Source organism: Anaerococcus tetradius ATCC 35098, assembly GCF_000159095.1.
Classification (GTDB): domain Bacteria; phylum Bacillota; class Clostridia; order Tissierellales; family Peptoniphilaceae; genus Anaerococcus; species Anaerococcus tetradius.
The window spans coordinates 336,720-394,390 of record NZ_GG666296.1 but is presented as its reverse complement, the minus strand read 5'-3'; the positions used below and the strand labels follow the sequence as shown (position 1 = coordinate 394,390).

The following is a 57,671-nucleotide window of genomic DNA, read 5'->3' as shown; positions in this document are numbered from 1 at the left end:
CATGGTGGTCGATTATAGTTGTTACACCATTTTGGATTGATTCCATATAGGTTACAAGACCGTTGATTTTAACGTCTTCTAGTTTTAATTGTTTATCTAGGGCCCACCATAGGTTTTCCAAAACATGGAAGAAGTTGTCGGTTGGTTTTGATGCAGCCATACCTCTTGCATATGATGAATAGATGTGTGAGTGAGCACAAATTAGACCTGGCATTACAAGTTTGTCAGATTTATCGATAACTTCTTCATTCGGATATTTTTTGATTATATCTTCAGTTTTTCCTATATCTTTTATGAGATTGTCTTTGATGAAGATTGCTGAATTTTCGTAGAAGTTATTAGCTTCGTCGTTTGCTATTATAGCTTTTGCTGTAATTATCATGCTTGCTCCTTTTTTTATTTATTTAAAACTAGACTAGGTTTTAGATAGTAAGCATAGTCTTTTTCTATGACTTTTATTAATCTAACAAGATTTTCGCTTAAATCTTTTTCTATATCCCTTGTTTGGATGATATTTCCATTTTCTAATCTTACTTTGTAACTTCCATCGTCTAGGTTTAGGATACCTACGTTTGTAGAGTCAAGGAAATCCTCTTCGCTCCAGAATACTGTAAACTTATCTTTGTAAGGTCTTCCAGCATGAGGACAGAATACTCCACAGTTGCCACATTCGTTGCACATTCCATCTAGGTGGATGATTTGGTGGAGGTTGTTGAAGCCTTCTACTCTTATTTGTGCATTAGCTCTATTTGGGCAAACTTCTGTACATACTTCACAGATTTGATCGCATTTGAGGCATCTATTTCCTTCGTTTTTGCCTTCTTTTACATCTAAGAGTTTTCCTCTCTTATTGTAGAGTGTTTCCTTCTCTTCTTTGACTTCGAATTTCTTAAAGTCATTTCCAAGGCCTTCCTTCTTGAGGATGTCTAGGGCAACAGTTTTTGCATCTCCCATGGCCTTAACTATTGTAGAAGCTCCAGTTTTGCAATCGCCTATGATATATACGTTTTCTATATTTGATTCGCTTGTTGGTAAAAGTTTTGGTCTATTTCTATCATCAAGGTTAATATTATTGTCGATAAATTGTTGGCTATCTACCCTAGCTCCAGTTGCTCCTATAACATTGTCGAATTCCATTTCTACAAATTCTCCAGTGCCTTCAACTCTCTTTCTTCCACTTTGGTCGAAATCACCGAGTTTCATCTTTTCGCATTTTAGGATTTTGCCATCATAAGAAATTGGCGCAAGTAGCTCTAGTATCTTGTGGCCTTCTTTCTTAACATCATTTACTTCTTCTTGGGTTGCAGGCATGTAGGCTTCAGTTCTTCTATAAACTAGGCATACTTCATCAACACCAGCTTGACGAGCTGCTGTTCTTGTACAGTCCATGGCAACATCTCCTGCTCCAACAACTGCTACCTTCTTGCCGAGTTTTACTCCCTTTTCCATCCTTGCTTGCCATAAGAAATCTAAGGCATCTATGATATTTTCAGATCCTTCTTTGACAGGAGAAACCCCTTCTTTCCAAGCACCTGTTGCAACTATAACATAGTCATATTCTTTCTTTAGTTCTTGGTAAGTTTCTTTTACTTCTGTATCAAAGACGAATTTTACGCCTTGTTTTAGGGCTATTTGATAATCCCTGTCAATTTCTTCATCTGAGATTCTAAAGTCAGGAATTACATGGCTAACTATACCATAAGGCTTACTTAATTTTTCAAATACTGTTACGTCAAGGCCATTTCTTCTTAAATAAGATGCTGCTGCAATACCTGCAGGACCTGCCCCTATTACACAAACTTTCTTGTCTGATTTAAGTTCAACTGCCTCAAGTTTTTCAAGGAAAGCTTCTTGAGCATTATCTGCTGCAATTAACTTCATTTCTCTGATTTGTAGAGTCTTTTCATAATCAACCCTTGTACAGTGGTCTTGGCAGTAGTGGGCACATAATTCTCCTAGAATTGTTGGTGCAGTATTATCATTGGCTATAACTTCAAAGGCCTTATCGAACTTACCATCAGCTACAAGCTTTAGGTATTCTGGGATTTGTTGCGCAATTGGACAACCCCCATCCTTACAAGGAGCCTTGAAACAATCTGTTAGAGGAAGGTTTGAAGATGTTTTTCTTGATTTAACCTTTTCTCTATATAATTTATTATTTTGCCAATCGCTAATAATCTTATCTCTTAGGGCAACTATCCTATCAACATCAAGTCTTCCATATTCATTATCTAGCATATCTTCAGTAAGCTCTGCTAATTGCTTAAATCTTGGATATCCACCTGGTTTTAGGATTGTTGTTGCAACTGTAATTGGTTGGCGAATTGCTCCAAAAATTTCTTTAATATTTCTAGCATCAGCTCCACCTGAATAAGAGATTGGAAGATTTCCGTCAAATCTCTTTGAAAGCATGGCTGCCATAGATATGGTTAATGGTAAAAGAGACCTACCTGACATATACATCTCTTGTGATGGTAGTTCATTTCTCTTAACATCAACTGGGAAGGTGTTGGTTAACTTGACACCGAAAGCCTTATTTCTTTCCTTGCCGAGTTTGATTAATCTTTCTAACATCAAGACTGCATCTTCATATTGGATGTCATTGTTGAAGTGGAAATCTGTAAAGGCTATATAATCGAAGCCCATATCATCAAGAGTTTTTCTTGCATATTCATAACCTAACATGGTTGGGTTACATTTGATAAAGGTATTTAGATTTTTCTCTGTTAAAAGATAAGTTGCAATGGACTCAATTTCATGGGCTGGACAGCCGTGGAGAGTTGATAGGGTGATAGAGTTGCAGACATTAGGGCTGATTTTCTCCAAGTCATCCTTACCAAATTTTTCTAAAAGGTCTGTTTCCTCCAAGAATTTCTTACATTCTTTAAATATCTCTGTATTTGAAGCATCCTTTAGGCCTTCGATGTAGTTGTCGACTTTTGTGGTTTTGATGCCTTCAAGGTCATAACCTACTGACATATTGTAGGCAAAATCTTTCTTATCTGCTAGGCCAAACTCTTTTGCAAGGACTTGGATAGCAAAATAAGCCTTGATATATTCGTTGAAGGCTTCTCCAACTGTAAGCTCTGTTGACCACTCACAGTTATAACATTCGTCTTCCGCCAAAATACATGGTTTGTTTACAGCTTCTTGGATTTCTTTACCATCCATTTTTTGAACAGTCTTTAGTTCTATAAATCTTGAACCAGTTAGATATGATACTATTATGTTTTGTGCAAGTTGGCTATGTGGGCCTGCAGCAGGACCAACAGCTGAACTTATCTCATCACCAAAAACAGTTTTCAATTTCTTGCCTGTTTTATTTATGTAAAAGTCTTCTTTTCTAACTCCAAAAACTCTTCCTTCATTCTTATATTCACTTAACGCCCATTCAATAATCTGATTAAACGGCAATGGTCTCATATATTCACTCATAATTTCTCCTAATTATCTGGGCTAGGCCCATATTTACTATAATATTACACTAACTAAGAAAAGGTTTACTTCTTAAATGCAAAAAATATTAACAAGCAGGCGTACTTAGCCGCCTACCTATTAATTTTTAACAATCCAAGTTCCTGTCTTGCCAGTTAAGGCTTCCTTAGCATTTTCCAAAGAAGTTATAACTGCACTTCTATTTGCTTTGCTATCAACGAAGCTCATAGCCGCTTCTACTTTTGGTAGCATAGATCCTTTGGCAAATTGCTCATCTGCTATATGCCTTTCAGCTTCTTCGATGGTCAATCTGTCTAGGTCTTCTTGATTTTCTTTTCCAAAATTGATAGCAACTTTTTCAACTGATGTAAGAATTACAAGCACATCACAATCAACAAGCTCTGCAAGCTTAGCTGAAGAGAAGTCCTTGTCGATAACAGCATCAACTCCTACATAGCTGTCATTTTCTCTTATAACAGGAATTCCGCCACCACCAGCAGCAATTACTACACATCCACTATCTGATAGGGTTGTGATAGCTCTTTTTTCTACTATATCAACTGGCTTAGGGCTTGCTACAACACGTCTATAACCACGACCTGCATCCTCTTTCATCACAAAGCCTTTTTCTTCTTCAAGCTTCTTAGCTTCTTCTTCTGTATAGAAGTCTCCGATTGGCTTGGTTGGATTAGAAAAAGCAGGATCTTCGGCATCTACCATAACTTGGCTTACTAGGCTTACCACTGGGTTTTCTATACCATCTTTGATAAACTCATTTTCAAGAGCATTTTGAAGATGATAGCCAATATATCCTTGGCTCATAGCTCCGCATTCAGGAAAAGGCATAAATGGAACTTTAGGATTAGCCTCTGCACCTGTCATCATAGCTAAGTTAATCATACCAACTTGTGGGCCATTTCCATGGCAAACTATAACCTTGTAACCTTCTTTAACTAGCCCTGCAATAGCAGTTGCTGTTATTTTTACCGCTTCTTTTTGCTCAGAAGGGGTATTGCCTAAAGCATTACCCCCGAGAGCTACTAATATTTTCTTATTCATCTATTACCTATTTTGTTTCTTGTGTATAAACAAGTGGTAGGGCTGCATAAACTGCTGCACATGTAACTAAGTCTTGTTTGAAGGTAACTTCGTTTGGTGCGTGAGCTTGATCTTCTGCTCCTGGTCCAAATCCTATTGTTGGGATATTGTGACGACCCATTATAGCTACACCGTTTGTTGAGAATGTCCATTTATCTGTTAGTGGACGAGAAGCTCTCTTTTCTTCTTCTTTTGCAATTGGAGGAGCTATTCTCTTATCACCATAAAGGTTCTTGTAAGCATCTTCAAGAGCTTTTGTAACTTGGTGATCTTCTGGAATTACCCATGTTGGGAAGTAAGCTTCTTGTTCATATTCAAGACCTTTCCAGCTTGCTCTCTTGTAGTCATACATAGAAACTTTTGCTCCATGTTTTTTAACTGATGGAAGATCTTCGATTTCTTTGATACAAGATTGCCATGTTTCACCAGCTGTCATTCTTCTGTCTAGTGAGATTGAGCATGAATCTGCTACTGCACATCTTGATGGAGATGTAAAGAAGATTTGGCTTGTTGTTACTGTTCCACGTCCAAGGAAGTTAGCTTCTTTGTATTCTGGGTTGTATTTTTCATCAAGCATCTTTACAAGACCTTTGATTTCAACTGAATCGTCAGCTGGGTTTTCGTTTAATGCTTCGATTTCTTTAAGGATGTCAGCCATCTTATAGATTGCGTTATCTCCTCTTTCTGGAGCTGAACCGTGGCAAGAAACTCCTTGTACGTCAACTCTGATTTCCATTCTTCCTCTTTGTCCTCTATAGATACCACCATCTGTTGGTTCTGTTGATACTACAAATTCTGGTTTGATTCCTTCTTGTTCAATCATATATAACCAGCAGTTTCCATCACAGTCTTCTTCTTGAACTGTTCCTGTAACTAAAACTCTGTATTCATCGTTTAGGTAGCCAAGGTCTTTAAGGATTTTTGCTCCATATACTGCAGCAACTGGTCCACCAAGTTGGTCTGAACTTCCACGTCCACCTATGAAGTTATCATCTTCGAAGCCATCATATGGATCAAATTCCCAGTTTTCTATATTTCCTATACCTACTGTGTCGATATGGCCATCAAAAGCAATTTGTCTTTTACCTTCGCCCATTTCTCCAAGTACGTTTCCTTGTCCATCAATCCAAGCCTTGTTAAAGCCAACTTTTTCCATTTCAGCTTTAATTCTTTTTGCCTTGTCGCCTTCTTCGCAAGATTCACCTTTAAGTTTGATTAAATCTCTTAAGAAAGCTACCATGTCTTCTTTATATTCGCCTGCTTTTTCCTTAATAGCGTCAAAATCAATATTTTTAAATTCTGTCATTTTTTCCTCCTTATTTATCTAATCTCTTCTTTGCTTTGTCAACTAATTCTCTAAGTTTTTCTTCTGGATTTTCTACCTTTTGTAGAAGAATCATAGCTGCTATGATGTATGGTTTGAAGCTTGCTTCTTTGTATAATGGAACTCTATATCTATCAAATACTGTATCAGCTACTTCTCCGTGTTCTGCAGATACGCCTGTGATGTCTGCTGGTAGGCAGTGCATGTATAAAGCTTTTCCGTCTTTTGTAAGCTTCATCATCTCTTCTGTACATTCCCAATCCATGTGGTTTTTGTTTTGTTCTAGAAGTCTCTTTTCAAGTTCATCAATTCCCTTTTGATCACCTTCTCCATAAAGCTTTGTTCTCTCTTCCATAGCTGCGAATGGTGCCCAAGATTTTGGATAAACTATATCAGCATCCTTGAATGCTTCTTCCATTGAGTTTGTAACCTTGAAGCTTCCACCGTATTGTTCAGCGTTCTTTCTAGCGATTTCTTCAACTTCTGGCATTATTTCATATCCTTCTGGGTGAGCTAGAACTACATCCATTCCAAGTCTTGTAAATAGACCAGAAATACCTTGTGGTACTGAAAGTGGTTTACCATATGATGGTGAGTAAGCCCATGTCATAGCTACTTTTTTGCCCTTTAGGTTTTCAATTCCACCAAATTCGTGAATTACATGGTTAAGGTCAGCCATTGATTGAGTTGGGTGGTCAATGTCGCATTGAAGGTTAACTAGGGTTGGTCTTTGTTCAAGAACGCCATCATCGTATCCTTCTTGTACATATTCTGAGAATTCTTTCATGTATTTGTAGCCTTTGCCTATATACATATCATCTCTGATACCAACAACATCAGCCATGAAAGAAATCATGTTTGCTGTCTCTTTTACTGTTTCACCGTGAGCGATTTGGCTTTTTCCTTCATCTAAGTCTTGAACTTCAAGACCTAGAAGGTTACAAGCTGAAGCAAAAGAGAATCTTGTTCTTGTTGAGTTGTCTCTGAAAAGTGAAATTCCAAGACCTGAGTCAAAGATTTTTGGTGAGATATTTTCTTCTCTCATAGCTCTTAGGATGTCTGCTGTTTTCCAGATTGCTTTAAGTTCGTCTTGTGATTTATCCCATGTGTGGAAGAAGTCATTTCCGAAAAGTTTTTCGTGGTCAAGTTCTTGTAGTTCGTCGATTAATTTTTTGATATCTTGTGTCATATTTTTATCTCCTTATATTATCTTTGTATAGTGTATTTATATTCTTCTTCGTTAGGATAAATTCCATCCCAAACAACTCTTCTGTAGTGTTCATAGTCTGTATCGCCTTCTGTAGAAATTAGAAGGATAACTGAATTTTCATCTAATTTTAGGTCTTTCTTTATTTCTTCCAAGTCTTTTCTTTGAAGAATTTCTGAAAGAGGACCCATTGTTGCAGCTCCACTTTCTCCTGAGATGATTTTCCTATCATCCTTTAGTGGATTTCCTAATATTCTCATTCCCCTAGCAGCTGCCTTATCTGGAACTGAAAGGAAAGCGTCAGCATAAGAATGAAGCACAGGCCAACCAACTGTAACAGGTTCACCACAAGCAAGACCTGCCATTATTGTATCCATCTTACCTGTAACATGGTGAATCTTACCATCATCAGCCTTAGCTGTTATGAAGTTGCAATTTGCTTTTTCTGGCTCAACTATAGTTATGAATGGTTTTTCTTCTGCTTTATAAACAGATGAGAAATATCCTGTAACTCCTGTTGCAAAAGATCCTACTCCTGCTTGAGCAAAAATATGGCTTGGCTTAAAGCCTGCTTCTTTTAGTTGATCATTTGCTTCTTTTGCGAGTGTTGCATATCCTTGGATAATCCATGTAGGAATCTTTTCATATCCTTCCCACGCTGTATCTTGAACCATTACCCAGCCTTTTTCTTCAGCATTCTTATTAGCTAGTCTAACGCAGGCGTCGTAGTTAAGCCCATCCATTATCTCACATTCTGCTCCCAAGGCCCTTATGTTATCACGTCTTTCGATAGCTGAACCGTCAGGCATTATTACTACACATTTTTGTTTAAGTTGATTTGCAGTCCATGCTACTCCCCTGCCGTGGTTACCATCTGTAGCAGTAACAAAAGTAACATCTCCAAGCTTTTGTCTAATTTCATCTGAAATCATTTTCTCGAATGGTAAATCTTCAATATCAAGACCTAGCTTGTCTGCTATGTACTTACCTATGGCGAAAGATCCTCCCAAAACCTTAAAGGCATTTAAGCCGAATCTATAAGACTCATCCTTAACAAATATTTCCTTAACACCAAATTGTTTGGCCAAGTTTGATAGTCTTACTAGTGGGGTTTTTTCATAGTCAGGAAAACTTTCATGAAATTTTTGTGCAGTGTTTACTACTTGCTCGTTGATAAAATCAAGTGGAGCCTTTTCTCTTTTACTAATATCATTTAGTACAATATTATATCTCTCTTCCAAAATTACATCCTTTCTAACTATAATCGATACATCCTTGACTGGCTTTAAAAAGCATTTGTGAATTTTGAATCTTAAGCCATAATAAATAAGTGGTATGTGATATATCACTTATATTATAGAATCAATTTCCCCAATTGTCAAATAAAATTTAAACGCTTTCATTTTTGTGTTAAATTTTTAATTATGTGTTATAATAATACAGAATGGAGAGGCATATTATGACAAAAAAAGACTCGAATAAAATAAAAAGAACCTTCGTAAAAGACGAAGCATACAACATCATCCACGATCAGATAATAGAAGGTAAGCTTGCCCCTTATACCCAGCTAAAGATTTCCGAACTATCAAAAGAACTTGGTATATCAAGAACGCCAGTTAGGGAAGCTATTCTTAAATTAGAAAATGAAGACTTGGTAATAAGTAAGGCTAACCAATGGACCATGGTCGCTCCTATTAGGGTTGAAAGACTGAAGGATATTTATCCTCTTATTTATGATCTAGAAGCTTATATACTTAGGGAGAATTTCTCTAAAATAGACGATTCTTTCATTGATAAGCTTACGGCAATTAATGAGAAGATAAAAGAAGAACATATGAAAAACAATATCATGAAAGTTATGGAGCTTGATAATGACTTCCACGATTTAATCATCTCCCTTACCGAAAACAAGGAGATTAAGCCAATACTAGACAGATTGAAAAAGAGGTTAAAGCGATTCGAAATTTGTTTTTACAAGGCTAAAGACGTCCACAAGGCCCCATCTACATACAATGAACATAAGATTATCATAGAAAACTTCAAGGCCAAGAATCTTGAGGGAAGTCTAGCTGCCCTAAAGAAAAATTGGTCGACAACGATTACGGATGAATCTATCGAAAAAATTAGCAAAATTTTAAATGTTGAAAAGTAAAAAGCAGGCTTTCCCTTCGGAGTCTGCTTTTTGTCGTAAATTTTAAAAATTAAAATCCATCACTTATTATGTTTATCAATTCCTGCTATGGTTTCTAGACCATGTATTAGGAAGGCTTTTATTATTTCGAAGTTTTCCTTGCAAGCTTTGGGGCTTCCAGGGAAATTTATTATCAAAGTATCTTTTCTAATTCCAGCTTCTGCCCTTGATAGGTAGGCCCTAGGAGTTATTTTCGCCGATTCTTTTCTCATAGCTTCTCCTATGCCAGGAACCCTTTTGTCAAAAACCGCAAGGCTTGCCTCAGGTGTATTATCTCTTTTGGATAAACCTGTACCGCCACTTGTTATTACTAGGGAAATTGCCTCGTTAGAATATTCTATGAGTTTTTCTTTAATTTTCTCAAAGTCATCAGGTATTATTTCGTATTTTACAGGCTCTATACCAAAATCTCTTAGCTCTTTTTCTAAAAGCTTGCCACTTTTATCTTCATAAATACCAGCACTTGCCCTATCAGATATAGTTAAGACTGCTGCCGTAAAAATCACAAGAGTCCTCCTTCAGCCATTTCTAGGAAGTCTTCCTTTTTTAGATCAAGGCCTGCAAAGACCCTTGGTAGGAAATAGTCGAAGCTTGTAATTTTACAATGCATACTAGCCCCAGGCACTCCCATTAGGTATGTTTTGCCATCTCTGGCAAGGGTAAGCATATTTCCTGGTTGCATTGGTATGCCTTGGATGATAAATTCTGATCCAGCTCTTCTTATGGCAGATGGGGTTATATCATCTGGATCTACACTCATGCCACCTGTAAATATTACCAAATCCGCACCCATTTCTTTGTAGGTCTTATAAGTTTCTACAAGCTTTTCTTCATCATCTGGCAAGAAAGTGTAGGCCAAAAGCTCGCTTGGAAAGTTACTTAATTTTTCTTCTAGTACAGGCTTAAAGGCATCCTTTATCCTTCCATAATAGACTTCATCGCCGGTAATGATACATCCTACTTTAAGTTTTTTAAATTCCTTAACTTCAAATACTGGACCTTCTTTTAAAATTTCCTTAGCTTTTTCGACTTGCCATCTTTCTGTCCATAGGGGAACAATTCGTCCACTTGCTAATTTATCATTAGGATTAACACTTATATAAGACCTCTTGGATGAGATTGTGTAATCGCCGATTTCATTAATAGCCCTTAAAAGTTTCCTATTAATTACAAAAACTCCTCTGACCTTACTTGTTAGAGTTATTTTTCCTTCGCTTATGTCTGATATATTGATATTTTCCCCTACAAGCAATGATGAAATTTCGTCAATCGCATCTACTTCATGGACCTGACCCTTTTCAAGTTCACCCACATAGATATGATCTTTTCCTATATTTTTTAACTCGTCTATATCTTCTTCTCTTACTATATGGCCCCTCTTAAATTTCACTCCCTTAAAGCCATCTGTCATGATAGCTGTAAAGTCGTGAAGAAGAGGTAGACCAATAGCATCTTCTACCCTAATTTTCTTAATCATTTTCTACCACCTTAATCTCATCTCCAGGATAAATTGTCCCAATCTTTTTTACAATAGCAAATATTCCCTCTGTTGGCATAATACATTCGCCTGTAATATTTCTAATCTCGCATCCCTTATGGCACTGTTTACCTATTTGAGTTACTTCTAGCTCGCAAGAACCGATCCTTAGCTTAGTTCCAATAGGAAGGGTATGGAGGATGATGCCTTCTGTCATAATATTTTCTGCGAAATCTCCAGGCTTTAGCCTTGGAAGTTTCTTTTGCATTTTCCTTAGAGATTCTATTGCGAGAAGGGAAACTTGCCTATGCCAATTTCCAGCATGGGCATCACCAACTATGCCATGATTTTCTCTAAGCTCGATTTTTTCTACTGGAACTTTGATTGTACCCTTCTTCTCGCTTATATTAACCGATACTACTTTCATTGACATAATCTCCGCTCTTTCCTCCCTCTTTTCTGAGTAACTTCACACCACTTATTTCTATATCCTTTTGGACGGCCTTACACATATCATAAATTGTAAGAGCAGCTAGGCTTGCCCCCGTAAGAGCTTCCATCTCCACACCAGTTTTGGCATTTAGCTTAGCTTCTACAAAAATATCAATCCTATGCTCGTTATCGTCCATCTTAAAGTCGATTTCTATAGAAGTAAGATTTATAGGATGACACATGGGAATGAGATTTGAGGTATTCTTTGCTGCCATAATCCCTGCAACCTTGGCTACAGTTAGGACATCACCCTTTTTTATCTCTTGATTTTTGACCATCTTGTAGCACTTCTCATTCAAATGGACGCAAGCTTTCGCTACAGCTCGCCTATCTGTTGCTTTTTTATCTGATACATCGACCATTCTCGCATTTCCATTTTCATCTAAATGACTAAATTTTTCCATCTATCCTCCTATAGAGCTCATGCTCCTAAGGCTTTCACTGCCCTTATTATTCAAATAATGTCTTTTTGGCTTACTAAAAATCGCCCTTTTAATAGTTTCTATCTTTTCTTCTCTGCTAAGTCCCTTTAGCCTTATCTCCTCCTTAGAATGAAGACAAGCCTTGATTTTACCATCAGAAGTAAGTCTTATCTTATCACAAGAAGTACAGAATTTATGGCTTAGAGGAGAAATCAGTCCAACCCTTCCCTTGTAGGTGTCAATCTTATAAATTCTCGCCACCCCATCATAGGAAAGGTCTTCATAGGAATAATTTTTAAGCAAGGAGCTTACTTCCATGAAATTTTCCCTATCAAAGTCCAAATCCTTACCTATAGGCATAAGTTCTATAAATCTTACTTCAAGGTCCCTATCTTTTGTTAGGGAAATAAAATCATCCACCTCTTTATCATTGAAGCCCTTGATAAGGACTGTATTTATTTTAACCCTAAAACCAAGCTCTAGGGCCTTATTTATAGATTTTTTCACTTCATTAAGGCAATCCACCTTGGTAATTTGCCTAAACTTATCCCTATCCAGGGTATCAAGGCTAAAATTAATTCTCTTAATACCAAGCTCCCTTAGCCTTTCTAACTTATCGTAGATTTTTGATCCGTTGGTAGTTACACCAATATCTTCAATTCCATCTATTTTTGTAAGCATCTCAAAGAGATTGAGAAGGCCCCTCCTTACAAAGGGTTCGCCTCCCGTTACCCTTATCTTCTTTATACCAAAGTCAGCACAAATTTCTGCGATTTCCTTGATTTCTTCATACGATAGAATATCCTCATGCTTTAGAAGATCCACCCCATCATCTCCTATGCAATACTTACACCTAAAATTGCACCTGTCTGTGACAGAAATCCTAAGATATGAAATTTCTCTTCCAAATTGATCTTTCATCTCATCCTTCTTTCAATTTAATTAGCTTATCAGGGTCTATTTTGAAATATAAATCATCTTGATAGACTTCCTTGTCAAGGCTAATCCTTATATTATCGTACTTTTCTTGATCCGTATTATATATTATTGTATAGGAATCAATATTTTCTACAAGCCTAAACTTATCAAGCTTGTAGGAATTATTAAATTCTTTATTTTTTGAAACTGTAATATCCTTAGACCTTATAGCATAAAGAAATGAAGTATCAAGCCTATCAGCCGATATTTCGATTCCCCAATTATTGGCAAAATACTTGCCAGGAGAAGTTTCCCTAAAGCTTGTGAAGTTATTAATACCAATAAGCTTTGCCTCAGTAAGGCTATCTGGTCTGGCGAAAAAGTCCTTGGTGGTTTTTTTCTTGGCACTATGACCCTTAGTAATACTAATAATATTATCACAAATCCTGTAGGCTTCATCCTTACTATGACTTACTAGTATCGTTTTAAGGTCATATCTATTAATAATATTTAAAACCTCTGCTTCGATAGAATTTTTGAGAAACTCATCAAGGGCAGAAAAAGGCTCGTCCAACAAAAGTATATCAGGCTTATTGACGAGAATCCTACAAAGGGCTGTCCTTTGTTTTTCTCCTCCTGAAATATATTTAGGAAGTTTGTCCTTGATATGGTAGATGTGCATCTCCTTGAGTTTATCACTTATATCCCTATCCTCTCTTAGACCTGTCTTTACATTTTCTTCTACTGTAAAATTTGGAAAAAGTGCATAGTCCTGGAAGAGATAGCCGACCCTCCTATCTTGGGGTTTCAAATTAATTTTCTTTTCTGAATCGAAAAGCGTCCTTCCATTTAAGATAATTTTTCCTGAATCAGGTCTAATAAGACCTGCTATACATTTTAAGGTCAAACTCTTGCCCGAACCGCTTGCTCCAAGAAATCCAAGAGTTTCATTTTCCATCTTGAAATCTACATCAAGGCTAAATTTCTTAAAATCTTTTCTTATCTTACAAATTAGCATACTTCTCCTCCTTATTTTCAAGAAGGTTTAGGAAAATCAAAACAACAAAAGAAATTGCTACATTTATAAATACCCATTTGTAAGCGAGTCCATCCTGACCGATCCTCCAAAGCTGATAAACAGTTGTGGATATGGTCGCAGTTTTGTTCGGTATGTAACCTGATACCATGCTGGTCGCTCCATATTCTCCAAGGGCCCTTGCAAAAGCAAGTATAAGACCTGCTAGTATTTCCTTCTTACAATTTGGAAGAATTATCCTCCAAAAAATCCAAGTATTTGTTTTACCCAAAGTCTGTCCGGCATATTTTAAGTTCATATCAAAGGCCTCAAAGGCTCCCCTACTAGTCCTATACATCAAAGGAAAAGTTACAATGATTGTCGCAAATATAGCTGAATACCATCTCATAACAAGACTTACATTTATTGAGCCAAAAAATTGACCTATGGAATTATTAGGACCAAGAGTCTTTAAGAGAAAAAATCCAACAACTGTTGGAGGTAAAACTAGAGGTAGAGTCAATACTACATCCAGAATCCCCTTAATTGTTGGATTTAATTTCTTGATTTGATATGCTAAAAATATCCCTATAAAGAATGTAAAGAAAGTTGAAATCAACGCTATTCTTAACGAATTATATAAGGGAAATAGATTCATAAATCACCTATTTAGCAGCTTTAAAACCATATTTAGTAAATATTTCACTTGCCTTATCACTCTTTAGGAAGTCAAGGAATTTTTGACCAGCTTCTTTGTTAGCTGATTTATCAACTAGGGCTGCTGGATAAATAACCTTCTTGTCAAGCTTAGCAGGATCTGCAGTAGCTACAATTTTAAGTCCTGCTGCCTTAGCATCTGTTGAGTAAATAATACCACAATCAACAGCACCTTCCTTTACCCAAGAAGTTACTTCTTTTACATTTGAACCAAAGCTAACCTTGCTTTGAATAGCATCCCAAATTCCCATGTTTTTAAGTAGAGATTCTGAATATTGACCAACTGGAACATCTGCGTTACCAAGGGCAATTGTAGAAACCTTATCTGTGTTGATATCTTCAAATGATTTGATATCCTTATCAGAGTCTTCTTTTACTGCAAGAGTAACTTCATTTTCTAATAGGTCAAATCTTGTGTTAGAGTCGATTGTAACATCGCTATCCTTCTTGTCGCTCTTAGGATCAAGGGCATCCATTTGTTTTTTAGCAGCTGAGATAAATACATCGCAATTAGCTCCCTCAGAAATTTGAGTCTTTAAAGTTCCTGAAGAATCGAAATTGTAAACAAGATTAATATCTGGATTTTCTTTTTCGAAAATAGCCTTTAATTCATTTAAAGACTCTGTCATAGATGCAGCAGCAAAAACTGTCAAATCACTCTTTGCCTTCTTCTCATCGTCCTTCTTTTCGTCTTTTGCTTCTTCTTTTTTATCTTTGGCTTCTTCTGTTTTAGTTTCTTCCTTAGCCTCTTCTTTGGCAGGAGCCTTAGCACCACATGCTGAAAGCGTTACCGCGAAAAGCAAAGATAAAAGCATAACACTAATTTTTCTTTTCATAGTCTCTCCTTATATATTATGAAAAAATTTCCGAATAGTCCACGTTGACTACTCGTAAGTATTATATCACATTTTACAAATTAGTAAAAACTTTTCTATTTATTTTTTCCAAGAACTGGGGTATATTATTACTTATTAAAAAAAGGAGTTAATATGAATAAGTTAGTTATACCAGAAAATTACAAAAGTAATGAAGATCTTTACAAGACACAACTGTTGATTAAAGAAATAAAAGATTATTTCCAAATCAACCTTGCCAATAACCTAAACTTAAAGCGTGTTACAGCACCACTTTTTGTATCAGGTTCTTCAGGTCTTAACGACAACTTAAATGGCGTCGAGACTCCAGTAAAATTCGACCTTCCAGAAGCAGATCATGCTGAGATGGAAATTGTCCATTCTCTTGCTAAGTGGAAAAGATATGCCCTTGGTGAATACAAGTTCAAAATGCATGAAGGTCTATACACAGACATGAACGCCATAAGACGTTGTGAAGTTCCTGATAACACCCACTCCTTTTATGTCGACCAATGGGACTGGGAGCTAATCATGGATGATGATGAGAGAAAAGTCGACTATCTAAAACAAATCGTAGAAACAATCTACAGGACTATGAAGTCCCTCGACGAATATCTTTGCACTCTTATCCCAAGCAGGAAAAAACTTCTCAAAGATCAAATAACTTTTATGACAAGTGAGGAGCTTTTACAAAAATATCCTGATAAAACTGCCAAGGAAAGAGAAAGAGAAGCAGTCCTAGAATATGGATCAGTCTTTCTAATGCAAATAGGAAAGACCCTATCAAACGGCGAAAAACACGACCTTCGTGCTCCTGACTATGACGATTGGCAACTTAATGGAGATATCTTAGTCTACAACCCAGTCCTCGATGATTGCCTAGAGATTTCTTCAATGGGTATAAGGGTAAATCCTGAAAGCTTAAATGAGCAATTGAAGCTAACAGGTAATCTTGACAGACTAAACTTGTATTACCACAAACTCTTGATAGATGGCAAACTCCCACAAACTATAGGTGGCGGAATCGGTCAATCAAGACTATGTATGTTCTTCCTCCAAAAGGCCCACATAGGAGAAGTACAAGTATCCTACTGGCCAGATGAACAAAGAAAGGCCCTAGCTAGCAAGGGAATAAACTTACTATAACAAGAAAACTCGACTTACATACAAAGTAAGCCGAGTTTTTTTATAGTATTTCTGCTTTTTAAAGCTTCTTTCTTCCAAATTCTATTATTTCTGCTAGGAAGATATCTCCATATTGGATGAGTTTTTTATCTCCTACCCCCTTTACTCCAAGCATTTCTTCTTCGGTCTGTGGTTTTTTCTGAGCCATTTCTTTTAGGCTTGCGTCTGAGAAAATTATAAAGGGTGGGATATTTCTTTTTTTCGCCATATCTAGTCTTACCGCCTTTAGGTGTTTGAAAAGATTTTTGTCGTAAGAATCATCATTAGCAGAAGTATTTTTGCTAACTTTTTTTCTGTCTTCTTGCCTAATAGTTATGGAGATTTTTTCCTTAGCAAAAAGTAAGTCTTTGGATTTTTCTGTAAGTTTTAGGACTGGATAGGTAGCCCCACTTACTTTGATATAGCCATCTGCTGTTAGTAGGCCTATTAGGTCTTTGATATAGGTTTTTGATTTATCTTTCATGATCCCATAGGTTGAAACTGCCTTGAGATTTTTTTCTATGGAATTTTTGCTAGTAGATGCCCTAAGACATTCTACGACTGTATTTAGTCCATATCTTTGATCTAGCCTGTATATGCAAGAAAGAATCTTCTGAGCATCGACTGTGGCGTCTTGTTTTTTGACATCGGATAGGCAGTTTGAGCAATTATCGCAAGTGCTTTTTGCTTCTTGGCCAAAGTAATTTAGAATATAGGCCCTAAGGCAAGTGCTAGTATTTACATAATTTATTATGCTTTGAAGTTTTTCTAGTTGGATTTTCTTATAGACTGGATTTCTACCAAGATTTATTAGATGCTTATTTATGATTATATCTTGGCCTGAATAAAGGAGGATGCAGTCGCTAGCTTCTCCATCCCTTCCCGCCCTTCCAGCTTCTTGGTAGTAGGATTCCATATCCTTGGGCATATTGTAGTGGATGACATATCTTACATTTGATTTATCTATCCCCATACCAAAGGCGTTGGTCGCAACTATTATCTTCTTATCATCATAGATAAAGGCCTCTTGGTTAAGCTTTCTTTCTTCTTCGCTCATACCTGCATGGTATCGTCCAACTGCAAGACCCATGCTTTTTAGACTTTTATAGATAGCATCGACTCTTTTTCTAGTTGAGGCATAGATTATCCCCGAATCATCTTCGTGGTCTTTGATGTAGTCTTTTAGGTAAGATAATTTATTTTTGGGTTTTTGTACTTGAAAAGACAAATTTTTCCTATCAAAACCAGTTACCCTTACAAAGGGACTTTTTAGTTTGAGATTATTTATTATATCCTCCCTAACCATCCTAGTCGCTGTCGCTGTAAAGGCTGTAACTTGAACCTTACCAAGGATATCATAAAGCTTAGCTATAAGCTTATAAGAGGGCCTAAAATCATGACCCCATTGGCTAATGCAATGAGCTTCATCGACTGCTATGAAGGAAATTTTGACCTCTTTGATAAAGTCCCTAAAAAATTCATTTTCAAGTCTTTCTGGGGAAATATAGACAAGCTTCACCTTGCCACTTTTGATATCAGTTAAGCTTTGCCTATAAGCTTCAAGGCTTAGGGAGGAATTTATAAAAGTCGCAGCAATCCCATTTTCTTCTAGGGCATCAACCTGATCTTTCATAAGAGAAATAAGAGGAGAGATTACAAGACTTATCCCATCCATAATTAGGCTGGGTAACTGATAGCAAATCGACTTGCCACCCCCTGTTGGGAGGACTCCTAGGACGTCTTTACCCTCTAGTATATTTTCTATTATCTCCTCTTGGCCTTCCCTAAATGAATCATAGCCAAAATATTTCTTCAAATTCTCTAGTAAAATATCTCTAGTCATAGAACCTCTTTTTCGTAAAAAAAATAATTAAGCACTAGGCCTAATTATTTTCTCCTTCATCAGTCGTTGATTCATCCTCTTTATCTCCACTAGGAGCATCATCATTTTTATCATGGTCATGATTATGCATATCTTCATAATCGCTCTTTTCTTCGCCCTGATTTTCTCCATCATTTTCCTTATCTTCGTCTTTTTCTTTTTTATCATCAGAAGATTCTTCCTTGGATGAATCCGACCTATCATTGGTGATAAATTCTTCTTTCTCAATTCTTGCGCCCTCGCCCCTATTAAAAATTATATCGCCAATTTTTGTCTTCATAGAAATATTGTACTTGCCCTTATTTCCACTACTGTAACCGTCTTTGATATTCCTATAGGAAATATTGCCCAAGATAAAATTACCAACTCCAAGCCTTGCGCTTATATTATACTTATCTATGCTCTTGTTAGCTTCGACAACTATATCTCCAGTTTGGCTAGACAAATCCAACCTATTGCCTAGACTTGAATCAACTATATTTATATTTCCAGTATTTGTACTTAGCTTGGTGTTAGATATTTCTGCCTTGTTTAGGCTAATAGAACCAGCATTGTTTGTAATAGCTCCTTGTAAATTAGAGTTATCTATACTTACATTTCCACTTTGGACGCTTAAATCGAAATTCTTAACCTCAAGATCAGTAATCTTTACATCGCCTGCAGTAATCTTGCCCTTAATAGCATCAAGGCCTCCCTTCATTGGAAGGAAAATTCTCACTATTGGAATCTTATCCTTCATATAAAGTTCCTTGCCAACTATCTTATTTTTAAGCCTTAGCTCGCCATCATGGAAGCTTACATCCATGTTGTAAACATGATCATCTCCCCTGTAAAGGACTGTATATTCGACATAGGGATTGGTAGTTGACCTTAAAATCCTAACATCGCAAGTAGCTAGGTCAAAGTTAATTGACTTGATTTTGTTAAGGTCTACTCTCATAATTCTCGATTGATTGTAGGAATTATCATCAATTTCGCTTGTCGATGCAGGCTTATTAGTTATTGAGAACCTACCATTAATTCCATAATAGATTGCTGATGCAATAATAATAAGTAAAACTGCTAGGGCTAGGATTTTTTTCTTGCTTAAAGCAAAAATCCTTCCGAATTTTATTGATTTTTTAGAATTATTTTCTGTATTATTCCTTTTTCGCATTATTTGCTCCAATAAAGTTTTGGCTAATCATAAGTCCACTTGTAAAAATTAATATAAGGCCTACGAAATACTTATCATAAGCTTCAATTAGGAAGGGCTTTAGGAAAGATAAAAAAATTCCATCAAGCTCTCCCCCTCTCATATATTGTATCATAAAGCCTGCGCTTATTACATTGTAAATAGCAAGAATTATAAAAAGAATGTGCCTAGCTATGGATAAGTCCGCCTTATTTATAAAAATAAAATCCACAAGTATGATAAAAAAACTCAGGATAAGAAAATATAAGACTCTACTTTCCAATACATAGTAGCCACAAGCTCCCACAAAAAGAAGAAGAGTTAGTGCCTTAATTTCATTTATAGTCTTCTCTTTCAAAATTCTACCCTCCACAAATAAAGCCCTTGGGCTCCAAGGGCAGGATTCGCCCTTATCTTATAGTCCTCATCAAAAAATCTCTTGTAATCATCAAGGCTTAGCTTACCACGACTAAGCTCTACAAGAGATCCAACCATAATCCTAACTTGATTGTGCAAGAAGGATTCAGCCTTAAAATAAATTTCCAAGTCATCTCCATTTTCCAAAAAATATGCCTGGTCAATTTTTCTTACAGTATTTATGGATAAATCCTTATCCTCTCTCATAAACGACCTAAAATCATGCTCGCCACAGAGTAGCTTTAGCCCTTCTTCAAGCCTTTTAAGATCAAGCTTGTAGGAAATCTCCTCCTTATAATTTCTATAGATAGGGTGCATTCCCTTACCCCTATAAATCACATACTTATAAAGTTTAGACTTACATGAAAAACGTGCGTGAAAACTTAGGTCGACTTCCCTTGATGAAAGTGCCAAGATATCAGCTGGAAGATGGACTTGCAAATGGTAGCTAAAGGCCTTGGGATCAATCTTACTTGCTGTAAGAAAATTAAAAAAATGGCTTTTGGCGTGGACTCCACTATCGGTCCTTCCACAAGATACTATCCTATTATCTTCCCCAGTTACCTTAACTAGGGCCTTTTTGATTTCTTCTTCAACACTTCTTTGGTCTTTTTGGTATTGGAAGCCTGCGAAGTTTGTCCCATCGTAGGCTGTTTCTACTAGTACATTTCTAATCATATGAAGTGCATTACTATTATAACTATGCAAAAGATTGTAAATAAGCTTATGCTTAACCAGTCAGCTTTTTTCATGCTGATTTCATTAAGCTTAGTTCTCTCAAAGCCTATCCTATACATCCTAGCCTCCATTGCAGTGGCAAGGTCATCACTTCTCTTAAAGGAATTTATAAAGAGGGGAACTAGGAGAGGAATCATGCTTATAGCCCTATTAATAATATTGCCTGACTCAAAGTCTGCTCCTCTTGCCATCTGTGCCATCCTAATTTTTTGTGCTTCATCAAAAAGTGTTGGGATGAAACGAAGGGATATAGAAATCATCATAGCAAGCTCACCTGCTGGAAAACCGAATTTCTTTAATGGTGAGAAGAGCTTTTCTAGGCCATAAGTCAATTCCATTGGGCTTGTTGTGTAAGTTAGAACTGATGTGGAAAGGATAATTAGGATTAGCCTTAATATAGTAAAGCCTGTCCTATAAATTCCTTCTTCAGTAACAGTTACAGGTCCTAGTTTAAAGACCGGATTTCCTTGAGTTGTAATTAGGTTAATAAGACCTGTAATAATTATAATAAATAGCAAGGGCTTGAGGGACTTTAGGACACTCCTTAGAGGGATTTTTGCAACAGTAAGCATGGCAATTAATAAGATAACGAATGGCAAGTATTCTAGAAAATTGCCAACAAAAAATATGGTAATTATATATAAAAACACTCCCACGATTTTTACCCTTGAATCAAGCCTATGGATAAAGGTATCGAATGGAAGGTATTGACCTATACTAATGTTTGCCATCTTCGCCTCCTAGAACTCTTTTTAGCTCCTTAATCGCTCCATTAACTGTGTATATATCGTCTCTGACACTAGGATTTTTCTTTTTGTAGGCCCTCATAAACTTAGTGATTTGTGGGATGTCGAGTCCTATTTTATCTAGGTCTACTTGGGTAAAGGTATCATAGGTAGATTTATCTGAATATACCTCTCCCTTACTCATGACAATAACCCTATCCACATACTCTGCCACATCTTCCATAGAATGGCTTACCAAAACTATAGAAAGCTCTGGATCAGTATTATATAAGTACATGATTTCGCTAAATATTTCATCACGACCAGCAGGATCTAGACCTGCTGTAAGTTCATCTAGGACCAAGACCCTAGGATTCATAGAAAGAATACCTGCTACAGCAACCCTTCTTTGTTGACCTCCAGAAAGTTCGAAGGGCGACTTATCCTTGTAAGACTCATAATCTAGGCCAACCTTTGCCATAGCATCTTTAACCCTCTCTTCGACTCCTTTGTCATCAAGACCCATATTTTTGGGGCCGAAAGCAATATCCTTGGCTATAGTTTCCTCAAAAAGTTGGTTTTCTGGATATTGAAAAACTAGACCAACCTTAAATCTCGCTTCTTTTCTTCTTTTCTTATCTTTGGAATTGATTCCATCTATTATACAATCACCCCTACTTGGAATAAGTAGTCCATTTAATAGTTGGACAAGGGTCGACTTGCCTGAACCTGTTTGACCGATAAGGCCAACTATCTCGTGGGGATTTATATCAAGATTGATATTCTTTAGGGCATATACTTCTGAAGGCAGACCCTCATTGTAGATGTAATCAACATTTTTTATTTCAATTTTCATATAAGTTTCAAAAACTCCTCAATATCTAGGGGAAGCTCATCCATAGGGTAGCCTGATTTTTTAAGGGCAAAGGCAACTTCCGTAACTTGTGGGACAGCAAGACCTAGACTTTTCATCTTATCTACTTGGGAAAAAACTTCTCTCGCAGTTCCTTCAAGAGCAACTTTTCCCCTATCGAGAACTGCAATCTTATCAGCTAGAACTGCTTCTTCCATGTAGTGGGTGATGTAAATTATTGTCTTGCCATATTTTTTGTTAAGGTCTTTGACAAGTTTAATAACGTCCTTTCTTCCCTTAGGGTCAAGCATAGCTGTTGGTTCGTCAAAAATTATGTAGTCTGATAGCATAGCTATTACACCAGCGATAGATACTCTTTGCTTTTGACCTCCAGAAAGATTGGATGGGTTTCTATGCTTATAATCACTCATACCCACAAGCTCTAGGGCGTTTTCCACCCTTTCTCTAAGCTCGGGATTGGGGATAGCTAAATTTTCTGGGCCGAAGGCCACTTCTTCCTCAACAGTAGTTGCTACCATTTGATTGTCAGGGTTTTGGAAAACCATCGAGCATTTTTCTCTCAAATCCCAAATTTTATCTTCATCTTTACTATTAATATCATCTATCCAAATATCTCCAGAAGTCGGAAAGATTTGCGCATTTAATAACTTGGCAAGGGTCGACTTGCCAGAACCATTGTGGCCAAGAATAGCCACAAAGTCCCCCTTATTTATATCAATTGATATATTATCAAGCGTCTTTTTCTCTTCAAGTTCGCCTTCATTTGTTGGATAGCTATAAGTTAAATTTTCTATCTTTATCATTATTCTTCCTAATAAGACATAGCAGGTGAATTATCAGTTGATGACTCATAAACTATGACAGGTGTGTGTATTTCTGCATTTTCAAAAATTACTTTTGCTACATGAGGTGGAAGGTTTAGACAACCATGGCTACCATCTGAAAAATATATGCTACCACCAAAGGCTCCTCCCCTCCATGGGGCATCGTGTAAGCCTTCGCCATCCCAGCCTATTGGCATCCAATAAGAAACTGGAGTCTTGTAATTTGCTCCTGTAAAATCCACTCCCTTTAACTCTGCATCACGAGCCTTGGATTGGATTGAACCAACTCCTACATTTGTTTGCCAACCTGGAGATGTAAGACCTGTAACTACAGGGCTTTCTATAAATAACTCACCTTTTTTATAAAACCAAAGGTGTTGACGTGAGATATCTACTTCTATATAAGTATCTCCTATATCGCCACCATTGGCAGTTCTTTCAAGACCTACTCTCTCATAAACTGGCTCTACTTCTCCGGACTTTCTTTGATTGAAAATCTTTAAAACCTCATCGGCTGTTGCTACTTGGTCAAGAACAAATCCATAAACGCCAGGGTTAACTGTGATTTCTCCAATTCCTGTTGCCTTAAACTTCCTATTTTTGCCATAGGTATCAGTCTTATCTGCTACTTCCTTCATAAATGCTAAGAGTTTATCATAATTAAGCTCAAAAACTTTGCCCTTTTGCTCAAGCATATCTACAAGGCCCTTGCCAGCAAGTTGGATGTCAAAACCATTGAAATTGAATTTAATTTTCATAGCCTCAATCTTTTTAGCATCTTCCATAAGATTATTAAGTTCCTTAGAATTAGAAAGAACTTCTGGATTTATATAATCAGCATCACTAAGTTCTATATTCTTATGGTCTGTAGTAATTGACTTAACAATTTTTTCTTTAACCTTGTCATAATCAGGCTTATTACCCTTTACAGCATCCTTTACATCAAAAGAGCCATCCTTAAAAACTAGGCCTGCATCCTTTGGTTCTGTTACATTTGTGAAAAGCTTAGATTCCTTTAGCAAGGAGTCTAATTTGTCCTCATCGTATTTGATATTGTAATCGAATTTCAAATCGTCTTTTTTGCCACGAGCTAGATATATTGGCCAAGCAAAAGGATTTTGATCTATACTAGCATTTTGTGGGATTTTCGCACTATAATCTATATCCTTTGAGTTTAAAGAAAAGCTTCTATCATCCCTTCCCTTAACTGTCAAATTGAAATCTTCTCCAGCTTCTTGCAAGGCTGATTGCCTTGAAGAATAAGAAACATTCGTACCATTTATAAATGTGTTTGGTAGGGTTATAAAAGAAAATATAACCGTAACGACTAAATAAACACTAACTATCCCCAAGCCAACAAGCATCCAAAGCTTGTTGTTTTTCTTATTCTCAGTAATAATAATCCTCCTAACTTCTCTTTGGCCTTTCGCCAAAATATTGGTAATAATCTACCTTTTCGCCACCATTATATAACTTCCTCTTCTTGGAAACTCTCCTTCTAAAATTCCTGTCGAATTTCTCATCCGCCGTTACAAAATAGAGTGACCAAGTATTAAGTCCCATAAATTTATCGTCTATTTTCTTATATATTTCACCCAAATCACTATGCGATAATCTCAAGCCGTAGGGAGGGTTTGAAATCAAAACTCCATAATCATCCTTTGCTAGTGCAAGTGATTTGACATCTCTTTTTACAAAGGCTATATCTTCACCAACTCCAGCATTTATAGCGTTATTTTTGGCAAGGCTTATGGCCCTTCCTGAAATATCTGAGCCTAGGATATGTAGCTTTTTACTATAATCAATTCTTGCCAAGGCCTCTTTCTTTTCCTTCTCATAATAAGACTTGTCCATAAAGGAGAAATTCATAAAATCAAAATCCCTGTCTATGCCAGGCGCAATATTTCTAGCCTTTCTTGCAGCTTCTATGAGGATAGTTCCTGATCCACAAAAAGCATCTACTAGAAATCTATCTTCTGTATAAAAAGAAAGGTCTACTAGGGCTGCCGCCAAATTTTCTCTTAGGGGAGCCTTGACCGAATCTTCTCTATAACCTCTCTTGTGTAGGCCATCTCCAGAAGTATCAATGGCAATAGTTGCCACATCCTTATTAAGCATGACCTCTATTCCTACTCTTTCAGCCGACTTAGGAAAGGTATGAAGCTTATATTTCTTTTTCATGGAATCTATTATGGCTTTTTCTGTAATAGCTTGGATTGACCTTAGAGAAAATAGCTTGGACTTATAGGTCCTTGCATTAACAATAAAGTTACTATTTTCATTAAGATAATCGGGCCAAGCTATGGCCTTTACCTTCTCGAAAAGCTCATCAAAAGTCTTTGCCTCAAATTCATCTACAACTAGATAAACCCTATCACAAGTTCTAAGATTTATATTTAATTTTGCTATATCAGCTAGTTTCGCCTCAAGGCTTACCATGCCATCACTTACAGAAAACTTATCGTAGGATAAGTCCCTAAGCTCTCTTTTGACAAGGGCTTCCAAGCCAAAACTAGTTGTAATCAATATTTTGTCCATGTTTATATTATAACAGATTTTATCTCTTTTTCATCTTTATTATCGACCTTTTATAAAAAATTAAAAAATATAATTCATTTGGAAATTTTTCTTAACGAAAATTATTACTTAACCATAAATTTTCAAAAAAAGACAGGAGCATACCACTTTTCCTATCCTGTCTTTTATCTTATCATATTTTATTTTCTATCTAAATCTTCAAAGAAATTATACATCTTATCAAAAACTAAGATCCTACAGTCTTCGTTTTTGAAAGAATGATCAGCCCCTGCGATTTGCTCGTAAATGGCATCTGGGAAAGCCTTTTGGAGTTTTTCGTTTGAGTCATTAAAGACTAAATCGTCCCTATCTCCCCTAAGGATTAGAACCCTTCCCTTGTATTTAGAAGCTTGTCCATAGATGTTTTTCTTTAGGAAGTCTATCAAAAAGTTCTTGTGAAGTTTTACCCCTCCCACATCTACACAATCGACGCTAGCTATTATCTCTGGGTAAGACTTATTGCCATCTATCTTGCTATACTTATTTGCTAATTCACCTTCAAACATGGTCTTTGCCATGACCTTTATATAGTCAGGATTATTCATATCACTTGCTGGGGCAAGCAGGCACATAGCTTTTGGCTTTAGCTTGTGGGCCTTTAGGCTAGCTATTACTCCACCCAAGGAATGACCCACCCAGTAAAGCCTATCCTTATCTACATAGGCCTTTATTTTTGTAAAATCATGGATTAGTTCTGCCTCGGCTTCCTCCCTACTTACTGTCATATCATAGAAGCTTCCGTCTGATTCACAAGTTCCAGAAAAATCAAATCTTACTACAATATAGCCACGATCTGTAAGATATTTAGCGTTTTGCACCCTAAAAAAACAGGAGCCATTCCTATCTCCACCAAAGCCATGAAAGATAATTACTGTTGGATATTTTTTATTTTCATCAAAATCATCCGGAGTATTGACTACTCCCCTCAAGACGATACCGTCTTTCTTAGTAATTTGTGAATAAATGTATTTCATCTTATAACTCGTTTAGAATCCTTGCCATTTCTACACCAGAAGCTGAAGCTTGGGATAGGGAGTGGGTTACTCCTGATCCGTCTCCTAGGCAGTAGAGTCTTTTCTTTTTAGTTTCAAATCTTTCGTCTACATCTACAACAGAATTGTAGAATTTAACCTCAATACCATAAAGAAGGGTATCATCATTAGCCATACCTGGAGCAATCTTATCTAGTTGATAAATCATCTCGATTATATCGTCAAGTTGTCTTTTTGGCATTACAAGAGATAAATCTCCTGCTGTTGCATTCAAGGTTGGATGGGTAAAAGACTTAGCCATCCTTCTTTCTGATGAACGACGACCCTTTATCAAATCACCAAATCTTTGCATCAATACTCCCCCACCAAGCATGTTAGATAGTCTTGCTATAGACTCGCCATATTCGTTGGAGTCCTCGAAGGGTTCAGTAAATTTGTTTGTTACAAGAAGGGCGAAGTTAGTATTTTCTGATTGAAGTTTTGGATCTGTAAATGAGTGGCCATTTACTGTCAAAATTCCATTAGTATTTTCTGTTACCACATGACCATAAGGGTTCATACAAAAAGTCCTTACAACGTCATTGTACTGCTTGGTTTGATACATTATTTTTGCTTCATAGACATCATCTGTTATATGCTTAAATACTTCGGCAGGAACTTCTACCCTCACACCTATATCAACCCTATTTCTTTTTAGACCTACTTCGAATTTATCGCAAACATCTGCTATCCACTTAGAACCAGACCTACCAGCAGCAAGGACTAGGTCATCTGCCGAATAAGTTTCCTTGTCTGTGCGAATAATATATTTGCCATCTTCGTAATTAACTTCATTTACCATGGTGTTAAATTCAAAATCTATGGTATCTTTTACATAATCATAGATTCTTTGTAGGATGACCTTGTTTCTATCCGTACCAAAATGACGAACCTTGGCTGATAGAAGGTGGAGGTCGTGACGAAGACATTTAGTCTTTAGGTCGTTTTTGTCTGTTGAGTAAAGCTCAAGATCATCTCCCCCATCAAATTCCATTAGGACTGAGTCGACATATTCCATAAGCTCCATTGCTTTTTTTTCTCCTATGTATTGATGAAGGTCCCCACCAAAGTTTGTGGTTATGTTGTACTTGCCGTCTGAAAGAGTTCCCGCTCCTCCAAAACCGTACATTATGTTGCATGGCTTACATCCTATACAATAATCGACTTTTCCTTCTGTTATTGGACAAGTTCTATTAGCTACTCTCCTGCCAGCATCAATTATCAGAGCCTTCTTGTCTGTCTTTAATTTTGTTAGCTCATAGGCAAGGAAGGCTCCGCTTGCTCCTGCGCCTACTACTACGATATCATAGTTTTTCATAAACACTCCTTTACATAATTAGCCTATTATATTATACAAGTTCTATGTCTATATTGAAACTATTATTTATTTTTTAACAATCTTGTGATAGAATGTAGTTAATTTATAAGGAGATATTATGAAAGAAGCATTTAAAAAAGCATTCCCTTACACAATCCCAGTTATAATAGGCTATGTATTTTTGGGAATTACCTTTGGAATTATGGTTAGTCAAGAGGGTTATAGGGCTATCATGGCCCCAATTATATCCTTAACTGTGTATGCTGGAAGTATGCAATTTGTCTTATTACCCCTGCTTAAAACCGACATTACTATACTAGCAATTATCATCCTTACCCTATCAGTAAATGTTAGGATGATGTTTTATGGTTTGTCCTTACTAAAAGAGTTCAAAAATTCGAGGTCCAAGTTATTATTTATCCTGACCCTATCAGATGAGTCCTTTGCCCTTGATACTTCTATCAAGGTCCCACAAGGAGTCAATAGGGGAGATTTTTTTCTTGCTATAGGCATTATTAACTACCTAGTTTGGGCTATCGCATCATACATAGGAGCCTTAATTGGCAATATGATTAGCTTTAATACTTTGGGCATGGATTTCGTTCTGACAGCCCTCTTCCTAGTCCTCCTAGTTGAACAATTTAAGGCGACTAGAAATCACAGACCTATGATGATTGGTCTATTTATGTCAGTTGTGGCCCTACTTATTTTTGATCAAAACAAATTTATGATTCCTGCCCTTGTGTTAATTATAATGAGCCTACTAGCTCTTAGAGGAAAGGTGGAAGATTATAATGAATAGAATAATTACAATAATAGCAGCCTCTGCCCTTACTACCTTTTTAATCAGGTCTACTCCCTTTATATTTTTTACCAAAAGGAAGCTTCCCGACCTTATCAAATATTTTGGTAGATACCTTCCCTTTGCCCTCATGCCCCTCCTAGTGGTTTTTGCTTTAAGAAATATTGATATAGCAAATTACCCTTATGGGCTAGCTGAAATGATAGCTTCAATTCTTGTAATCTTCCTACATTTTAAGTACAAGAAGCTATTTTTATCAATATCTGTGGGAACTCTTGTATATATGTTATTAATTCAAATAGTATTCGTCTAGTTTTACGGTAAAGTAATAAGAGATTAGAATATTAGGAGTTAATATGAATAAAGAAATATCAATATCAAACAACAAAGCAATCCTAAACTTCTCCAAGGCCTTCTTTAACAATACTGACGACCTTCTAAGAAGTAACGGATTTTACGAAGTTCTAAAGTCCTTTGTTCAATTCCATAAGGACAATCACACAAGGATCTATAGCTACCTAGAAAAATTCTTCAGGGCAAGTGATGTAGACCAACTATCCAGTGAGCTTAGGGATATTACAAAAATCCTTACAGTTATGACTTTAGATGAAATTAGCGATAAAATCAACAAATATCACGACCTAGACAAGGAGCGTGATGCCCTACTAAGAATAGTCGAAGATATGTACGACTATTGGAGAAAGCTAGAAAGATATTCAATAATCGAGAAAAACGCCGATAAAGAAGGCCTTGAAGTTGAAAACTTCTTAGGCTCAAATATCAAACTAAAAGAGATGATTCTTGAAATCTACAGGAAAATAGAAGTTTCAATAACTGGCAAGGTTCAAAAAGTCTTTAGGCAAGTTCCAGCAGGAGCTAACTCATCTGTCATAGTTAGAAAATCCAAAATCGCCTACCCAGACTATTGTTCTTGGCTAAACAAAATACCTTTTATAACAAAAGTAATGATAGAAACTCCTTACATCACCTACACCAAATCCAACAAGCGTGATGGTTTCTTTAAGGAAGTTTTCGAAAATCCTATAGCCGATATCAATATTGATACAGAAGAATACCTCTGCTACCCAGCAAAAATTGCAGATAATCTCATCTATGTCTACTTCCACATAGACTACATCACCCATGGTATCTCAGCTTCCAACCTCTTTGAACTTGCAAGTGAAGAAGAAGTTGTAAACACCAAGCCTGATGGCATCTATGTATTTGGAGTTAAAGATACTAGAGACCTAGATATCTTCTATGAAGATAAAGAAAACAATCTTTTCATAGGCTACTGCAACTTCGCCGACAAGAAGGACTACTTCGGCTATCTAAAGAAAATGTGCCTAACCCTAAACAACATCATCTCCATGAGAAGGGGCTTCCTTCCAATCCATGGAGCTGGAGTAAATATAGTCCTACAAAATGGCAAGAGTGCAAATATAGTAATACTCGGAGACTCAGGAGCAGGTAAGAGCGAATCAATCGAAGCCTTCCGTTCCCTTGCCAAGGAATACATCAGAGATATGACTGTAATCTTTGACGATATGGGTTCCTTCAGACTCGTAGATTACAAGGTCCTAGCCTACGGTACAGAAATCGGTGCCTTCGTTAGACTAGATGACCTAGACTCTGGCTACGCCTTCAAGCAAATTGATAGGTCTATCTTCATGAACCCAGACAAAATAAACGCAAGATTGATTATGCCAGTAGCCGATCACAAACAAATCATGGAAGGCTATCCAGTAGACTTTTTCCTCTATGCCAATAACTACGATAAACTCGAAGAAGACGAAAAATCCATCAGTCTCTTTAAAAGCAAAGAAGAAGCCATCAAGGTCTTTAAGGCTGGAGCAAGAATGGCAAAGGGCACAACCACCGAAGAAGGCCTAGTAAAATCTTACTTCGCCAATCCTTTCGGCCCTTACCAAAAACAGGAAATGTGCGATAAACTCATAGACCAATATTTCGATGTGCTATTTAAAAACAAAATCAAAGTCGGAACAATTAGAACCCAGCTAGCCATAGCCAATATGGAAACTGACGGTCCTAAAAAATCCGCTAGAGAACTTTTTGAAATAATAAAAGCCCTATAAAAGTAAAAATCGTCCCGCATCCTGCTGGGACGATTTTTCTCTATAAAGCTTTCTACAAGGTCTTTAGCATGTCAACATAATTTGGCATAGAATAATTTTCTCTCGATATCAATTTTTCCAACAAATCTGAAATCTTGCGGAAATCATCTGCCACTTTTCTAGTTTCTTTTTGTAGGTAAAAGGCCTTTTCTTCTATATCTAAAATTCCTTCGCTCTTATCGATTATCATAGAAATTTTATCAGAATAATCCAAAAGCTCGCCGACTGCTTCATTAATCTTAACAGCCCTAAGTCTTAGTTTCTCATTTTCCACAAAGGACAAATAATCCTTGATAACCTTAATCTCCCTCATGGCTGAAGGAAGGATTTCTTGGTGAATCAAGTTGTTTATAATCTCTAGTTGAGAGGAGAAAAACTTGATAACATCCTCAAACTCAACATTGATAAAGGAGTCTATTTCCTTCTTGCTAAAGATACCAACCCTAGCGAAAATATCATAAACGCCAGCATCCTTACCTGCCTTTAGGGCATCTAGGAAGGTCGGATAATTTTCAAGACCTCTTTTTTCTGCCTCCTCTTTCCAATCATCGGAATAACCATCACCTTGGAAGAGGATATTTTTATTTTCTAGATAAATTTCCTTAATAACACCGTAGGCTTCATCCTTTAAGCTCTCCTCATCTACCTTACAAAGTCTTTGATAAATCTTCTCCAAGCTTTCTGCCATAGCAATATTAATAACAGTATTAAGGTCAGCAGCTGATTGAGAAGACCCGAGCATCCTAAACTCAAACTTATTTCCAGTAAAGGCTATAGGAGAAGTCCTATTCCTGTCTGACGCATCGGTACTCATCTCTCCCAAATGAGGAATCTTAACCTTATTGAGGATAATTTTTTCCTCAAAATCATCATTAGCTATTGCCCTTAGGACTTCCTCCAAATCGCAACCTATAAACATAGAGATAATAGCAGGAGGTGCTTCATTACCACCCAACCTATAATCATTGCTGACAGAAGAAGCAGCAATCCTAATTAGATTTTGATACTTGTTGCAAACTTCAACCATAGCTGCCAAAAACAAGAGGAAAATCATATTATTCTTAGGGTCCTTGCCTGGAGAAAAGAGATTTTTGCCATAATTAGTAGCTAGAGAATAATTATTATGCTTACCAGAACCTGCCATATTCTTGAAAGGCTTCTCCTTTAAGAGGCAAACCAAATCATGCTCTAGGGCAGTCTTTTCCAAGATATACATCAAAAGCTGATTATTGTCCACAGAAATATTGGCATTCTCAAACATAATAGCTATCTCAAACTGGTTAGGGCCAACCTCATTGTGCTCTGCTTCCATGTAGATGCCCAAATCATAAAGTTTGCTGTTGACATCCTCATAAAAATCATTCACCCTTTGAGGAATTGCCCCCAGATAATGAGAAACAAGCTCCTTTTCAACCATAGGGTCAGAACCAACCAAGGTCATGCCCGAATATTCCAAATCAATCCTTTGATCAAAATATTTCTTATCAATCAAATAAAACTCTTGCTCAAGACCAACCTTAGCCTTAACCCTATAAGTAGGCTCATCCTTCAAAAACAAATTACAAACTTTGGAGGCTTCTTTACTAACCATATTCATGGACTCAATTAGAGGAAGCTTCTTGTCTAGCTTCTCCCCATAAAAAGAAACAAAAACAGAAGGAATATACAAGACCTTATCCAAAATAAAAGAATTGGCAGTCAAATCCCAATATGTATAGCCCCTAGCCTCGAAGGTCGAACGCATCCCACCTGATGGAAAAGAAGACGCATCAGGCTCGCCTATTATAAGTTCCTTACCAGAAAATCTATTAATAGGATTATGCTTATCATCCCTATTCAAAAAGGCAGTCTTCTTAGTAGCAGTCTTGCCATTAAGTGGCTGAAACCAATGGGTGTAGGAAGTCGCCCCCTTAGCAATAGCCCAAGCCTTCATAGCATGAGCAATAGAATCGGCAGTCTCCCTGTCCAAAGTAGCATTATTCCTAGCAGCCTCTTTCCACTTCAAATACACAGGATAAGGCACATTCTCCTTCATAGTCTTCTTATCAAAAGCTAAATTCCCAAAATCTCTCAAAATACACTACCTCACATCTTTCTACAAGAAATTTACTTTTACATTATACCACGCCAAAATAAAAAATAAATTTGATGAAAAAAAGAAAGTGGATATAGTTAATAACTAATATCCACCAAGTGCTTATCTAAATCCCAACAAAAACTTCGACTAATTTTCTTATAGCTTCCAAGACCTCGTCATTATATACTCCCTTATCATATTCCATCCCACATTATTTAATACAGGATTGTCATGTTTATATTATATATCATATAGTTAAGGCTATGAACTCGTCTAGGAAGCTTTTACTTGCTTATTTCATCACACCAAAAAGACCGCAAGTTTTATCTTACGGTCTTTTTATCTTTTGTATTTAGTCTTATAGCCTAGTTAGAAGTTTTTCTGGAGAAGGAGTTGTGTTTGTAGAATCTTTTCTTCATGATTTCTGCTACTAGGGCGTAGATTAGGGATATGGAAAGCATGGAGATTAGAACCTTGATAGGTAGGGCGATTAAGCCTAGGTAGGTGTTTAGTGGGCTGTATATTATTGCAAGTAAGGATATGCTTACAGCTAGTATGGATAGGATTAGTTTTTTGCTAGCCTTACTTTTTATGACTGGTCTTGCAGTTCTTACTATTAGCATTACAACCATAGCTGAGATTACAGATTCTAACATCCAAGCAGTTTGGAAGAGTTTTTCATCCGCCCTAAAAATTATCATCATGACAAAGAAGGTTACATAGTCAAATACTGAAGATGTTATTCCGAATACTATCATGAATTTTTTGATGAATTTCATGTCCCATTTGACCGGACCCTTTAGCCAAGCTCCGTCTACCGAGTCTGATGCGATTTGCAAGGAAGGAAAGTCGGTTAGTAGGTTGGTTAGTAGGATTTGTTTTGGTAAGAGGGGCAAAAATTTTAGGAAGAGACTTGCCCCTGCCATTGAAAACATATTTCCAAAGTTTGCGCTAGTCGCAACGAATATATATTTCAAGGTGTTAATAAAGGTTCTTCTGCCTTCTATTATTCCTGATAATAAGACCTTGAGGCTATTTTGTAAGAGGACAATGGCGGCAGCATCTTTTGCAGTGTCAGCTGCCGAATCGACTGAAATTCCTACATCAGCTTGTTTTATGGCGGCTGCGTCATTTATGCCATCTCCCATATAGCCTACTATCTCGCCTGCTTCTTTGTAGGCTCTGATTATTTTTTCCTTCTGATTTGGACTTATTTCGGCGAATATATCAATGTCTAGAACTTTTTTGTTTAGTTGGCTTAGTGAATATGAACTTAAATCTTCTCCAAGCAAGATTTTGTCAGGGTCAAGTCCAATTTCCCTTCCAATGTGTTTGGCTATTTCTTGGTTGTCGCCAGTTATCATTTTTAGACAGACTCCTAGCTTATCCATTTTTTCGATTACATCTTTGACATCTTCCTTTAATGGATCCATAAATAGCAAGAAGCCCTTAAATATCATGCCACTTGCCTTCTCTTTTTCAAAGTCAGTATCATCGTTTAATTCCTTGTAGGAAAGGGCGAGGACTCTGTAGGCCCTGCTTGAAAACTTGTTAAATAAATCAAATATTTGCCCTCTTATTTCATCAATATTTCCAAGCGAACCATCTGCCTTTTCGTAAGAATCACATATATCGACAACGCTCGCAAAGGCACCTTTTGTAAGCATAAGATTTTTATTTGCTAAGTCAGAGCCAGTCTTTACTATTACACTTAAAAGTTTATTCTCAAAGGAGTAGGGAATTTCATAAAGTTTCTTGTAGGAAGAAAAGTCTTCCTTCTTTAAACTTAGGATTGCTTCATCAATAGGATTTGCGTAGCCTTCTTGAAAATATGAATTTATGGCAGCAAATTTATACAAGCTATCAGATTTTTCTCCCCTAAAATCTAAACAATAATCAAGCTTGACCTTTCCCTGTGTGATTGTCCCTGTCTTATCTGAACACATGATTGTCATAGAACCGAAGTTTTCTATAGCATTTAATTTCTTTACTATTACCCCTTCCTGAGACATTCTCTTAGCCCCTTGGGATAAATTCACACTTATTATAGCTGGCAACATTTGCGGAGTTAAGCCAACAGATAAAGCCAAGGCAAAAATAAATGAATCCAAGAAAGATTTATTTAGGATAATATTAAATATAAATATCAAGCCGATTAAAATACTTGTAACTCGTAAAATTAGGTTGCCAAAATCCTTGATTCCCTTTTCAAAATCTGTATCAGAATCCTTTTGGCTAAGTGATGAAGTTATCTTGCCAAACTCAGAATCCTTTGCCAAATTAACTATAAGAGCCTTAGCTGAGCCACTAATAACATAAGTCCCCATCCAAAGAGAATTTTTCCTTTTAGAAAGAGCAGTCTTTGCGGGGATTTTCCCAACTAGCTTTTCAACAGGGAAGGTCTCACCCGTTAGGCTTGACTCATCAGTCGTAAGGGCATTACCCTCAAGAATAAGGCAATCAGCAGGTATCATATCTCCTGTCTTTACACTAATAACATCACCAATTGTCAAATCTGCATTGTCCATTTCTCGAAAAGTGCCATCCCTTAAAACATTAGAAGTAACACTAACCGAAGAAAGGAGTTTCTTTACAGCATCCTTGGCCTTGCTTTCGTGAAGGTAGCTCAAAAATGAAGAAATAAAAATAATAATCAAAATAATTATCCCATCAGAATAATCCTTCAAAAATATAGATAAGACTGCTGCAAATATAAGAATCATGGTTATGGGACTCTTAAATTGAGACAAAAAAATCATAAAATTAGATGAAGATTTCTTTTCCTCAAAAACATTTTTGCCATAACTATCAATCCTATCCAAAGCTTCTTGGCTGGACAAACCAGCCTCACTAGAATTTAACTCTTTTAAAATATAATCTTTATCATATGACCAAAAATCTTTCATCATCGCCTCCTAGTTCTTTCAATATATATCAAGAAGCAATAAAAAGCAATAAAAAAGTCAAAAACTCCTAGAAATTATGGAAATTCAAAAAAGATCCTCACGTCGCTGTCGCTCCTCGACGGTAGTTTTCGGATTCGCCTTATAAGCTAATGCTCATCTCGAAAAGCCTCGATTAAGGAATTTCATCAGCTCGCTTTGCTCCCTGTGACAATTCCATTAAGGATGACAGTAGGATATCATTGCCAACGGACGAATCCTTCCTGTCATTCCGACAGAGAAATCTCAGATTTCGACGAGGAATCTCACAAGTAATACTAAGAGTCAAGCGAACCTAAGATGAAAAGAGAGAACCTCACGCCCTTGCCAACGAGATACTAAGAAAGCAACTCTTCTAGATGACTGTGTGAAATTTTGTGCATAGAAACCTCCTGATTAGGGTAAGTAAAAACTAATCAGGAGGAATTTTTATGCCAAGAAAAAGACAAGAAACAAAGAAGCAAATATTGGCTCTTAGTATTAAATAAGCTAAAAGAAAAAGGAGTAGAAGATATACTAATAATATCAACAGACAACCTACCTTGTTTGTATAATTCTATACAGTTCTTTTTAAATTCATAGCTATATTTCATAAAAATACCCTCCTTACTGCTTTGTCCAGTAAAGAAGGTACATATCAATGTCAGGATTTAGGTTGATACACAAAATTATTTACAGACCCGATTAATACTATAATACGTTTTTTAGCAACAAATAAACAATTTTCATAATGAATTTTCAATCTTTCTTTAACGCCATTATCTTTTAGCTTGCCTAAATAAAGATAACAGCACTAATCTAGCATCAAATCATATATGCCAAGTTTATCTTTGCGCTTTGACTTTTTTATAGACTCAGTAAGTTTTTCTATATCATCCAAATAATTAATGGCATACTCATAACTTTTACGGTAATTCTTATTATGCGATTTGTAAAATTCACTAGCCTTAACAGTAGATTTCTTTTTTTCAAACTCCTTATATAAGTTATCATAGTGGATAAAAACTAATTCGATTTCATGTGCAGTATAAAAGTTAAATACTTTGTATCTATTATAAGGTTTCTTTAAACTCAAATTCTCATTTCTAGAATCTAATATTCTAAATATTATTAATTCTTTATCATAATCTAATTGCAAAAACTCACTAATTAACTTATCTCCACTCATCCTCAGATGAACTTTTTCTAAGACTAGGCCTGTCTGCCAAACTTGAGCTTATTATTATCTAACAAAATATCAATAATTGCCCGCTCCGTTTTACCTTCGAATAAACATAAAATATAACAATTATTAAAATCAACTTCATTAAGCTTCTTAATTTTGTTCATTAATGACCTCGTTTTTAATGTAATTCTTAAAAGTCATAACACTCTTGTAGCTTGGTGAAGTTCCCTTTATATAATTAGACAATATAATATCACTCTTTTTAATGTCATTTCTTTTCACATATTCGCTCAACAAATTAAGTTTAGCCCTATTACTTTCATTCCTAGTAAGAAGATATATATTATCTAACCTCTCCATAAAATCCATTAATTCTGGATAGTGGGTAGAAAAAATAATAGTCGCACCCTTCTTATTAATAAGTGGATCTTTAAATAAATCAATAAAAGTCTTAACCAATTGCTTGTTAAAGTGGTTTTCCAATTCATCAATAATTAAATATCCCCCTGTTTTCAATACATCAAGGGACATATCAACAAGACTATTGCCCTTGATAGTACCAGAAGATATAATCTCTCCCCAGGCATTCCTATTACCAGATGAATAAAAACCATTCGAATTTTTAAATTTCAATATAACATTACTATCAACATCATCATTCTCATGCTTAATATAGTCAATATTACTATCAAATAAATTCAAAACCTCTGAACAAACACTATTATCTACACTCAAAAAATTAGAATTAACATTATCAATCATTTGTCTAAGTGGCAAATTAACACTTTTTGTTATTAGAGTGACTATACTATCATCCATCTTTAACAACTGGGTTATAGAATCATCTAGATTATTCCTAACAACATCCGAATTAGACTCGTCCAATCTCTCCTCAATAAATTCTTTCAAATTGACCTTGGATTTAATATTTGACTTATTGATACTCCTCAAAAATTCATTTCTATAAACAAACTCAGGATGATTTTGATTTAATCTTTTTTCTATAAAACATGACAACTTGTGATAACTTTCCTTATAATAAAAAACAACGTCAAACCCAAAATCATTACTAGAAGCTAAAATCAAATTATTCGTCTCATTCAAACTCTTATTATTAATCACAATCCCTAAGATAAAATCAATAATCTTGAGTAAAGATGTTTTTCCAACAGCATTCAACCCAACCATAGAAATAATAGAATTAGTATTTATACTCCCACCAATATTGTAGGTTCCGGTATTTTCTACAACCCTATCGTTAGTAAAAAAGTCAAAATTGACTTCGCCATCAAAAATATTAATATTTCTAAACTTGATATTTAAAATCTTGATGATCTCCATATGCCACCTCCTAAAACTATTATACCATAAAAATTAGCTTTAAACGTATTTTACGTTTAAAGCTAATATAGATTTTATGACGATATTCACTTAACTTAGGATATGCTTGACCAATCAGCTCCCTACTTATCCTTATAATTTTTCTTGTCAAAATTATCTATATAAGTCTTAACTCTCCTTGGTAGGTCTGACCATTCTTCCTTGCTATATTTGATATATTCCTTCATCAAATCCTTGTTATCAGCTACTTCTATCTTATCGGCATTTACTCCTGGGCCATCTGTTTTAACTAGGGGAACTCTTATATGTGGTTTTTGTTCAGTCTTTGGGGGATTGGATTTTCTGTAAGATATAGCAATATCTAGATCACTATCTAGCTTTTCACATTCCTCTTTAATCTTATCTTGCAAGGAATCACAATTTTTATTTTCTTCATTCAGATACAATTCTACTGAATTTTTAATAGCCTTATTTCTTGTCTTATAGTATTTTAAGGTCCCGAGGCTTCCTAGGTCGGCTTTGTTATCCAAATCAACCTCTGCCTGCATATTTTGTAGGCTTAACACATCCTCTTCCAGATGCTCTAAGTCAGTCTTGTATTTTTCAACTAGCAAAGAATTTATACTAGAAAACTGAGATGTCTTTACTGTCTCATAAGCTATTATTACAGATACAATGGATACGACAATAGGCGTAAATTTTTTTAGGAATTTATAAAATTTTTTAAATCCTTTGTGAAGCCTTTTCCTTATTGTTGATTTCTTCATATTCAGTTCTTTTGTCATATTATTTTCTCCAATTATCTTACTAAACCTCAAAGCTTAAAATAAAAGAGGCAAGCTGCCCCTTTTATTCCTATTATCCTACTGTATATACTAACATGTAAGATTCATTTTAATTATTAAGCTTCTCTAGCCTCAGATCTTTTGTAAGCTACGAATGCGAATGTCATTATAGCAACACCTGCTACGATAAAGATTAGTGAGCCGATACCACCTGTTTTAGGAATTGATACTTTGATATTTTGTACTCTTTGTCCTCTTCCTTGTACAGTGTTATTTTCATCTACCAATTTATAGTCTAAGTGTGTTGTTGTATCTCCATTAGCTGGACCATTATATGAGTCTTTTCCTACTACAAATGTAGCAACTTTGTCTTTATTTGAAGGAAGTTCGTATCCTGCTGGAGCTTTTGTCTCTTCTAGGTAGTAGTTTGTTGTTTTTCCATCTTTATCTTTAGACCAAGCTAGACCCTTAACTTCAAATCCACCATTTTTGTTTGATGTGAAGATGTAAGCATCATTTGCTGTTTCTGTCCATTTCCAAGATAGATTTAATTTTACATATTTCTCGTCTCTATCTTTCTTTAGTTGTTTAATAGATCCTGTTACAGTGTCTGCTCCATCTAATTTTGTAAGCTCTTGTTTTTCATCATCTGTTCTCTTAGTCTCATCTTTTAAAGTAATTGCATTTCTTCTTTCAATTGCTTTTAAGTAAGCTGTTTGAGCATCATCATATGCTTTTTTATTAGTAGCTAAATCTGCTTGATCATTAAGAGTTAGATATAGTTTCTTATTTCCTTCACCATCTTTCCAGATTCTAAATTGAGTGCCTTCAAGTGGTGTTGTGTCGCTTTTACTATCAACTTTTACAAATTTCTTTCCACCTGTAACAACCTTTGGAGGTGTTGGTGTGATTGATGTTGGTGTAGGATTGTTTTCGATTGAAAGCATTCCTGCTTGATTACCTTTTGTATATTTAGGTGTAAATCCGTTTACAAACTCTTCAACCTTATATTGTTTTGTATTATCAAGTCCTGTAAATTTACCTGAATAATCACCTGTTACTTCAAATTTGATACCATTATCTAAGTCTGTTTTATCAACTGTTTGTGCAGCAGTAAATGTTACGTCAGCAACTGACTTGCCATCTTGTGTTAATACATATTTAACTTTTTCAGCTTTTTCTGTACTACTCCAAGTTTTAGTAATGTTTATTTCACCATTTTTTGGTTGAACGTCTGGTGATGGTTTTGGTGGTTCGTGGTTGTATGTGATTGTAATGTTGTTGTCCATTTCATCATCAGCAACTGCATCTGTTGTAACTACACCCTTGTAGTTAAAGTCTACATAAATATCTTGAGTTTTAGCAGCTGCGTTAAGTGTTTTAAGACCAGCTTCTGTGAATGTTAATGAAAATCCAGATGTTGTTTCTGTAATTGTATAATCTGTACCTTTGGTTAAAGCTTTTTTTGTTGCTTCTGCTTCGTCAGCAGCTGTATTGTAAGATACTTCCATAGATCCTTTTTTAAATTCAATTCCTCTATCAAAAGTATCGGCAAGGTCTAAATTTCTAAAGAATGTTTCTTGTGGAAGTTTAGCTTTTGCGTGGTAAGGAATTTCTTTACCGATATCAGCTGTTGCTTTTGTTTTTTCTTTTTCATAATTTCCTATAACAGCTCCTACATCTTTTAATGTATTAGGGTCTGTTATTGCAGAAAGTCCATGTTTCTTTGCAAAGTTCTTGTCAAATTCTACTTTTTTATCAGTATTTTTTGGATAAATGTGTAGTTTGTCAGTTGTTGAGAAGTTTCCAGAACCGTCTGGTTTACCTGCTGGAAGTTTTAAATCAAAAGGTACAGCTAATGAACCTGTTAAGTTGTTCACATAAGTTGAATTAGCTTTATCTTCTATGATTCTATAGTTTCCTTCTCCAAGAGTTGCTTCAAATGTTCCATTATCTCCTGTTATAAAGAAATCTTTGTTTTTAGCTTCATCTCTTACTAACTTATAATATTTGTTAGCATCTAAATCTGATTTGTATTTTTCTAGGCTTGTATCATCACCTTTTATAAATCCAGCTTCTTGAGCATCTTTTACTTCATAGATTCTAAATGCTACGCCCTTTGCTTCTTTAGCAGATTTTCCAAAATATTTTCCAATATCAGTTATTTGTGAACCATCGTGTTCTTTAGCGTCTTTTCCAAATGCTTTCCAGTCATCTTCATTCATAAGCACTTTATGAACTACTATTGTGGTAGAATTTGGATTATTTTCGTTGTTAGCACTAGCATTTATAAACGGTGCAGCAATGATACCAAATACCATGGCGAATGCTGTTAATAATGACAAAATTTTCTTTTTCATAATATTCTCCTTTTTTATTTTTTGTCAGTGTCGCTATGGGGTGTGACAAGGTATGTACTTATCATCTCCGGCTGTGTGGTCTCGAGTTTGTGAGTTCCCTCGTCGAAACTCTCCGAGTTTCTCTGTCGGGATGACAATGTTACACATTGTCACTTTTTCAGAAAGGTTTGCGACTTACCTTTCCTGCTGGTTGTCCAGCTTCTTATAGGGTGGGGCTCTTGTGATATACCAATAAGTCCATCTATAAATAGTTATTATCTGATTCTTGGAGTTTTCCCCTCTTACTATGTTTAGGCTCTTGCCTATAAATCATAGTTTCCCTTTACTATATTATATCATAAAGTTAGGGTTTGCAACATTTTTCTTGCTATTAAGCTAGATCATCTGATTAGCTTAGCTTATAGCTTGTTTATAATTATAGGCAAGAGCCTAATAATTATCATTTCTCCCTCCCATGGAAGGAGGGCTTATGAATTAGCACATGGCTTCGACTTGACAATTTTTGTCTTTAATAGGAACCTAGCGAGCTGAGGAGCTTTACCTCAAATCCCGAGGAGAGTTGGGACTTGAGGATCTTTACCCCTGTCATCCCGAACGAGAGCAAGCTTTCGAGGAGGGATTTCTTTCTTGACGTCTTAGTCTTGCTTTACTCTTAGGCGTACTAGTGAGATTCCTCGTCGCTTCCTCGTGGAAGCTCTGTCGGAATGACATGCTCCAGTCCTCGTGGAAGCTCTGTCGGAATGACATACTCCAGTCCTCGCGGAAGCTCTGTCGACGGTAGTTTGCGGGCTTAGATCTATCGACCTTCACCTCGCAAAGCCTCGATTAAGGTCTGCCATCAATTCATTTTCGTTTATTGTGGCCAGAACCATTAGGAATGACATGCTCCTGTATCCTGAGGAGCTTAACCTCAAGTCCCGAGGAGAGTTGGGACTTGAGGATCTTCCCCCTGTCATCCCGAATGAGAAAGCAAGCTTTCGAGGAGGGATCTCTCTCTTGACGTCTTAGTCTTGCTTGACGCTTAGACCTACTAGTTAGATTCCTCCTCACTGCGTTCGTTCGGAATGACAGAAGAAACTTTCCTCGTGGAAGCTCTGTCGGAATGACATGCTCCAGTCCTCGTGGAAGCTCTGTCGGAATGACATGCTCCAGTCCTCGTGGAAGCTCTGTCGACGGTAGTTTGCGGGCTTAGATCTATCGACCTTCACCTCGCAAAGCCTCGATTAAGGTCTGCCATCAATTCACTTGCGTTCATTGTGACCAGAACCGTTAGGAATGATAGGAGCTATTTGCTCATCATGGTAAGGTTCATCAGCAATGACAGAAGTGGCTAGCTTCGTCAATATCTGCTGTTTACTTAGTCGATATGTGCTTTGTTTAGAAGCTAGGGTGGGTGACTCATAGTTATTATCATACGAATCACGCCACTTTCTTCTTTTTCTTGTAGTAGACAAGGATGCCTAGAAGCATTACTAGAAGGCCTATTAGATAGTAGATAAGCATATTGCCAATACCACTAGCCCTTGGTAGTTCCACCTTGCGGTTTTCTACTTCGATTGGGTCTTTGTTTTGCTCTATCTTGGTCTTGTCATCCTTTACGGTGATGATTTCCTTGTTAGAGTTAAACTTTTTGTTAGAATAAAAAGTAGGGAAATCAGTGCTCGGAATATTATAAGTCTTAGATTCCTTATATCCTACTAGGTCGAGGTCGACTTTTACATTCTGATCTCCGCTGTAGATATCTTGCTTTATCTCAAGCTTTATAGCATCATCAGTGCTGTAGTCTCCTAGGTCACTTAGATTCATGTTCTTAGCTTCTAGCTTTTGAACTATCTCATTAAGGTCTATGTCTAGCTTTCCATTACTTGGCTTTAGGTCTATCTTGAAGGTCTCATCCTTTGTACTAGCCTTCTTCTTTAACCTCATCTCTACTGTAGCAGATGAGTCCAAACCACTTAGGCTTAGTTTTGACTTGTAGGTTGAGGATTCCTTCTTTTTGTAATCAAGATTCTTATGGTCAGGGTTGATTGTTAGTTGATAAGTATCTTCATAGTAGAAAACATCAGTTATTCTATGAACCCTAGTGTCCCTTGCAGCTTCAAAATCAAACATTGATTTCTCATAGAGCTTGCCATCTTTTAGGATAAAGTCCTTGACTATGCCATTTTTATCGAATGGTTTTACATAGCCTGCTGGTGCCTTGGCTTCCTTGATTGCATAGTAGCCTGGCTTGGTTATTTCAAATTCTATCAGACCATCTGCATCAGCTGGCCTTGCTACATTGACTTCTCGCCCGTCTTTTTTCTCTTTGACATTAGTCCAAGGGACTTCTTTGCCAGCTTCGTCTTTTTCCTTTTCCCTATAGAGGAGTTCGAAGGATCCGCCTTTGAGGGTCTTTTTGGTTAGGGCGTCAATCTTTTTGTACCTTATCTTGAATATCTTATCATTCAAGAGTTTGTGAGAAACAACCTGATCAACTTCTTCTCCATTGCCTACTGGCTTTGGTACCCCACTTTGGTCGAGATTTTCTTTGTCGGCATTAGTTGTAACATTAACTATCTTGCCATCCTTATTTACATCAAAGAAGGCTATCCATTCTGGTGGTTTTGTGTAGCCATCTAGTGGGATTTCCTTGATAGCGTAGCTATTTTCAGGAAGTCCTTCGATGTGGATTCTACCATCCTTGTCTGATGTCATCCTTCCATCACTGCCTAGGGCACTTGTGTCATAAGTATTATCCCTATCCTTATCTTGGTAGATGGTGTAGGATTTTATATTTCCTTGTTCATCTCTCTCTATGGTATAAAGTTCGAAAGTTGCTCCCGATTTTTTTCCATTTTTGTCTTGGATTTGAACAGGGTTACCAAATTGGTCAAGCTTTTTAAATTCAATCTTGTTTTTCTTATTTGGCATATTGACTGAGAAGTTTATCTGAGCCTTTATGTCATTGTCATTAAATCTTGCACTGTTCCAAGCGTTGGCGTAGATGTAAGCATAGTCGTTGTACTTTCTTTCGATTGTACCATAAGGCTTAAATTCCTTATCCTTATCGCTTGTATCTACCTTACCAGTAACTTTGACAATGTAGCCGACCTTGGATGCCTTATCTCCTATGGATGCGAGATCCTTCTTGTAACCACCATTAATTGGGCCATCCGGATCTTTATCAACTGGATCGACACTTATAGATGTGTCTTTTGCTTCAGGCCCTACTAGGCTATTAAAGTCTATAGCCCAAGATTTTGGCATCTTGTTTTCTTTGTCCTTTTCATCTATCTTGTAGTATTCGAAGGTCGTATTTGTTACTCTTCTATTTGGTACAAAACCAAATTTCAAGTTGTGAGCTACGTTATTCTTATTCCTATTGATGTAGAAATATTGGGTAAAATAACCAGTGTCTGGGTTATATTGGGCAAGCTTTGTTGCAATGGAAATGTCATCGTGGTCGGTCCTACCAGTTGATTCCTTGTACCAACCATTTACATATTTATATCCATCCCAATATGTGCCATATACATTCCTGTAGAAGGTGTAGTCGTTGACTGATTGACCTTCTGCTACGGAATATTTGACATCGACCTTGCCATATTGTCGTTTGTTGTTTAAATCTACCCAAATATCTTGCATGCCATCTTTTGTAACCTCGTTTTGGTTGATGTAGGCATTGACTGTAGCGAAAAGTTTTTCTAGCTCATAAGTCTGGCCGTAGTTGGTGAAGATATAGGTAACTTCGTTGTTTTCCTTATCGTATTTGGCGTGGGCTATGGTGCCGACACCATCTTCTATGATATTTAGTCCGCCTGGATCTCTTGTGTCTATACCCTGGAGGTCTAGATTTTTAGATAGTTTAACTTTGAAATAATCTCCTGCCTTGATTGTTATGCCCTTAGCAGCAATCTTATCTTTGTTTACCTTTAGGGTGTTAACTAAGACTAGGGATTGCTTGCTATTTGGATCTAGGCTAGTCTTTGTTGGATCTAGAGGTTTACTTAGGTCGTTTATGTGGTAGATGCTTTGCTTTTCAAAGTCTATATAAGCTGATAGGTCCTGGGACTTACTTGTTATTTCGTTTTCCTTATAATAAGGGTCGAAGTCCTTACCACCTACTACAAATTTCCTTATCTCCTTGGATACCTTGTAGCCTTTAGGAGCGGAAACTTCTTCGAGGATGTAGTTACCTACTGGCAATTGGTCAAATCTTATAAAACCATGCTTGATTTGTTGACCTGGTTTTAGGTGATCCTCATCACCTGGCGTGTAGGTGTAGTTAGCTATAATCTTACCCTCATCGTCAAGCTTGACAGCGTGGGTTAGCTGTTCTTCTTCTACCTTGACCTTGACCTTGGATTTGGAATCAGGGTCTTCGTCATCCTTCTTTCCTAGGGCTGAAATCCTAGTTATCCTGAATTTCGCACCATTTAGTGGTTTTCCGTCATCTCCAGTTTTGTTGACCTCGATCTTACCTTGGCCAGCTGGAACGTTTAGAACTTTTCCAAAGTGCTGGGTGGCGTGGGTTACATAGTCTGGGATTTGACCTTCAGGATTCGTTACGTCGCCTTCCTTCTTGTTACCTTGATCGTCTATAACTTCATCATTGGCTACAAACATTGGATGTCTGTAGGTAACTGTAAACCTACCTTGACGGACATACGGCTTACCATCTGGCCCCAAAACTTTTGATTCCCTAGAGCCTGAAGTAAGGGTAAATTGCATGACTGGTCCATTAATCTTACGATAGCTGATGGACTTGCCAGTTTTTGGATCGATGCCTTTTGGAGGCTGGATTTCTATAATCTGATACTCGCCTGGTCTTAGGTTGTTGAAACCTACGAAACCGTTAAAGGCAGTCGCTAGGGCGTAACCTTGGATATCTTTATATTCTCCAAGTTCCTTCCTTTGAAGTTGGAAGACAGCACCTTCTAGCCTTCTTACTGGATGGTTCGGATCAGAGTTATCATGGGCTTCCTTGGTCATAGCCATGTTGTAGGTTAGGCCGGCATTGATTACATCAAGACCATTTGCTCCTACCTCCTGACTTGACTGAGCCTGGAAGAGTGGCTGTAATGGAGTCGTGATATGGTAGATTTTTTCCTTACCATCCCTAGTGGTCCTCCACTCACCTTCACGAACTTCTTTACCATTAATAGTTTCCTTAGTTCCCCAGAATTCCTTATTCCATGGTTTTACTACAAACTGGTCTGATTTGTTAGTGCCAGCTTGGTTTTCTACCTCGTGACCTATCTTGTGGCCATCACCCCCGCTTACTTCAAATTTATCATTTCCTAAATCTCTGCTATTTTCTGGTCTTTCTATTGTACCAAACCAGAAGTCTAACTGGAGATTTTCATTGCCCTTTTCTAAGGCGCCTTCTGTGTAGGAACCTTCTAGGTCTATGATGTAGCCTACTGCAGGTCCGTTGTTTACTCCAGAATTTTTGATGTTGATTAAGTCCTGGGTGAAACCATAACGGAATGGCCTAAATCTAGCTGTATTGATAAGCTCAATATCCTCGTTTTTGAGGTTGATTAAGTTTAGCTCATTTTTCTCATACAAGGCTGGGTTCTTTACCCTATAGGTAGACCTATAGTTGAGCATGATACCTTCCTTGCCATTAGGATTTGTGGCTGATTTGGCTTCATCTGCGAAGATAAACCTATTTCCACCTGGCTTAAAGTCAAATGAGTATTCTTCGTCATTCTTCATACCTTCTGGGTTGATGAAGAACCTATAAACAAAAGTTCTCTTTTCTGGGTCGATTGAGATTAGCTTGTAGGATAGGATCTTGGCTGCTGTTGAAGTTGGACCACCTGGTTTGATGGTTGCAGCAGACATCTCATCTACGAAGGCCTCCTTGGTCTTGCCTGGAGGGGTTTGTTCGATTACAAGCTTACCATTTTTCTCCTTGACTTCTATTAGCCATGGGTTCTTTGGCTTCCTGTATCCATCTGGAGCTTTGATTTCAGTTAGTTCGTACTTACCAGGAATTAGGTTTTTGATTTTGATTTGTCCATTTTCATCTGAAACAAATACATCTTTACCTACACCTTGCTCAGTTGATGGAGTTTCAGGCATTACCTTAAATCTTGGTTCATCTTTTTTGTAGGTTTTCGTTGTAGGGTCATATTTGGCAAGTCTTTCCATAGTGAATTGGGCAAATTGGAGTGGCTTACCTGTATAGCCCATCTTGTTGATTTGAAGTTCCACACCTACTTTCTTGTTGTAGATTTTGGCTGATTTAGAATTAATATCAAATTCAAACCTTGAATCCTTGCCTGCTGTTGGCTTGCCATCACTTAGCTCGCTCGCTTCTGCTGACCTAGCTTTGTAAGAGCTATTTGTAGAGTAATCGTCTTCAAGGCTTCTTTCCCTTCTTTCTACATATGGCTCTGCCATGGCTTGTTCTTCTATTGACCTTGCCATAGCAAACCTAGCCATATCTGCAAATGGATTTATAGCTTGGATGCCATAGGTCCTATTTGTCATAAGGGCAGAACGACTTGCCATTGGATAGATAGGTCCATTAAAGGCTGAACGAGCACCTGTGGTGTCTTTGACTTTTTCAAAACCGAGTTTGCCGACAATCTTATCTGGAAATTGGCCAGGATTGTCATTTGTTATCCAAGTGTAGTCCACATGCTTAGTCTGAGCATTTGTTTCATCTATACTTGAGGCTGGATAATTTGCTGTAAACTCTACTATAAATCCGTCCCCGTCCCAGTCATTTTTGCTGTATTTCTTAGGGAAGTCAAATGATATCGATTCAGTTGTATCATTTACCGACACTATACCTGACCCATATCCTGGTGGTGTACTATTATCTTTTACTTCTTTCACATCGTAATTTGTTGATATTGAACCTGTTGTCCAATTGATTGTTCTCTTGGCTATCTTTCTAACCCAATAAATTCTATGCTTAAAGTCTCTTGCACCATTTTTATTGATGGTTAGTCGTGTGGTTCTGTTTGGACCCTTGCCGTTGGTTTCATCGAACAATGGGTTTAAGAATATCCTTGCCTTTAGGTTAGTACCATTTGTATCACCAGAAATAATAGCCGATTTTAAGTTCATGTAATCTGCCCAGTGTTGAGTGTCTGTTACATTTACTAAATCTCTATTTTCGACTCTTTGGAGTTTGTACCTCTTACCAATAGGCACTTGGAATTGGCCGTTTTTTAGTGATTTGGAATTGACTGTAACTGTTAGTGGGCCTCTGGCAGTAGCTGGTATGCTTACATATACATTACCTGTTCTGCTATCCCAATAACCACCTAATTCTGTGCCATTTGCATCACGAAATTCAAAGCTTGGTGGGTCTGTGTTAAGGGACGTTACCCTATAGCCTGTATATTGGTTATCAACACCCTTTTGAAGCTCAACATCTTGGTCTTTTATAATCTTTGTGTCATCACCAGGGTAGTCATCCACGCCTGTTTCGTGGAGCCTGCCTGTAACACTATCCTTAATTTTAATCTCAAATGTTTGTGATTTGCCATTCTTGAAACTGAATGTAACAGTTAGTGGTCCATCTACATCAGTGCCTGGGTCTAGTTCAAATCTGCCATTCTTTATCCTATAAATTTTTCTTACTTGACCTACATCATCTACTATATTTATAGAAGCTATATCTCTGACATCACCTTGGTAATACAAACCGGTATCTTGGTAGGTATCTGTGTTTGTAAGTGTACTTGGTGTGCCAAGGATTTTTAGACCTGACTTGTTGTCATCGACACCTTTCCTATGACCACTTATGTCTATATCAACTGTATAGGTAGACGCTTCGCTTCCGTCGTCAGCAACAATCTTATTAGCATTATTTGATCTAATAGTCATGGTGATAGGACCGTCTACATCAGCAGATGGGGATATTAGGAAGTTGTTAGCAGTGTCAAGCTTCCAAGCAACTGGATTGTTGTCCTCATCTTTTAACTCGATAGTAAAATCCTTGCCTTGGCTTGATGCTTGGCTACTGGTGTTAAAGCTTAGCTTGTTGATGTTATTTAGGCTTAGGCCAGGTCTTTGGTCAGATCCTATATTTATTGCAGTAGGCTTACCGACTAGGTAAAGCTTGCCTGCATAAACTGTATCATCAGGTCCATTTTCTGTTTGATTTTCTACATTTATCTTGTAGGTTCGTGGACTATTTTTTAGTTTAGGAGATGTTACTTGTAAGGTGAGTGGACCATTTAGGAACTTGCCAGGATATATAATTAAATTTCCTTGATCATCTATATAGAAGGTATCGTCATATGATCCCCCACTCCATAGCTTATAGGCCTTACTATCTTCGTCTGTTATGGTGATAGAAGCACCATCTCTATTTCCTAAAATACTAAAGCCTGTATCTTGGTATACATTAGTTCTTTTAAGTTCGTTTGATTGACCTCTTATGGATAGGCAGTCCGGTTTACCTACTGTATGACCATTGACCTGGATTATGCTTTTATGGAAACCATTATCTAGGTCACCATGACCAATTGTTACTGTAATTGGTCCATCGACGTAGGTCATTGGTTTTACATAAATTTCTCCGTCATCTCTTCTTTCAACCTCAATGGTATTATTATTTTCATCTGTTGCACTCAAGCTTCCTTCTTTCTTGTTGGTGTATATACCTGTAGGTTGGAATTCATCTGTTGGGTCAACTGCCTTTTGATGGCTGTCATCGACCTTGAACTTTTCTTTTGGCTTTGGTGGTTGAGGAGTTTGGCCCTTGAAGTTGATTGTATGGGTCAATTCTCCGCCTGTAAGCCTAGAGTCCTTAATTGTAAGGGTGAGTGGGCCTTTGAAGGCGTCTCCTTTTAGATAATGGACGCCGAAAGTTAGTCTATTACCTTCCTTACTAAATTGCTTTGGACGAACCTCACTTCCGTCAGCATCTTTTATGGTGATTACTGTCTTTTTCCAATCATAATCCTCTATTGTTAAACCAATAGACTGATCAACATCTGTATTAGGATCTAGCTCTACATTTACGAGGGTCGCCTTAATCTTGTCCAATTCATCTTGGTTTGGATTTGGTTGTGGCTCAGGTGGTTGTGGTCCTGGGCCTGGTTCAGGCTCTTGGCTATCTTCCTTATCCGCAGTCATTTCCATCTTGTAGCCATCAGGCGAGCTTGGATCGTCACTTACCTTGAGTGTCCAAGTTGTGTTTTGCTTTTGATAACCTGGGGCTGGCTCTACTTCTGTTAGGGTGTAGGTTCCTGCTACTAGTCTATCAAAGGCTAAATCACCATTCTTGTCTGATTTTGATGTCTGATCGTATTCTGGAGTATTACTATCCTTGTTTTTGAGGTTGAATAGGGCTCCTTCTATTGGGTTTTTTGACTCTTTAGATAGTTTCTTAATCTTGAAGGTCGCTCTTTTCTTTTCATTATCTACTATGAGGGTGTCATCTCCAACATAGGATAGGATATCCGTACTGTCGTCTTTTTTCGCCTCTACTACTCCATCTGCTCTTTCATAGTAGTCGGATTTCCAATAGATTTGGCCTTCCATTTCAAGGTCCATACCTAGACCTATCTCTCCGTATTCCTCAGAGTAGGATGTCCTTACTTCTACTATGATAGGCTTTCCAGATAGTTCATTGATTTTTCCGGCTAAGACCTTTTCATCTTCGGGCTTTAATTTGCCCTGCCTTGCAGCTTTTTCTTTTTCATCACTATCTAGTAAGGAAATTTTGAGCCTAGGAGGTTCACCAGCTTTTACATTTACAAGCTTCCTTGAATAGAATTGTTTGCTTATATCATGAGCTGTATTCGCATTTACTTCTGCTAGGTGGACTGAGCCAGTAACTGGTTTGTCTAGGCTGTAAATTCTTATTACAGATTTGTCTAGACTTCCGTTGCCATCATACCAAGTCATATTGTTATGACCCGGTCTTTCCCTGTAGATTGATGCTGCTAGGTAGGTGGTTAATGGATTTGCTTCTGGGTTTATAACAAACCTGGTTACAAATTCCCTTTTTCTACGATCTATACCAACTATCTTAGCTCCCAACTTGTTTGGAGTACGGCTCTTGCCGTGGTAGTCGGTCCTTCTGTTGTCGTCATTTTTCCAGTCGCTTGTGGCTCTGGAGTAAACATCGACATTTTCCATACCATCTAGGAGACCAAAGTTAGTGATTCCAGCTTGGTTTTTCTTACCTGTTACCTTGTAGATTTTTACCTTTGTCTTGCCATCTTCTTTCGCTACTATTAGTTTCCACTTGTCATTTAGCTTCTTGTAGCTTGCTGGTGGATTGGTTTCTTCGAGGTAGTATTCACCATCCCCGACGTTTTCAAATTTAACCTCACCACTTCCAGCTTGTGATGTGGCGGTTTTAACTATTGGACTTTGTCCTTCTTTTACAATCTTAGTTAGGGTGAAGGTTGCGCCAGCTAGTGGTTTACCATCTTCGCCTCTTTTTAGGATTTTGAAGCCTGCATCCTTTAGTTTGTTTTCGACAGTGAGCTTGCCATCATAGATTGGCTCATTATGACCAAAGGATAGCTGGGTTATAATGGTATTACCTGCTGTATCGACTTCTACCGACCACCTTCTAAATTCTTCTGCATAGCCTTGTTTTGGCTGAGTTTCCTCTAGGGTGTAGGTACCCGGCTTGATTTTATCGAAATAAATCTTGCCGTAGGCGTCGGTTCTCTTGGCTACTTGTTCTCCATTTTCATTCCTTAGGATGAAGACAACGCCATCGATTGGTTTTCTTGTAATTTGGTCGATTTTTGTTAGTTCAAAATGACCTGTTTCATAGTGACTATTTTTTACTCCGAGGATTTGTGTGTAAATCTTTGGTATAGCTACTTGGACTTGGTCGGATTGGGCTGAAGAGTCACCAGATTTTTGGGTGTAGAATCTCGCCATCTTACCGCCACCGACTTGCTCCATGGTGAATTGTCTATAGTATTCAATGTAATTATGTGGATCTGTAATATCAAATTCTGTTTCTATTACATAACCTTCTCTATTTTGGATGTTTGGCAAGCTGATTTGCAGTGGTGCTGCCTGTCTATCTTGACCTAGCAAGGCTCCCGAATATTGGGTGTTTTGATCATATTTGATACCATAGGAACCTTGGGTTAAAAAGGCAGTTGAACCAGGTGTTTTTAAGTCTGCTACGAGATTGTAGTTGATTGGATCTTGGTCTGGCTGAACACCCATAGAGTGTGGCATAAGACTTATGTGAGATCCATCATAGATATCTCCTGTCCTGTCGAATCTTGTAACCTTGTAGATTCTTACTCTAGATAGTTTCATTGGCCTACCATACCTATGTCTGTCAGTTACAGATGCTGATAGACCGTTATCTACTGCTTGCCAGTCGACGTTAAAGGTATTTGTTCCATCAATCTTTTTACTTGCGTATGGATTGTAATAGATAAGACCTTTTGCAGTTTTTGGTACACCTTTATCATCAGCCCTAGTTTCTGTAAGGGCCAAGGAGTAGGCTGGTGTGGTGGTGTTACATCTTGGGTTTTCTTTACCATTTTTATTATATCTAAAACCATCCCACTTAAAGACGAAGTCACCATAGTCGGCTGTAAATGTCTTATCAAAATCTTTTCTCTCGTTGTTTGGATCTCCCACAGTTCCTGATGGGTTGATTGTGTTGTGGAAGGTGTAGGTCTTGTCATTGGTAGTTACATCAAAAGGTGATGGGTATAGACCTGTAAGGTTTATCTTCATGTCTACAGTAGATCCATCTGCCTTTTCGGTAAAGACATAGGTTATAAGGTTGGTCTGCCTATTAATGTATGGCTTTGCTACAACCTCTCCTGAGGTTTTGTCTTTGATTTCTGGTAGACTTTTTGAAGCAAGTCTTGATAAATCCCATCTCTTATCCAATTGGATATCAAGGGTCTGACCTGCTACTACTGCTTGGGCAGTTATATCTGCTTCCATTCTGAATGTTTCAAATTCAAAACCTTCCCAGATTCCACCTCTCCTACCAGAACCATTTTCTACTAGGTCTATTTGAGCCTTGTTGACCTTAATCTTTGGTTTACTCTCTTGTGGGTTATTTACAAGTTTTTGCTCTATCCAATAGTAGTTACCAGCTGCAACGCTTTGTTCGTTTTCATTTCTGGCTTCGTATTTTATAGATCCATTTTCTGATATTTTGACGTGGAAGTGGATTGGTGGTGCGTAGTAACCATCTGGTGAGTCAGTTTCGATAAGCTCGTATTCTCCAGGTGACCATTTTCCGAGGTTTAGGTAACCTTTTTGGTCAGTTCTTCCTACTCTTAGAGGTTTTCCGTCTAGGGTAAAGAGGGTGAATTCTGCTCCATTAAGGTTATTCTCCCTCCTATCTTCCTTTTGGATGATGATTTCTTGGGAGGCTGCCTTTTTGTTGACCACTTCTATGACATCTTCAGTTTTTTGGGTGTTGTTTATGTCGATATTAAGGTCTGATCTGTTTAACTGCCAGTTCCCAGCAATCTGATCGACATAAGGTAAGTCTACAAACCACGCATATCTTGGGTTGATATTTGTCGAATTAATAGTTCCTGGTATTTTTATCAAATAACCCCATGAATCATTTAGTCTGGCTTCAGGTATTTTCACTATAACACCCTGACCCCAGTTAGGAGGAGTATTTTCGATGTATGCGTCATTACCAAAGGTGTTTGATATTTCATTTCCAGCTGCGACACCATTATTAGTCATCTTTTGTAGGTTTAGACTTTTGATAGCCTCATCTGCTGTCTGGTCTTCCATAGCCTTTTTGAGAGCATCCCTTTTGTCTGGGCTTACATCGTAGATTTCTGCATTGAAGGTGTTTGCTCCCTTTATGTTTGCAAAAAACCTGGTGTTCTTATTGGTTTTCTTGCCATCGGCATCTGCCTTTGCCTTTAGGAAGACATAATAGTCTACGCTTCTCTTATCGGCAGATACCTTGGCATAGTCCATGGCGTTCATAAAGTGTCCGTCATCGCCGTCATTCTGTCTATATTCAGTTGGGTAGGTCGGTTGGTTGTTTGTTTCGCCAGCATCATTTATGATAACCTGCTTACTATCAGAATTTGGAATATAGCCTACTGGTGCAGTTATCTCGTGTAGGCTGTAGCTACCAGGTTCAACATCTGATACTGTAACCCTACCATCCTCACCTGTTGTGATATTATCGATAGAAGTTTTGTCAGGGCTTTGGAGTCTAAATACCGCTCCTGCTAGAGGGTTGCCTTTTTCGTCAACCTTTTTGATTGTAAAAGAACCATTTTTCTTATTGGTTTTTTCCCTTATTGAGTTTCGAATCTCGTAGGTCTTTGTGTAGTCGTTGTAGTAGACAAATCTTTCCGCAAAGGTATAAGTCTTATTTCCCTTATCTATGCGGTCTGGTTCAAAGGTCTGGCTGAATTTTGGAGCCAACCTTTCTACTTCTCCATTGTTTCCTATCTTAAATAGCTTTATGCCTTCTAGAGAGAAGTCTTTTTCAAACAAGTCATCAACTTTTCTGAATGGCACCTTGACATCTTGGTTGAAAGTTTCCCCACCGGATTCTATTTTAAGTTTTGATGTAGGTGGTTCATTTAGGATACCTCTCATCTCCCAAGTCATCTTTGCCTTGAGGTCTTTGTAGAGGGAGATATTTACTCCACCTAATTCATAGGTCTTTTCTGTTGAGCTTGGTACTTTTCTAGTTTCTACTTGGTAGACTGCTATGGTCCCAGGTTTTTGGTTTTGGGCTGGATTTGCTCCCTGGGTTGGGATTTCTGATAATGGAGTAGTTTTACCTAACTGGACCATCCTTCCTTCACTATCCAAACCATAATGGGCAGTTTTTATAGTGTCATACCAAGGATTTACTAATTGGTTTTTGCTCAAGGTCCTAGTGGCTAGTGGCAAACTACCATCATCACCAGATGAAACCTCATCAGTGATTTTCCAAACCATAGAATCTTCGCTCCTAAATTCACCCTTGATGGTTGTCCTGTTGTTAGCAGAAGCCCTATTAGGTGTGAGGGTTAGGAGTTTTTCTTCTGGATATCCTTGGGATATAAGCCTTGCCGAACCAATTCTATTCTCGCTTTTGGTTAGAAGACTTCCTGCCAACATGGCAGATATATCTATAGCGTAGAAGGACTGAGGGTTTTCTACTTTTGTCCTAAAGGTGTAGGTGTATTGTTTTAGATGACGGTCTGCCTTGTGGTGTTTGGAATCCTTAATTAGGAGCTTATCACCCATATTGTTGTCTTCTATATTTTTAAGTTCTTCACCATTTAGGTAAATCTTGTCAAATTTCTCTAGTCCTGATCCATCAACTATGGTGAAGTTGGTTCTAAGGGCGATTTCATCACTATCTAGGTAGTGGTCAGAGAAGAATGATACAGTCCAGTCGATGGCTGTAAGTTTGCCATTATCTACTATAGGAGAAGATTTGGCTTGCATCTCTACCCTGTAGTTGGCACCATTTTCAAAGAATTGGTATTGGTCTTTCTTGCCAGGTTCTATAATTGAGCCTGCTATATTACCATCCTTGTCTACTTTGAACTTACCGATTGATTTTGCTTCTGTAACCCCAAGTCCTGATACGAAGTTTTCTACTTCAAAGCCTTCGTCTTGAGGAATTGGCTTTTCAGTATTATTACGGATGTAGTTAATATTATAATCAACTGGTATGTTTAGTGGAATGGTTAGGTTTTCTGAAATTCTCTTAACTACCTCATACCTAATTGTATTTGTAGCTGGTATATATTCTGGTCTTGCTAGAATATCTCCAGTTTTTGGATTAACTACATTTGCTAGGCTAGTTGAATCTATGACTGTAAGCTTATTATCAAGCTTGATATCAAAGAATTGTCCTACTCTGATTGGGCCGAAGGAGTTTGAAGTTTTGTAAACTGTTCTTAGGTTAAACTTCTTGCCTTCTAATGGGTCAGCTGTTCTAAAAATCCTAAAGATGGAATTATCTTTTCTAGTTTTTTCAACTAGGGACTTAATTTGAGAGTCATTGTCCCTCATAAGCTTTTCTTGGTCTTCTTGACTTAGCTTATATTTTTCACCAATCTTATTTAAGACCACTTGGACTTCGTAGATGTCCTTGGCCTTGGCTATGGCGTCTTTGAGCTCTTTGTCTGCTTTTTCTAAGTCTGTCATAGACTTTTCGTCTTTTGTGCCGAGGATATTTGCTAGACCACTCTTAATTTTCTTTATTATAGACTTGTCAGAATTTTTGACATCATTTTTTTTATCTTCCTTTTTGGGAGCTGATGATTTTTCGGAATAAGCAAATTTAATTATCTCCTCAGTATCTAGTTTTGCAGCCGGATTTGAATTTTGATTTAGCCCAGAGAGGATATAGTCTATATAAGATTCAAGGTCAGACTTTTCTAGTTCATATTTTTCTCTAATAGCTTTGATAGATTTTAATATTTCTTCCTTGCTTAATTCACCTGTATTGTAGGCTTCTAGTTTGCTTGTTAACTCTTCAATAGCTGACTTGCTATTGTCATTTAGTTTTTTATCAGTTTTTAATTTTGTAAGCAAGGCATTTCTATTCAATTGTAGAGGGCTGAGTTTTTCTTTATCAGTTTTTGTAGGCTGATTTTTTTCCTTTTCATTTTCAACAGGAATTACATTGCCATCAGAGTCCTTTACAAGAAGTTCAGTTTGGCTATTTTTTTTGTCTTTGTTAGAAGCTTGATCTTTAGGCTTGGATGGATTATCTACATCCTTATTTTCTTGTTCCTTATTCTTAGCTTCTTCTTTCTTTGCTTCTGCGTCTTTTTTTTCTTTTTCTTCTTTAGCCTTCGCTTCGGCAGCCTTTTTTTCTTTTTCTTCTTTAACTTTTTCTTCGGCGGCCTTTTTGTTCTCAGCTTTCTTTTCCTTGGCTATTCTTTTTTCTTCATCTGCCTTGGCTTTTTCTTCGGCTTGTTTTTTCTTCTTTTCTTCCTTCGAATGAGCTTCGTCATCGTCTGAAGATTTTTCTTCTTCTTTTACGAAGCGTGGGCTTTTTACTTCTCTGGAGTTTATAGCGTATTTTTCTATCTTCGTATCTTTTTTGTTTACCTTGCTTCTTACTGTTAGTTTTAGGATGTAGGAAGCTGGTAGGTCTAGGTCTAGTTTTTCTTGGTAAGGGATTTTTGTTGAGTATTCTTTTTGGAGGGCGAAGCCTTTGTCGCTTGCCTTGTAGTAGTCGAGATAGATTTCTGTGTTTTCTTCTTTTATGTTTGTTAGAGAGAGTTTGTATTCGA

General features: G+C 37.1%; 37 protein-coding genes and 1 pseudogene (1 of these 38 only partly in view). 6 read left to right on the top strand and 32 right to left on the bottom strand.

The features are described from left to right. From ssnA to dpaL, 6 genes are all read right to left on the bottom strand, one after another. Nucleotides 1–382, bottom strand: the start of a protein-coding gene (gene ssnA, locus HMPREF0077_RS04920) for a putative aminohydrolase SsnA (RefSeq protein WP_004836870.1). Its footprint begins 938 nt before the window's first position; the window shows 382 of its 1,320 coding nt (coding positions 1–382); it begins with the start codon at nt 380–382; its stop codon lies beyond the left edge, outside the window. A gap of 14 nt (nt 383–396) precedes the next feature. Further along, a complete protein-coding gene (gene ygfK / locus HMPREF0077_RS04915; RefSeq protein ID WP_004836869.1) occupies nt 397–3,435 on the bottom strand; it encodes a putative selenate reductase subunit YgfK in 3,039 nt (1,012 codons plus the stop codon). A gap of 120 nt (nt 3,436–3,555) precedes the next feature. Beyond that, nucleotides 3,556–4,494 carry a carbamate kinase gene (arcC, locus tag HMPREF0077_RS04910; protein WP_004836868.1) on the bottom strand — a complete coding sequence of 313 codons (939 nt, stop codon included), beginning with the start codon at nt 4,492–4,494 and terminating at the stop codon, nt 3,556–3,558. A 7-nt stretch (nt 4,495–4,501) separates the two neighbouring features. After that, on the bottom strand, nt 4,502–5,839 hold the full coding sequence (locus HMPREF0077_RS04905; RefSeq protein ID WP_004836867.1) for a YgeY family selenium metabolism-linked hydrolase: 1,338 nt from the start codon (nt 5,837–5,839) through the stop codon (nt 4,502–4,504). Nucleotides 5,840–5,849: 10 nt separating this feature from the next. Beyond that, nucleotides 5,850–7,046 carry a knotted carbamoyltransferase YgeW gene (gene ygeW, locus HMPREF0077_RS04900; protein ID WP_004836866.1) on the bottom strand — a complete coding sequence of 399 codons (1,197 nt, stop codon included), beginning with the start codon at nt 7,044–7,046 and terminating at the stop codon, nt 5,850–5,852. Nucleotides 7,047–7,063: 17 nt separating this feature from the next. After that, the gene (dpaL, locus tag HMPREF0077_RS04895) at nt 7,064–8,305 is read right to left on the bottom strand and encodes a diaminopropionate ammonia-lyase (protein WP_040349429.1); all 1,242 of its coding nucleotides are present in this window, start codon (nt 8,303–8,305) and stop codon (nt 7,064–7,066) included. Between the two features lie 218 nt (nt 8,306–8,523). Here dpaL and HMPREF0077_RS04890 point away from each other — a divergent pair, with 218 nt between their 5' ends. After that, a complete protein-coding gene (locus HMPREF0077_RS04890; RefSeq protein WP_040349428.1) occupies nt 8,524–9,216 on the top strand; it encodes a GntR family transcriptional regulator in 693 nt (230 codons plus the stop codon). 59 nt (nt 9,217–9,275) lie between these two features. Here the strand turns inward: HMPREF0077_RS04890 and HMPREF0077_RS04885 are convergent, their stop codons facing one another. The 8 genes from HMPREF0077_RS04885 to modA are packed head-to-tail and all read right to left on the bottom strand — an operon-like array spanning nt 9,276 to nt 15,132. Continuing rightward, a complete protein-coding gene (locus tag HMPREF0077_RS04885) occupies nt 9,276–9,761 on the bottom strand; it encodes a MogA/MoaB family molybdenum cofactor biosynthesis protein (RefSeq protein ID WP_004836863.1) in 486 nt (161 codons plus the stop codon). After that, on the bottom strand, nt 9,758–10,732 hold the full coding sequence (locus tag HMPREF0077_RS04880; protein ID WP_004836862.1) for a molybdopterin-binding protein: 975 nt from the start codon (nt 10,730–10,732) through the stop codon (nt 9,758–9,760). The genes HMPREF0077_RS04885 and HMPREF0077_RS04880 overlap by 4 nt, the downstream gene beginning before the upstream one ends. Continuing rightward, nucleotides 10,725–11,159 (bottom strand): MOSC domain-containing protein, encoded by a 435-nt coding sequence (locus tag HMPREF0077_RS10640; protein ID WP_040349427.1) that lies wholly within the window; start codon nt 11,157–11,159, stop codon nt 10,725–10,727. Before HMPREF0077_RS10640 ends, HMPREF0077_RS04880 begins: the two co-directional genes overlap by 8 nt. Further along, nucleotides 11,140–11,628, bottom strand: coding sequence for a cyclic pyranopterin monophosphate synthase MoaC (gene moaC, locus HMPREF0077_RS10635; RefSeq protein ID WP_004836860.1), 489 nt, complete (start codon nt 11,626–11,628; stop codon nt 11,140–11,142). Before moaC ends, HMPREF0077_RS10640 begins: the two co-directional genes overlap by 20 nt. Continuing rightward, nucleotides 11,629–12,567 (bottom strand): GTP 3',8-cyclase MoaA, encoded by a 939-nt coding sequence (moaA, locus tag HMPREF0077_RS04865; protein ID WP_004836859.1) that lies wholly within the window; start codon nt 12,565–12,567, stop codon nt 11,629–11,631. Nucleotide 12,568: 1 nt separating this feature from the next. Continuing rightward, nucleotides 12,569–13,582, bottom strand: coding sequence for a sulfate/molybdate ABC transporter ATP-binding protein (locus HMPREF0077_RS04860; protein ID WP_004836858.1), 1,014 nt, complete (start codon nt 13,580–13,582; stop codon nt 12,569–12,571). After that, on the bottom strand, nt 13,569–14,237 hold the full coding sequence (modB, locus tag HMPREF0077_RS04855) for a molybdate ABC transporter permease subunit (RefSeq protein WP_004836857.1): 669 nt from the start codon (nt 14,235–14,237) through the stop codon (nt 13,569–13,571). The genes HMPREF0077_RS04860 and modB overlap by 14 nt, the downstream gene beginning before the upstream one ends. A 7-nt stretch (nt 14,238–14,244) precedes the next feature. Next, the gene (gene modA, locus HMPREF0077_RS04850; RefSeq protein WP_004836856.1) at nt 14,245–15,132 is read right to left on the bottom strand and encodes a molybdate ABC transporter substrate-binding protein; all 888 of its coding nucleotides are present in this window, start codon (nt 15,130–15,132) and stop codon (nt 14,245–14,247) included. Between the two features lie 153 nt (nt 15,133–15,285). Between modA and asnA the strand changes: the two genes are divergently transcribed. Then, nucleotides 15,286–16,296, top strand: coding sequence for an aspartate--ammonia ligase (asnA, locus tag HMPREF0077_RS04845; protein ID WP_004836855.1), 1,011 nt, complete (start codon nt 15,286–15,288; stop codon nt 16,294–16,296). A gap of 58 nt (nt 16,297–16,354) precedes the next feature. Here the strand turns inward: asnA and recQ are convergent, their stop codons facing one another. The 11 genes from recQ to HMPREF0077_RS04790 all read right to left on the bottom strand — a co-directional run bounded on the left by recQ (nt 16,355) and on the right by HMPREF0077_RS04790 (nt 27,874). Next, nucleotides 16,355–18,157, bottom strand: a complete 1,803-nt coding sequence (gene recQ / locus HMPREF0077_RS04840; RefSeq protein ID WP_004836854.1) for a DNA helicase RecQ — start codon at nt 18,155–18,157, stop codon at nt 16,355–16,357. Nucleotides 18,158–18,197: 40 nt separating this feature from the next. Next, nucleotides 18,198–19,352, bottom strand: a complete 1,155-nt coding sequence (locus tag HMPREF0077_RS04835) for a DUF4097 family beta strand repeat-containing protein (protein WP_004836853.1) — start codon at nt 19,350–19,352, stop codon at nt 18,198–18,200. Beyond that, nucleotides 19,336–19,728 (bottom strand): hypothetical protein, encoded by a 393-nt coding sequence (locus HMPREF0077_RS04830; protein WP_155811730.1) that lies wholly within the window; start codon nt 19,726–19,728, stop codon nt 19,336–19,338. Before HMPREF0077_RS04830 ends, HMPREF0077_RS04835 begins: the two co-directional genes overlap by 17 nt. Next, nucleotides 19,725–20,465, bottom strand: a complete 741-nt coding sequence (gene truA / locus HMPREF0077_RS04825; RefSeq protein ID WP_004836851.1) for a tRNA pseudouridine(38-40) synthase TruA — start codon at nt 20,463–20,465, stop codon at nt 19,725–19,727. The genes HMPREF0077_RS04830 and truA overlap by 4 nt, the downstream gene beginning before the upstream one ends. Further along, on the bottom strand, nt 20,462–21,256 hold the full coding sequence (locus HMPREF0077_RS04820; protein ID WP_004836850.1) for an energy-coupling factor transporter transmembrane component T family protein: 795 nt from the start codon (nt 21,254–21,256) through the stop codon (nt 20,462–20,464). The genes truA and HMPREF0077_RS04820 overlap by 4 nt, the downstream gene beginning before the upstream one ends. Further along, nucleotides 21,243–22,106, bottom strand: coding sequence for an energy-coupling factor transporter ATPase (locus HMPREF0077_RS04815; RefSeq protein WP_004836849.1), 864 nt, complete (start codon nt 22,104–22,106; stop codon nt 21,243–21,245). Before HMPREF0077_RS04815 ends, HMPREF0077_RS04820 begins: the two co-directional genes overlap by 14 nt. Continuing rightward, nucleotides 22,103–22,927, bottom strand: a complete 825-nt coding sequence (locus HMPREF0077_RS04810; RefSeq protein WP_004836848.1) for an energy-coupling factor transporter ATPase — start codon at nt 22,925–22,927, stop codon at nt 22,103–22,105. The genes HMPREF0077_RS04815 and HMPREF0077_RS04810 overlap by 4 nt, the downstream gene beginning before the upstream one ends. 8 nt (nt 22,928–22,935) lie before the next feature. Then, the gene (locus tag HMPREF0077_RS04805; RefSeq protein ID WP_004836847.1) at nt 22,936–24,381 is read right to left on the bottom strand and encodes a L,D-transpeptidase family protein; all 1,446 of its coding nucleotides are present in this window, start codon (nt 24,379–24,381) and stop codon (nt 22,936–22,938) included. Continuing rightward, nucleotides 24,356–25,486: a THUMP domain-containing class I SAM-dependent RNA methyltransferase gene (locus HMPREF0077_RS04800; protein WP_004836846.1), complete on the bottom strand. Its 1,131-nt coding sequence runs from the start codon at nt 25,484–25,486 to the stop codon at nt 24,356–24,358. Before HMPREF0077_RS04800 ends, HMPREF0077_RS04805 begins: the two co-directional genes overlap by 26 nt. Before the next feature lie 179 nt (nt 25,487–25,665). Further along, nucleotides 25,666–26,499 carry an alpha/beta hydrolase family protein gene (locus HMPREF0077_RS04795; RefSeq protein WP_004836845.1) on the bottom strand — a complete coding sequence of 278 codons (834 nt, stop codon included), beginning with the start codon at nt 26,497–26,499 and terminating at the stop codon, nt 25,666–25,668. A gap of 1 nt (nt 26,500) precedes the next feature. Then, complete coding sequence (locus HMPREF0077_RS04790) at nt 26,501–27,874, bottom strand: NAD(P)/FAD-dependent oxidoreductase (protein WP_004836844.1); 1,374 nt, start codon at nt 27,872–27,874, stop codon at nt 26,501–26,503. Nucleotides 27,875–27,992: 118 nt separating this feature from the next. On the opposite strand from HMPREF0077_RS04790, the gene HMPREF0077_RS04785 reads away from it, so the two are divergent. From HMPREF0077_RS04785 to HMPREF0077_RS04775, 3 genes are read left to right on the top strand one after another with little or no spacing between them, the layout of a single operon-like run. Then, entirely contained in the window at nt 27,993–28,676 is a 684-nt protein-coding gene (locus HMPREF0077_RS04785) for an AzlC family ABC transporter permease (RefSeq protein ID WP_004836843.1), read from the top strand. Next, entirely contained in the window at nt 28,669–28,989 is a 321-nt protein-coding gene (locus tag HMPREF0077_RS04780; RefSeq protein ID WP_004836842.1) for a branched-chain amino acid transporter permease, read from the top strand. Before HMPREF0077_RS04785 ends, HMPREF0077_RS04780 begins: the two co-directional genes overlap by 8 nt. Nucleotides 28,990–29,032: 43 nt before the next feature. Beyond that, nucleotides 29,033–30,772 carry a hypothetical protein gene (locus tag HMPREF0077_RS04775; protein WP_004836841.1) on the top strand — a complete coding sequence of 580 codons (1,740 nt, stop codon included), beginning with the start codon at nt 29,033–29,035 and terminating at the stop codon, nt 30,770–30,772. 52 nt (nt 30,773–30,824) lie between these two features. Here the strand turns inward: HMPREF0077_RS04775 and HMPREF0077_RS04770 are convergent, their stop codons facing one another. Next, nucleotides 30,825–32,885: a glutamine synthetase III domain-containing protein gene (locus HMPREF0077_RS04770; protein ID WP_004836840.1), complete on the bottom strand. Its 2,061-nt coding sequence runs from the start codon at nt 32,883–32,885 to the stop codon at nt 30,825–30,827. A gap of 368 nt (nt 32,886–33,253) precedes the next feature. Beyond that, nucleotides 33,254–35,794: a magnesium-translocating P-type ATPase gene (gene mgtA, locus HMPREF0077_RS04765; protein ID WP_004836839.1), complete on the bottom strand. Its 2,541-nt coding sequence runs from the start codon at nt 35,792–35,794 to the stop codon at nt 33,254–33,256. 519 nt (nt 35,795–36,313) lie between these two features. Here mgtA and HMPREF0077_RS11170 point away from each other — a divergent pair. After that, nucleotides 36,314–36,412 (top strand): annotated as a pseudogene (locus HMPREF0077_RS11170) (hypothetical protein); the annotation flags it as partial. A gap of 211 nt (nt 36,413–36,623) precedes the next feature. Here HMPREF0077_RS11170 and HMPREF0077_RS04760 read toward each other — a convergent pair. The 5 genes from HMPREF0077_RS04760 to HMPREF0077_RS04740 all read right to left on the bottom strand — a co-directional run. Next, nucleotides 36,624–36,998 carry a hypothetical protein gene (locus HMPREF0077_RS04760; RefSeq protein ID WP_004836838.1) on the bottom strand — a complete coding sequence of 125 codons (375 nt, stop codon included), beginning with the start codon at nt 36,996–36,998 and terminating at the stop codon, nt 36,624–36,626. A 147-nt stretch (nt 36,999–37,145) separates the two neighbouring features. Beyond that, nucleotides 37,146–38,336: an AAA family ATPase gene (locus HMPREF0077_RS04755; protein WP_004836836.1), complete on the bottom strand. Its 1,191-nt coding sequence runs from the start codon at nt 38,334–38,336 to the stop codon at nt 37,146–37,148. A 122-nt stretch (nt 38,337–38,458) separates the two neighbouring features. After that, nucleotides 38,459–39,121 carry a hypothetical protein gene (locus tag HMPREF0077_RS04750; RefSeq protein ID WP_004836835.1) on the bottom strand — a complete coding sequence of 221 codons (663 nt, stop codon included), beginning with the start codon at nt 39,119–39,121 and terminating at the stop codon, nt 38,459–38,461. 116 nt (nt 39,122–39,237) lie between these two features. Further along, nucleotides 39,238–41,481 (bottom strand): pilin N-terminal domain-containing protein, encoded by a 2,244-nt coding sequence (locus tag HMPREF0077_RS04745; protein WP_004836834.1) that lies wholly within the window; start codon nt 41,479–41,481, stop codon nt 39,238–39,240. Between the two features lie 1,419 nt (nt 41,482–42,900). After that, the coding region (locus tag HMPREF0077_RS04740) for a SpaA isopeptide-forming pilin-related protein (RefSeq protein ID WP_004836833.1) at nt 42,901–57,671 on the bottom strand (14,771 nt) is incomplete at its 5' end.

Coding starts and splice junctions, on each gene's coding strand:
- ygfK (WP_004836869.1), bottom strand. CDS start 3,435: ATGAGTGAATATATGAGACCATTGCCGTTTAATCAGATTATTGAATGG.
- arcC (WP_004836868.1), bottom strand. CDS start 4,494: ATGAATAAGAAAATATTAGTAGCTCTCGGGGGTAATGCTTTAGGCAAT.
- HMPREF0077_RS04905 (WP_004836867.1), bottom strand. CDS start 5,839: ATGACAGAATTTAAAAATATTGATTTTGACGCTATTAAGGAAAAAGCA.
- ygeW (WP_004836866.1), bottom strand. CDS start 7,046: ATGACACAAGATATCAAAAAATTAATCGACGAACTACAAGAACTTGAC.
- HMPREF0077_RS04890 (WP_040349428.1), top strand. CDS start 8,524: ATGACAAAAAAAGACTCGAATAAAATAAAAAGAACCTTCGTAAAAGAC.
- HMPREF0077_RS04880 (WP_004836862.1), bottom strand. CDS start 10,732: ATGATTAAGAAAATTAGGGTAGAAGATGCTATTGGTCTACCTCTTCTT.
- HMPREF0077_RS10640 (WP_040349427.1), bottom strand. CDS start 11,159: ATGAAAGTAGTATCGGTTAATATAAGCGAGAAGAAGGGTACAATCAAA.
- moaC (WP_004836860.1), bottom strand. CDS start 11,628: ATGGAAAAATTTAGTCATTTAGATGAAAATGGAAATGCGAGAATGGTC.
- moaA (WP_004836859.1), bottom strand. CDS start 12,567: ATGAAAGATCAATTTGGAAGAGAAATTTCATATCTTAGGATTTCTGTC.
- HMPREF0077_RS04860 (WP_004836858.1), bottom strand. CDS start 13,582: ATGCTAATTTGTAAGATAAGAAAAGATTTTAAGAAATTTAGCCTTGAT.
- modB (WP_004836857.1), bottom strand. CDS start 14,237: ATGAATCTATTTCCCTTATATAATTCGTTAAGAATAGCGTTGATTTCA.
- modA (WP_004836856.1), bottom strand. CDS start 15,132: ATGAAAAGAAAAATTAGTGTTATGCTTTTATCTTTGCTTTTCGCGGTA.
- asnA (WP_004836855.1), top strand. CDS start 15,286: ATGAATAAGTTAGTTATACCAGAAAATTACAAAAGTAATGAAGATCTT.
- recQ (WP_004836854.1), bottom strand. CDS start 18,157: ATGACTAGAGATATTTTACTAGAGAATTTGAAGAAATATTTTGGCTAT.
- HMPREF0077_RS04835 (WP_004836853.1), bottom strand. CDS start 19,352: ATGCGAAAAAGGAATAATACAGAAAATAATTCTAAAAAATCAATAAAA.
- truA (WP_004836851.1), bottom strand. CDS start 20,465: ATGATTAGAAATGTACTAGTAGAAACAGCCTACGATGGGACAAACTTC.
- HMPREF0077_RS04820 (WP_004836850.1), bottom strand. CDS start 21,256: ATGGCAAACATTAGTATAGGTCAATACCTTCCATTCGATACCTTTATC.
- HMPREF0077_RS04815 (WP_004836849.1), bottom strand. CDS start 22,106: ATGAAAATTGAAATAAAAAATGTTGATTACATCTACAATGAGGGTCTG.
- HMPREF0077_RS04810 (WP_004836848.1), bottom strand. CDS start 22,927: ATGATAAAGATAGAAAATTTAACTTATAGCTATCCAACAAATGAAGGC.
- HMPREF0077_RS04800 (WP_004836846.1), bottom strand. CDS start 25,486: ATGGACAAAATATTGATTACAACTAGTTTTGGCTTGGAAGCCCTTGTC.
- HMPREF0077_RS04795 (WP_004836845.1), bottom strand. CDS start 26,499: ATGAAATACATTTATTCACAAATTACTAAGAAAGACGGTATCGTCTTG.
- HMPREF0077_RS04790 (WP_004836844.1), bottom strand. CDS start 27,874: ATGAAAAACTATGATATCGTAGTAGTAGGCGCAGGAGCAAGCGGAGCC.
- HMPREF0077_RS04785 (WP_004836843.1), top strand. CDS start 27,993: ATGAAAGAAGCATTTAAAAAAGCATTCCCTTACACAATCCCAGTTATA.
- HMPREF0077_RS04780 (WP_004836842.1), top strand. CDS start 28,669: ATGAATAGAATAATTACAATAATAGCAGCCTCTGCCCTTACTACCTTT.
- HMPREF0077_RS04775 (WP_004836841.1), top strand. CDS start 29,033: ATGAATAAAGAAATATCAATATCAAACAACAAAGCAATCCTAAACTTC.
- mgtA (WP_004836839.1), bottom strand. CDS start 35,794: ATGAAAGATTTTTGGTCATATGATAAAGATTATATTTTAAAAGAGTTA.
- HMPREF0077_RS04760 (WP_004836838.1), bottom strand. CDS start 36,998: ATGAGTGGAGATAAGTTAATTAGTGAGTTTTTGCAATTAGATTATGAT.
- HMPREF0077_RS04755 (WP_004836836.1), bottom strand. CDS start 38,336: ATGGAGATCATCAAGATTTTAAATATCAAGTTTAGAAATATTAATATT.
- HMPREF0077_RS04750 (WP_004836835.1), bottom strand. CDS start 39,121: ATGACAAAAGAACTGAATATGAAGAAATCAACAATAAGGAAAAGGCTT.
- HMPREF0077_RS04745 (WP_004836834.1), bottom strand. CDS start 41,481: ATGAAAAAGAAAATTTTGTCATTATTAACAGCATTCGCCATGGTATTT.